Annotated in this window: 47 protein-coding genes and 1 pseudogene (1 of these 48 only partly in view); 26 read left to right on the forward strand and 22 right to left on the reverse strand. The window is 56.6% G+C overall.

Annotated elements, in window-relative coordinates; translation table 11 throughout:
* Both BJL95_RS05285 and BJL95_RS05290 read left to right on the forward strand, forming a co-directional pair.
* A protein-coding gene (locus tag BJL95_RS05285) for a dockerin type I domain-containing protein (RefSeq protein WP_071156066.1) crosses the window boundary here: on the forward strand, positions 1-607 show its final stretch. The gene continues 2,042 nt to the left of window position 1, outside the view; only the last 607 of its 2,649 coding nucleotides appear in the window; the start codon falls outside the window, past its left edge; its stop codon occupies positions 605-607.
* A 42-nt stretch (positions 608-649) separates the two neighbouring features.
* Positions 650-1,225 carry a VPLPA-CTERM sorting domain-containing protein gene (locus BJL95_RS05290; protein WP_071156068.1) on the forward strand — a complete coding sequence of 192 codons (576 nt, stop codon included), beginning with the start codon at positions 650-652 and terminating at the stop codon, positions 1,223-1,225.
* 110 nt (positions 1,226-1,335) lie between these two features.
* Here BJL95_RS05290 and BJL95_RS05295 read toward each other — a convergent pair.
* Positions 1,336-1,674 (reverse strand): annotated as a pseudogene (locus BJL95_RS05295) (DUF1016 N-terminal domain-containing protein); the annotation flags it as partial.
* Positions 1,675-1,722: 48 nt separating this feature from the next.
* Here BJL95_RS05295 and BJL95_RS25070 point away from each other — a divergent pair.
* From BJL95_RS25070 to BJL95_RS05315, 5 genes are all read left to right on the forward strand, one after another.
* Positions 1,723-1,890 carry a hypothetical protein gene (locus tag BJL95_RS25070; RefSeq protein ID WP_175463651.1) on the forward strand — a complete coding sequence of 56 codons (168 nt, stop codon included), beginning with the start codon at positions 1,723-1,725 and terminating at the stop codon, positions 1,888-1,890.
* Between the two features lie 191 nt (positions 1,891-2,081).
* A complete protein-coding gene (gene hsdR, locus BJL95_RS05300) occupies positions 2,082-4,427 on the forward strand; it encodes an EcoAI/FtnUII family type I restriction enzme subunit R (RefSeq protein ID WP_071156072.1) in 2,346 nt (781 codons plus the stop codon).
* A 96-nt stretch (positions 4,428-4,523) separates the two neighbouring features.
* On the forward strand, positions 4,524-4,964 hold the full coding sequence (locus tag BJL95_RS05305; protein ID WP_083385684.1) for an endonuclease domain-containing protein: 441 nt from the start codon (positions 4,524-4,526) through the stop codon (positions 4,962-4,964).
* A gap of 84 nt (positions 4,965-5,048) precedes the next feature.
* Positions 5,049-6,518, forward strand: coding sequence for a class I SAM-dependent DNA methyltransferase (locus BJL95_RS05310; protein WP_071156074.1), 1,470 nt, complete (start codon positions 5,049-5,051; stop codon positions 6,516-6,518).
* A 214-nt stretch (positions 6,519-6,732) separates the two neighbouring features.
* Positions 6,733-8,472 (forward strand): restriction endonuclease subunit S, encoded by a 1,740-nt coding sequence (locus tag BJL95_RS05315; RefSeq protein WP_071156077.1) that lies wholly within the window; start codon positions 6,733-6,735, stop codon positions 8,470-8,472.
* A 634-nt stretch (positions 8,473-9,106) separates the two neighbouring features.
* Here the strand turns inward: BJL95_RS05315 and BJL95_RS05320 are convergent.
* The 8 genes from BJL95_RS05320 to BJL95_RS05360 form a co-directional block, all read right to left on the reverse strand.
* Complete coding sequence (locus BJL95_RS05320; RefSeq protein WP_071156078.1) at positions 9,107-9,433, reverse strand: hypothetical protein; 327 nt, start codon at positions 9,431-9,433, stop codon at positions 9,107-9,109.
* A gap of 291 nt (positions 9,434-9,724) precedes the next feature.
* On the reverse strand, positions 9,725-10,303 hold the full coding sequence (locus BJL95_RS05325) for a DUF2452 domain-containing protein (RefSeq protein ID WP_071156080.1): 579 nt from the start codon (positions 10,301-10,303) through the stop codon (positions 9,725-9,727).
* Between the two features lie 541 nt (positions 10,304-10,844).
* Positions 10,845-11,081 carry a TIGR02450 family Trp-rich protein gene (locus BJL95_RS05330; RefSeq protein WP_064024693.1) on the reverse strand — a complete coding sequence of 79 codons (237 nt, stop codon included), beginning with the start codon at positions 11,079-11,081 and terminating at the stop codon, positions 10,845-10,847.
* Between the two features lie 110 nt (positions 11,082-11,191).
* A complete protein-coding gene (locus tag BJL95_RS05335) occupies positions 11,192-12,322 on the reverse strand; it encodes a S1C family serine protease (protein ID WP_071156137.1) in 1,131 nt (376 codons plus the stop codon).
* A 297-nt stretch (positions 12,323-12,619) separates the two neighbouring features.
* Positions 12,620-13,087 (reverse strand): hypothetical protein, encoded by a 468-nt coding sequence (locus BJL95_RS05340; RefSeq protein ID WP_071156082.1) that lies wholly within the window; start codon positions 13,085-13,087, stop codon positions 12,620-12,622.
* Between the two features lie 365 nt (positions 13,088-13,452).
* The gene (locus BJL95_RS05345; RefSeq protein WP_139306143.1) at positions 13,453-14,097 is read right to left on the reverse strand and encodes a glutathione S-transferase; all 645 of its coding nucleotides are present in this window, start codon (positions 14,095-14,097) and stop codon (positions 13,453-13,455) included.
* A gap of 365 nt (positions 14,098-14,462) precedes the next feature.
* Positions 14,463-14,681 carry a hypothetical protein gene (locus BJL95_RS05350; RefSeq protein WP_071156086.1) on the reverse strand — a complete coding sequence of 73 codons (219 nt, stop codon included), beginning with the start codon at positions 14,679-14,681 and terminating at the stop codon, positions 14,463-14,465.
* Positions 14,682-14,923: 242 nt separating this feature from the next.
* Positions 14,924-16,276 (reverse strand): sigma-54-dependent Fis family transcriptional regulator, encoded by a 1,353-nt coding sequence (locus BJL95_RS05360; RefSeq protein WP_071156090.1) that lies wholly within the window; start codon positions 16,274-16,276, stop codon positions 14,924-14,926.
* A 210-nt stretch (positions 16,277-16,486) separates the two neighbouring features.
* Between BJL95_RS05360 and BJL95_RS05365 the strand changes: the two genes are divergently transcribed.
* The 10 genes from BJL95_RS05365 to cydX all read left to right on the forward strand — a co-directional run bounded on the left by BJL95_RS05365 (position 16,487) and on the right by cydX (position 25,109).
* A complete protein-coding gene (locus tag BJL95_RS05365) occupies positions 16,487-17,185 on the forward strand; it encodes an MBL fold metallo-hydrolase (RefSeq protein ID WP_071156092.1) in 699 nt (232 codons plus the stop codon).
* Between the two features lie 3 nt (positions 17,186-17,188).
* Positions 17,189-18,106: a sulfite exporter TauE/SafE family protein gene (locus tag BJL95_RS05370; RefSeq protein ID WP_071156094.1), complete on the forward strand. Its 918-nt coding sequence runs from the start codon at positions 17,189-17,191 to the stop codon at positions 18,104-18,106.
* A 128-nt stretch (positions 18,107-18,234) separates the two neighbouring features.
* Positions 18,235-19,866, forward strand: a complete 1,632-nt coding sequence (locus BJL95_RS05375) for a multicopper oxidase family protein (protein WP_071156096.1) — start codon at positions 18,235-18,237, stop codon at positions 19,864-19,866.
* A gap of 31 nt (positions 19,867-19,897) precedes the next feature.
* Positions 19,898-20,932, forward strand: a complete 1,035-nt coding sequence (locus BJL95_RS05380) for a sulfite exporter TauE/SafE family protein (protein WP_071156098.1) — start codon at positions 19,898-19,900, stop codon at positions 20,930-20,932.
* 10 nt (positions 20,933-20,942) lie between these two features.
* A complete protein-coding gene (locus BJL95_RS05385) occupies positions 20,943-21,362 on the forward strand; it encodes a phosphate-starvation-inducible protein PsiE (protein ID WP_064024711.1) in 420 nt (139 codons plus the stop codon).
* Positions 21,363-21,388: 26 nt separating this feature from the next.
* Complete coding sequence (locus tag BJL95_RS05390) at positions 21,389-21,625, forward strand: hypothetical protein (protein WP_071156100.1); 237 nt, start codon at positions 21,389-21,391, stop codon at positions 21,623-21,625.
* Entirely contained in the window at positions 21,615-23,180 is a 1,566-nt protein-coding gene (locus BJL95_RS05395; RefSeq protein ID WP_071156102.1) for a cytochrome ubiquinol oxidase subunit I, read from the forward strand. The genes BJL95_RS05390 and BJL95_RS05395 overlap by 11 nt, the downstream gene beginning before the upstream one ends.
* A gap of 31 nt (positions 23,181-23,211) precedes the next feature.
* Positions 23,212-23,808 (forward strand): aspartate carbamoyltransferase, encoded by a 597-nt coding sequence (locus BJL95_RS05400; protein ID WP_071156104.1) that lies wholly within the window; start codon positions 23,212-23,214, stop codon positions 23,806-23,808.
* 3 nt (positions 23,809-23,811) lie between these two features.
* The gene (gene cydB, locus BJL95_RS05405; RefSeq protein ID WP_071156106.1) at positions 23,812-24,951 is read left to right on the forward strand and encodes a cytochrome d ubiquinol oxidase subunit II; all 1,140 of its coding nucleotides are present in this window, start codon (positions 23,812-23,814) and stop codon (positions 24,949-24,951) included.
* Positions 24,952-24,965: 14 nt separating this feature from the next.
* Positions 24,966-25,109 carry a cytochrome bd-I oxidase subunit CydX gene (cydX, locus tag BJL95_RS05410; RefSeq protein ID WP_064024721.1) on the forward strand — a complete coding sequence of 48 codons (144 nt, stop codon included), beginning with the start codon at positions 24,966-24,968 and terminating at the stop codon, positions 25,107-25,109.
* 35 nt (positions 25,110-25,144) lie between these two features.
* Here the strand turns inward: cydX and BJL95_RS05415 are convergent, their stop codons facing one another.
* A complete protein-coding gene (locus BJL95_RS05415; RefSeq protein ID WP_071156108.1) occupies positions 25,145-26,416 on the reverse strand; it encodes an ATP-binding protein in 1,272 nt (423 codons plus the stop codon).
* A 127-nt stretch (positions 26,417-26,543) separates the two neighbouring features.
* On the opposite strand from BJL95_RS05415, the gene BJL95_RS05420 reads away from it, so the two are divergent.
* Both BJL95_RS05420 and BJL95_RS05425 read left to right on the forward strand, forming a co-directional pair.
* Positions 26,544-28,292, forward strand: coding sequence for a bacteriohemerythrin (locus BJL95_RS05420; protein ID WP_071156110.1), 1,749 nt, complete (start codon positions 26,544-26,546; stop codon positions 28,290-28,292).
* Positions 28,293-28,316: 24 nt separating this feature from the next.
* Positions 28,317-29,621 carry an HD domain-containing phosphohydrolase gene (locus BJL95_RS05425; RefSeq protein ID WP_071156112.1) on the forward strand — a complete coding sequence of 435 codons (1,305 nt, stop codon included), beginning with the start codon at positions 28,317-28,319 and terminating at the stop codon, positions 29,619-29,621.
* A 13-nt stretch (positions 29,622-29,634) separates the two neighbouring features.
* Here the strand turns inward: BJL95_RS05425 and BJL95_RS05430 are convergent, their stop codons facing one another.
* On the reverse strand, positions 29,635-30,339 hold the full coding sequence (locus BJL95_RS05430; protein WP_064030377.1) for a hypothetical protein: 705 nt from the start codon (positions 30,337-30,339) through the stop codon (positions 29,635-29,637).
* Between the two features lie 68 nt (positions 30,340-30,407).
* Here BJL95_RS05430 and BJL95_RS05435 point away from each other — a divergent pair, with 68 nt between their 5' ends.
* Positions 30,408-30,977, forward strand: coding sequence for a response regulator (locus tag BJL95_RS05435; RefSeq protein ID WP_071156114.1), 570 nt, complete (start codon positions 30,408-30,410; stop codon positions 30,975-30,977).
* Positions 30,978-31,002: 25 nt separating this feature from the next.
* Here the strand turns inward: BJL95_RS05435 and BJL95_RS05440 are convergent, their stop codons facing one another.
* Genes BJL95_RS05440 through BJL95_RS05465 form a run of 6 tightly spaced genes read right to left on the reverse strand, consistent with a single transcriptional unit; the run spans position 31,003 to position 39,019 of the window.
* Positions 31,003-33,126 (reverse strand): EAL domain-containing protein, encoded by a 2,124-nt coding sequence (locus tag BJL95_RS05440; RefSeq protein ID WP_071156116.1) that lies wholly within the window; start codon positions 33,124-33,126, stop codon positions 31,003-31,005.
* Positions 33,123-35,096, reverse strand: coding sequence for an ATP-binding protein (locus BJL95_RS05445; protein ID WP_071156118.1), 1,974 nt, complete (start codon positions 35,094-35,096; stop codon positions 33,123-33,125). Before BJL95_RS05445 ends, BJL95_RS05440 begins: the two co-directional genes overlap by 4 nt.
* Positions 35,093-35,707: a DUF1638 domain-containing protein gene (locus tag BJL95_RS05450; protein WP_064030369.1), complete on the reverse strand. Its 615-nt coding sequence runs from the start codon at positions 35,705-35,707 to the stop codon at positions 35,093-35,095. The genes BJL95_RS05445 and BJL95_RS05450 overlap by 4 nt, the downstream gene beginning before the upstream one ends.
* Entirely contained in the window at positions 35,704-36,729 is a 1,026-nt protein-coding gene (locus BJL95_RS05455; RefSeq protein WP_071156119.1) for a uroporphyrinogen decarboxylase family protein, read from the reverse strand. The genes BJL95_RS05450 and BJL95_RS05455 overlap by 4 nt, the downstream gene beginning before the upstream one ends.
* Entirely contained in the window at positions 36,726-37,394 is a 669-nt protein-coding gene (locus BJL95_RS05460; protein ID WP_071156139.1) for a B12-binding domain-containing protein, read from the reverse strand. The genes BJL95_RS05455 and BJL95_RS05460 overlap by 4 nt, the downstream gene beginning before the upstream one ends.
* Positions 37,395-37,402: 8 nt before the next feature.
* Positions 37,403-39,019, reverse strand: a complete 1,617-nt coding sequence (locus BJL95_RS05465; RefSeq protein WP_254786691.1) for an ASKHA domain-containing protein — start codon at positions 39,017-39,019, stop codon at positions 37,403-37,405.
* Between the two features lie 437 nt (positions 39,020-39,456).
* Between BJL95_RS05465 and BJL95_RS05470 the strand changes: the two genes are divergently transcribed.
* On the forward strand, positions 39,457-39,975 hold the full coding sequence (locus BJL95_RS05470; protein WP_071156121.1) for an RNA polymerase sigma factor: 519 nt from the start codon (positions 39,457-39,459) through the stop codon (positions 39,973-39,975).
* A 78-nt stretch (positions 39,976-40,053) separates the two neighbouring features.
* The gene (locus BJL95_RS05475) at positions 40,054-41,121 is read left to right on the forward strand and encodes a FecR family protein (RefSeq protein ID WP_071156124.1); all 1,068 of its coding nucleotides are present in this window, start codon (positions 40,054-40,056) and stop codon (positions 41,119-41,121) included.
* A gap of 188 nt (positions 41,122-41,309) precedes the next feature.
* Here BJL95_RS05475 and BJL95_RS05480 read toward each other — a convergent pair whose 3' ends face one another.
* Both BJL95_RS05480 and BJL95_RS05485 read right to left on the reverse strand, forming a co-directional pair.
* Positions 41,310-41,699, reverse strand: a complete 390-nt coding sequence (locus BJL95_RS05480; RefSeq protein ID WP_064025561.1) for a PIN domain nuclease — start codon at positions 41,697-41,699, stop codon at positions 41,310-41,312.
* Positions 41,696-41,890: a type II toxin-antitoxin system VapB family antitoxin gene (locus BJL95_RS05485; RefSeq protein ID WP_064025563.1), complete on the reverse strand. Its 195-nt coding sequence runs from the start codon at positions 41,888-41,890 to the stop codon at positions 41,696-41,698. The genes BJL95_RS05480 and BJL95_RS05485 overlap by 4 nt, the downstream gene beginning before the upstream one ends.
* 202 nt (positions 41,891-42,092) lie before the next feature.
* On the opposite strand from BJL95_RS05485, the gene BJL95_RS05490 reads away from it, so the two are divergent.
* The gene (locus tag BJL95_RS05490) at positions 42,093-44,564 is read left to right on the forward strand and encodes a TonB-dependent receptor (RefSeq protein WP_083385689.1); all 2,472 of its coding nucleotides are present in this window, start codon (positions 42,093-42,095) and stop codon (positions 44,562-44,564) included.
* Positions 44,565-45,540: 976 nt separating this feature from the next.
* On the forward strand, positions 45,541-45,705 hold the full coding sequence (locus tag BJL95_RS25075) for a hypothetical protein (RefSeq protein ID WP_168033238.1): 165 nt from the start codon (positions 45,541-45,543) through the stop codon (positions 45,703-45,705).
* Between the two features lie 184 nt (positions 45,706-45,889).
* On the opposite strand, the gene BJL95_RS05495 is transcribed toward BJL95_RS25075, so the two are convergent.
* From BJL95_RS05495 to BJL95_RS05505, 3 genes are all read right to left on the reverse strand, one after another.
* The gene (locus BJL95_RS05495; RefSeq protein WP_071156126.1) at positions 45,890-46,180 is read right to left on the reverse strand and encodes a type II toxin-antitoxin system RelE/ParE family toxin; all 291 of its coding nucleotides are present in this window, start codon (positions 46,178-46,180) and stop codon (positions 45,890-45,892) included.
* 1 nt (position 46,181) lies between these two features.
* Positions 46,182-46,442 carry a type II toxin-antitoxin system ParD family antitoxin gene (locus tag BJL95_RS05500; protein WP_071156128.1) on the reverse strand — a complete coding sequence of 87 codons (261 nt, stop codon included), beginning with the start codon at positions 46,440-46,442 and terminating at the stop codon, positions 46,182-46,184.
* 513 nt (positions 46,443-46,955) lie between these two features.
* Positions 46,956-47,489, reverse strand: a complete 534-nt coding sequence (locus tag BJL95_RS05505) for a hypothetical protein (RefSeq protein WP_071156130.1) — start codon at positions 47,487-47,489, stop codon at positions 46,956-46,958.
* Between the two features lie 374 nt (positions 47,490-47,863).
* Between BJL95_RS05505 and BJL95_RS05510 the strand changes: the two genes are divergently transcribed.
* Entirely contained in the window at positions 47,864-48,403 is a 540-nt protein-coding gene (locus tag BJL95_RS05510) for an RNA polymerase sigma factor (protein ID WP_071156132.1), read from the forward strand.
* A 60-nt stretch (positions 48,404-48,463) separates the two neighbouring features.
* Positions 48,464-48,710: DUF4880 domain-containing protein (locus BJL95_RS05515; RefSeq protein WP_139306144.1), on the forward strand; the 247-nt coding region annotated here is incomplete at its 3' end.

Below are 48,710 nucleotides of genomic sequence, written 5' to 3' on the forward strand. Positions count from 1 at the left end.
GACCATTACCGTCAATGCCGCGTGTTCTTATAGCCTGCAACCCGGCAGCCAAGCCGCCGCCAACAGCGCCGGCAGCTTCAGCGCCACGCTGGCCACCGGCGCGAATTGCGCCTGGCAATTGCAAAGCGACGCGGCTTGGCTAAGCGTGACGTCACCGACCAGCGGCAGCGGTCCGGCGACGATTCAATACAACGTCGCGGTCAATCCGGCGCTCAACACCCGTATCGGCAACCTGACGGTATTGGGCGGCAGCAATCAAAACGCCGCCCAGTTAGCGGTTACTCAAGCGGCCGGCACCGATGGCGATGGCGACGGCGTAGTCGATGCGGTGGACAATTGCACCGCGCTCGCCAACGCCACGCAATTGGACAGCAACGGCGATCACTTCGGCAACCTCTGCGATGCCGATTTGAACAACGATTGCAAAACCAACTCGCTGGACTTGGGCTTGTTCAAAAGCGTTTACGGTAACGCCGCCGGCAATGCCGACCTGAAGGCCGCGGCCGACATGAACGGCGACGGCAACGTTAACTCGCTGGACCTGGGCTTGTTCAAACGCATCTACGGCAAAGCGCCAGGGCCTTCCGCGCAAGCGACTTGCCCGTAAGCGCGCCAGGCTAACAATCAACTTTAATTGGGAGTTAAATCCATGAAAATAAAAACCTTGCCCGCCGCATTCACCCTGCTGGGCGCGCTCTGTTTCGGCGAAGGCCAGGCCGCGTTAGCCAACCACGTGTTCTTCGATCCAAGCAGCCTGGATGTCAATCTGGGGGATACCTTCAGCTTGGTGTTGAAAGGCGAAGCCTTTAGCGGCGGGCTAGACGGCGGCTCGGTGGATCTGAGCTTCGACAGTGCCATCCTGCAAGCCGATTCGGTGGTGGTGAATGCCACGTTGTGGAGCTTCATCAATCAACCCGGCACGATCGACAACAGCGCCGGGAAGATCGAGTTTACCGATTTCAGCCAATTCGGCGCCAATTTGAGCAGCGGCTCGTTCGACATCGCCACTTTCACCTTTGTGGCGGTCGGTAGCGGCTCGAGCGCGATTAATCTGTCGGTGAACAATCAAGACCCCTTCGGCTCGGCCGGCAATGTCATCACCCCGGATTTCAGCAACGCGCTGATTAACGTCAGCGGAATTTCCAACGTACCGCTGCCCGCTTCGGCATGGTTGATGTTCAGCGCGATGGCGGGCTTTGTGACGCTCAAGCGCCAACGAAAATAAGCGAACGCGCCCCCCAATAAAGCCGGCGGACCGCGCTTTCCGGCCAAAGCATCCCGAACCGCGCGAAGCGATTTCGGGATGCGATGGAGCCGAGTTTTAAAATGTTTGAATCATCTGTACACGCCCTTCGCGGGGGTAGTCGCCCACGGATATTCGATAGCCCGCTCGGCGTAGCGCTTAAGGTTTTCAATGTCCTGCAATTTGCTGAGTATCACCAAGTTGTGGCCCCATGGCAATTGTCCAACAAGCTGTTGGACAATTTCGGCGTCGGGCCAGGCATCCACGAAAGCACGCATGTACATCAGATTGGCACGCGAAAAGCCTTTCATGTCCCGAAACGCGACGCGCAAATCGTGCGAAAGCCGTTCGATCACCTTATCGCCCCAGCCTTGTTGCGCTTGCCGCTCCAATATGTCGCGACCGATTTGCCAATACAGCAGAATTAATTCGCAGCTGACGGATAATGAACAAGGCGGTGACTGGCCGCCGGAGCATAAATGTCGCTTACCGAACTACCCAGCGCCTGTCGCCATTTGCTTGGCCGGTGGCCGTTGATAAAACCCATCGAGGCAACGATATGGTTAGCTGACGCCGTGCAACGCGTGGTGCAAGCCAGCACCGTGATGGCGGGATATACCATTGTCGCCGATGCACCGAATCCATAGGCTGCCCCGCTTTATCGGCCATTCGATTTTACCCCTTTCCCCCGTCAGCCATTAAATCGATTCTTGTCGTTCGTTCCGTGACGACCTCCGTCCAATTGTTGTCACACCGAATTTTCTAACATTGATGTTATTCTTTCCCTTCTGCCGGCTATTTACTGACGCGTGTCTCCGCTTAGATAGGATTCTCAATTATGGACATTAAGGAAAAGAAAGCCCTAAGCGAAACCGACATCTGCGACCTTTTCATCACCCCCGCCCTTCGTGACGCCGGCTGGGATGCGATGCGACAAATCCGCCGCGAAGTCACCTTAACCCCCGGCCCCATCGTCGTTCGCGGCAATGTTTCCTCCCGCAATAAGAAAAAGAAGAAATTCGCCGACTATGTGCTCTATTGGGAACCCGGCGTGCCGGTTGCCGTCGTCGAAGCCAAAGACAACAACCACACCGTCAGCCACGGCCTGCAACAAGCGTTGGGTTATTCGGAAATTCTGCAAGTCCCCAGCGCCTTTAGTTCCAACGGCGATGCCTTTGCCGCACATAATAAAGTGCCCGCACCCAACGAAGACATCGAAACCGAATTCGCGCTTGATGCGTTTTTGCCACCGGACCAACTCTGGCAACGCTATAAAAAGTATCGCGGCATTGCCGACGAGTCCGAAAGTTTGGTCGTTCAGCCCTATTATGAAGACAGCAACAGTAAACAACCGCGCTATTACCAAGTAGAAGCCATTAACCGCACCATCGAGGCCGTAGCCAACCATCAAAAGCGCGTATTGCTCGTAATGGCCACCGGCACCGGTAAAACCTACACCACCTTTCAAATCATCTGGCGGTTATGGAAGGCCAAACAGGTTAAGCGCGTGTTGTTCCTGGCCGACCGCAACATTCTGGTCGATCAAACCCTGGTCAACGACTTCAAACCGTTCGGCTCGGTGATGACCAAAATCAAAAACCGCAAGCTCGATCCGTCCTACGAAATTTACCTGGGTCTGTACCAAGCCATCACCGGCACGGCGGACGAAGACAAAATCTTCAAAAACGTCTCGCGCGATTTTTTCGACATGATCGTCATCGACGAATGCCATCGCGGTAGCGCCGCCGACGATTCGGCCTGGCGGGAAATTCTGGATTACTTTAAAGACGCCATTCAACTTGGTTTGACCGCCACCCCCAAAGAAACCAAATACGTGTCCAGCACCGATTATTTCGGCAAACCGGTGTACACGTACAGTCTGAAACAAGGCATAGCAGACGGCTTTCTCGCGCCTTACAAAGTGGTGCGCATCGACATCGATAAAGACGTCGATGGCTGGACGCCGCCAGCCGGCATGACCGACGACCTCGGCAACAGCATCGAGAACCGCACTTATACCCGCGCCGACATGGACCGTATTTTGGTGCTCAACCAGCGCACCAAACTGGTCGCCAAACGGGTCATGAAATACCTACTGGCGACCGATCCTTACGCCAAAACCATCATCTTCTGCGAAGACATCGACCACGCCGAACGCATGCGCGTCGCCATCGTCAACGCCGCCGGCCAACTCGCCATCGACAACCCCAAATACGTGATGCGCATTACCGGTGACAGCGTGGAAGGCAAAGCCGAGCTGGACAACTTCATCGATCCGGAAAGCACCTTCCCGGTCATCGCCACCACTTCGGAACTGCTCACCACCGGCGTCGATGCCAAAACCTGCAAGCTGATCGTGCTGGATAAGACCATTAGCTCGATGACCACTTTCAAGCAAATCATCGGTCGCGGCACGCGCATTGACGAAGAATTTGGCAAGTTTTTCTTCACCATCATGGACTTCAAAAAAGCCACCGAACTGTTCCGCGATCCAGATTTCGACGGCGAACCGGTAGTGATCTACGAACCCAAAGAAGACGACGATCCCGTGCCGCCCGACCCGGAGCCTGAAGACGAACCGGGAGGCGAAGAAATCGAAGAACCCACCGGCGCCTACAAAATCCGCGTCAGCGGCGTAGATGTCAAAATCCTTGCCGAGCGCGTCGAATATCTCGGCCCGGACGGCACGCTGATGACCGAATCCTACCGAGACTTCAGCCGCAAACAGATTCAATCCGAATTCGCCTCGTTGGACGAGTTTCTGCAACGCTGGCACGGCGCCAAGAAAAAACAGGCCATCATCGAGTTGCTGGAAGAGCACGGCATTGTGCTGGACAACCTGGCCGCCGAAGTCGGCAAAGATGTCGGCGATTTCGACCTGATCGCCCATATCGCCTACGACCAGCCGCCGCTGACCCGAAAGGAACGCGCCAACAACGTCAAAAAGCGCAATTACTTCACCAAATACGGCGACCAAGCCCGCGCCGTGCTGAACGCCTTGCTGGACAAATACGCCGACGAAGGCATCGCCAGCCTGGAAAACGCCAAAATCCTCAAACTCAAACCGTTCAGCGACATCGGTACCCCGGTGGAAATTATCAATCAGGTTTTTGGCGGCAAAGACCGCTACGAAACCGCGATACAAGAACTGGAGCATGAGCTGTTCAGCAACCAGTCTCGCTAGCTTTCCCCCCCTCTCCTGCTGGATGCCTACAGGGATGTAGGTAGTAGAGCAATGCAGGAGCAATTGCCGAGAGGGCCGGGGTGAGGAGAATAAAAATTGACCCTAAACAGCAATGCCCGCAACCTCAGAAAAAACCAAACCAACGCCGAACGCCTGCTATGGCAACACCTGCGCAATCGACAACTATGCGGCCAAAAATTTCGTCGGCAATTTGCCATCGAGCCATTTATCGTCGATTTCGCCTGCCTGGAGGTAAAATTGATCGTTGAACTAGATGGCGGTCAACATACCGAGCAAGTCGAATACGACCAGCACCGTACCGAACAATTGCAGAAACGCGGTTTCAAAGTCATTCGCTTTTGGAATAACGACGTTTTGCAAAATACCAACGGGGTTTTACAAGCGATCCAGATGGAAATTTTAACTTTTACCAATAACCAAACGCCTTCTCCCTCAGGGACGACTGCATGGATGCAGGAGGTAGAGCAAAGCAGGAGCATTTGCCGAGAAGGCAGGGATGAGGGAAATCAAAAATAACGGCGAAGCCACACTATCGAATTTCCCCTCACCCAACCCTCTCCCTCTGGAGAGGGCTTTAGACCCCAGGACAAATAAATCAGCATGAGCAACGTTTCCGGCATCATCAAATCCATTCAAGACATCATGCGCAAAGATGTCGGCGTCGATGGCGACGCCCAGCGCATCAGTCAATTGGTGTGGCTGTTCTTTTTGAAAATATTCGATGACCGCGAACAAGAATTGGAATTAATCGAAGACCACTACCAATCGCCGCTACCCAAACACCTGCGTTGGCGCAACTGGGCGCAAGACCCGGAAGGCATGACCGGCGACGAACTGGCCGACTTCGTCAACCTGCAACTGTTCCCCACTCTTAAAGACAAACTGCCGCTGCATGGCCCGGCCGGCAAACGCGCCCAAGTCGTGCGCGATGTGTTCGAAGACGCCTACAACTACATGAAATCCGGCACCTTGCTGCGCCAGGTCATCAACAAAATCGGCGAAATCGACTTCAACAACACCGCCGACCGCCACACCTTCGGCAGCATTTACGAACAAATCCTCAAAGACCTACAAAGCGCCGGTAACGCCGGCGAGTTTTACACCCCGCGCGCCGTCACCCAATTCATCGTCAACCGCATCGACCCAAAGCTTTCCGAAACCGTGCTCGACCCGGCCTGCGGCACCGGCGGCTTTTTAAGCTGCGCCATCGACCACAAACGCGAACGCTACGTCAAAACCGAGCAAGACGAACAAACCCTGCAAGCCTCGATACGCGGCGTCGAGAAAAAAGCCCTGCCGCATATGCTCTGCGTCACCAACATGATCCTGCACGGCATCGACACGCCGACCAACATCCGCCACGACAACACCCTCAGCCGTCCCTACAAAGACTACGGCAACGCCGACCGCGTCGAGGTCATCATCACCAACCCGCCGTTCGGCGGCATGGAAGAAGACGGCATCGAAAACAACTTCCCGGCCCAGTTCCGCACCCGCGAAACCGCCGACTTGTTCATGGCCTTGATTATCAAACTGCTCAAAGACAAAGGCCGCGCCGCCGTGGTATTGCCGGACGGCTTTCTGTTCGGCGAAGGCATGAAAACCCGCCTCAAGGAAAGCCTGCTGACGGAATGCAATCTGCACACCATCGTCCGCCTGCCCAACGGCGTGTTCAACCCCTACACCGGCATCAAAACCAACATCCTGTTCTTCGACAAAGGCACGCCGACGCAAACCGTCTGGTATTACGAACACCCTTACCCGGACGGCGTGAAGAGCTACAACAAAACCAAGCCGATGCGCTTTGAAGAATTTCAAACCGAAATCGACTGGTGGGGCAGCTCCACCGACGGCTACGCCAGCCGCCACGCCAGCGAACAAGCCTGGCCGGTGTCGATAGACGACATCAAAGCCCGCAACTACAACCTGGACATCAAAAACCCGCATGTCGGCGAACAAATCAGCCACGACCCGGACGAACTGCTGCAACGCTATGCCCAGCAACAACAGGACATCGGCCAATTGCGTGACCAGCTTAAAGCCGTTTTGCAAGAAGCTCTCCAACGCTAGTAACTTTGTCCCTTCTCCCCGTGGGACGACTGCATGGATGCAGAAGGTAGAGCAAAGCAGGAGCATTTGCCGAGAAGGTTAGGATGAGGGTGATCCGAAATAATTGCGAAGCCGCATTATTTAATTTCCCCTCACCCCAACCCTCTCCCGCTGGAGAGGGAGCAGGCAATCCCCTACAGACAACTCAATCGAATACCCAATAGCAACATACTCAATGACAGATCTAATCAACCAACATTTGGACATCTGGACTTCAGCAATTGCCAGCAAAGCCAGCATCGGACGCGGCAATAAATCCCCCTCTCCAGCGGGAGAGGGTCGGGGTGAGGGGAACTCAACCAACTCCCGCAACACCAAATACACTGCTTACGGCATTAAGAAGCTGCGCGAATTGATTTTGGAATTGGCGGTGCGGGGGAAATTGGTGCCGCAAGACCCAACCGACGAACATGCAGGTGAGTTGCTAAAACGAATTCAGAGCGAAAAGGATTATTTGACAGCAAAAGGTAGGACAAAGAACAAAAAGCCATTGTCAGAAGTTTCAAATAAAGACAAGCAAACCCAAATACCTGCTGGTTGGATATTGGCAAGAGTTGGCAGCTTATTTAACGTTGTTTACGGTAAAGGCTTATCTAACTCAGAGCTGACAGATGATGGCTTCGATGTTTTCGGAGCAAATGGGATTATTGGAAAGTATAAGGAATATTTATACCAAGAACCTCAGCTCCTAATATCCTGTCGTGGCGCATATAGCGGAAAACCAAATATTTCTCCAAAACTCTGCTTCATTACCAGTAACTCTCTAGTTTTGGAAAACTCATGGAAAAATCTAAGCCTAAAGTTCATTTATTATGCGTTAACAATTGCAGATAAAGAAAAGATCGTCACAGGAAGTGCGCAACCGCAAGTAACAACAACTAATCTCGATCCATTTCCTATTTTAATTCCGCCACTCGCCGAACAACACCGCATTGTCGCCAAAGTCGATGAATTGATGGCGCTGTGCGATCAACTGGAGCAGCAGCAAACCGACCACCTCGCCGCCCATCAAACCCTGGTGCAAACCCTGCTCGATACGCTGACCCAAACCGTCGACGCTGCGGAATTCGAGCAAGCCTGGGGCCGCATCGCCGACCACTTCGACACCCTGTTCACCACCGAATCCAGCATCGACCAACTCAAACAAACCCTGCTGCAACTCGCCGTCATGGGCAAACTCGTTCCGCAAGATTCCAACGATGAACCGGCGAATGTGTTGCTAGATAAAATCGTAAGCCAAAAAGCTCGTTTATCCGAAGACGGCATCATTAAAAAACAAAAAGCGTTGCCTAAAATATCTGAGAAAGAGAAGCCATTTGAAATTCCTACGGGATGGGCGTGGGCACGATGGGATGATTTTACGGAATGGATGACTTATGGTTTTACACGGCCCATGCCGCATGTAGAATCAGGACCAATAATTATTACGGCTAAAAATGTGCAATATGGTTACATTGATATAAAAGATGTCGACTATACGTCCAAGGATGCCTATGCCGATCTCAATCTAAAAGATAAGCCGAAAATTGGAGACATATTGATAACTAAGGATGGTTCCATCGGTCGAGCTGCAGTAGTTAACTTAGATCAAGAATTTTGCATTAACCAAAGCGTTGCCGTTCTCTGGTTGAGGTATTGTCCATTTAATAGGGAATTTTTAGTTAATGCCATTCATAGCGGATATTTGCAGAATTTAATATGGGAAGCAGCGGCCGGAGCAGCCATAAAGCATATTTCAATTACTAAGTTCGTCCAGTTTCCTATTGCTATACCGCCTCTAAATGAACAACACCGCATCGTCGTCAAAGTCGATGAACTGATGACCCTCTGCGACGCCCTCAAAGCCCGCATCGCCGCCGCGCAAACCACACAACTGCAACTCGCCGACGCGATTGTCGAGCAAGCGGTGGCCTAAGCGGCTGTTTCTCCCTCTCGATGGGACGACTGCATGGATGCGGGAGGTAGAGCAAGGCAGGAGCATTTGCCGAGAGGGCCGGGGTGAGGGTGATCAGCCCGTTTCCCCCTCACCCTAACCCTCTCCCTGAGGGAGAGGGAATTTGCGCCTCACCTGCAAAATGAACCGCCAAATTATCACCGAACCCGCTGTATCCCGGTGCTTACAGGATCAGCCGCATTTTTCGACCACTACGCCGACTTCAACACCTGGCTGGAGGACAGCGACGACGCCCAAGCCCGCGCGATAATTTGGGTTTAGGCAATCTGTCGCAGCCGGCCAAAGCGCTGTTTGCCGGCGACAAAGCCAGCGATGAGCACCGCTGGGAGCGCAATATCGAACACTTCGAACCCTTGCGACGACAAACGGCTTGGCGTTGCTGTGGTAAACGATCGCATCGCCCCGGTCAATAAAAGTCAATGGCAAGCGGCTTTAGCCGCGATTGACAGCGTTCCGACACCGGATTGGTGGCGACATCCTGTGCCTTTCATAGTAAAAACATCCTGAAATATCCAAGCCTTCCGGCTAGCGTGCGGTAACCGCTGACAAAACGCCAATCTGCTCGGATAACACTCCGCGCTTCTCCCTCACATGGTCAATGCTTCATGCCGGACACGCAAACATCGCCGCTAAACAGCCGGCATTCCAACGCGAACAGCGAGCGATGCCTGGTTAACAGGCAAGCGTCTGATTCGAACACCGGCCGACCAGTGTTTAACACCCGCGTTCCGTGAATAAACACCGGGCGCCCGCCGATGGACATGCGACGATCTGTTTCGAACACCGAGGCGTCGCCGATGGACAGGCAGTCGTTTGCGTCGAACAGCGGCGCGTGTCCGATGAACAGCGGCCCGCGCCTCTTGATCGGCGACGCTTGCGTGGTGAAGATGAAAGCTTGCGTGTTAAACCATCGACGTTGCATGTGCATCGCGGATGACTGCGTGTTCAACAGACAGGTCTGCCTGTTCGGCGGAGAAACGTAGATGTTTAGATGGCAACGCTGACGGTTCGGATAAGAACCTTGCGCATGCAAACGACGGCGTTGCCTGTCGCGATGAGATCATTGCGGTTCAAACACGGCCGCGCGACTGTTCAAACGGCAACGCCCCCGTTTTTTTATCCCGTCGTCTGTTTACCGGTATGTTGTTGGGCTTGTGCCTGACCGATTTTAAATTTCCGGCAAGGCCCAGGTTATCGGCGCGGCAAAGTTGCGCTATTCGGTTTGAATCAGCCGCCGCTGCTTTTCGGCTTGCCGAAAGCTCAAACCCAAAATGCCGGATTTTTGCATCGATTGCTTCAGCGAATACGCCAACGCCGAGGCCAGCACTCTGGCGTAATACGGCAGGGTTTCGACGTAGACCGGCAAAGCGTCTTCGATTTTTTCGGCCTGTTGCAGCGCCTGTTCCAGTTGCCGGCGGCGTTCGGCGATCGTTTGCAGGAATGCCCGGTCGTTGGTGCAATCGGCGGATAGTTCCAGGGTCCAGGTCAAATCGGCTTGTAACTCGCAGGCACCGATAAATCGGCCAGACCGATCCGGCGACCATTGCGCCGGCGCGATCAACGACAGCCGATATTCGCCGTCTTTCAGATACAGCCAATAGGTTTGCTTGGCGGTCGGTTTGAAACGAATGTGGCTGTTCAACACGAACAACGAGGTAAACAAGTCGCTGCTGATTTGCCGCAGGCTTTTGGCCGGGGCGACCAATTGGTTCCGGGCCTGCTGCAAGCTGTCCAGCACGGCGACGTTCCCCTTCCCCTGCGGATTGGCCGGTTTCGCGATCGAGCGGGTCATTCGAGTTTTCCTTTGGCTGGTCAAAAATCCAAGTCGATGCCGGTTGGTTTGGCGTGGAGGGCATTGTATCGATTCGGCGTTTGGATGGGAGACGTTCCCTTCGACTCCGCTCAGGGACCGGGTAGTTCTACTCTTGGCTCCGCCAAGGAACCTTGTGGCTCGATTTTGGGACCGGGTCGCTCCGCTCGGGGGCAATGTCGTTAAGTTAAGGATTGACCGTTCGTCCTGAGCCTGTCGAAGGGCGAATAGTTAAGCCGTTCATGGCCCGATGGTTCGACAAGCTCTCGGCAACTGCTCCTGCGTTGCTCTACCTCCCGCATCCATGCAGTCGACCACGTACGGCTTAACTTAACGGCATTGCGCTCAGGGATCGGACGGCGCCTGTTAGGAAACGGCCACATAACGACCAACTCCGCGCGGCTAAAAACCGGCCCGTGCCCTGAGCGGAGTCGAAGGGAGCGGAGTCGAAGGGAGCGGAGCCGAAGGGGCGGACCGATTGGCTTGGTCGGAAAACCGCGCCAACCCATTCATCGACAGCCCCTCAATGCCAGCCCTGCCGCCACGTATCCGTATCCAGCAAAGCCCGCCACGGCAGCCGTTGCCTGCGCCGGCTATGCACCGCTTCCAATTCAATCAATTCCAATGGCGCCGCCGGGTCGTCCGGCCATAGCACTTCGCTGACGATGAAGTGTTTTTCTTTACGCCGAGGCGCCACGGCGGTCCATTTGCTGAGCAGCAATTTGCGCGGATTGAGTCTGGGCGGTTTGCTTGCGGTCATGGTTAGTCACACGAGTGGTTCGTCTTGTCAGCTTACCAGCCGATCGCCGAATGGCGAGCTAGCTGGCAACCGGGCGCGGGGGCCTCGCGCGCCCGGTTGGGGGGTAGGCATCAGTTCCCCGGTTGCAAGGTCACTTCGACTTCGCGCGTCCGGCCGTTGTTGACCAGCCGCACTTTGACGACGTCGCCGACTTGCCGATCGTCCAAACGGGCGAACAATTTGGACAGGGAATCAACATCCTTGCCGTCGATCGCGACGATGACGTCGCCGGGCACCACGCCGTCCGGCGCGATTTCGACGCCCCGCAAGCCGGCTTGATCGGCCGCCGAGCCGGGTTGCACCCGCAGCACCGCGACACCGGCGGTGCCGGTCAATTCGGCCAGGCGCTCGTTCATTTGCTGGTCGATCTCAATGCCCAGCGCCGGGCGAATGTATTTGCCTTGTTTAATCAACTCCGGCACTACCCGCATCACGGTATCGACCGGCACAGCGAAACCGATGCCGGCCGAAGCGCCGCTAGGGCTGTAAATCGCGGTATTGATGCCGATCAAGCGGCCGGCCGAATCCAGCAGCGGACCGCCGGAGTTGCCGGGATTGATCGCCGCATCGGTCTGGATCAAATGCTCGACTGCCGGGCCGTCCTGGCCGCCCAGTGAGCGGTCCAGCGCCGAGACGATGCCGCTGGTCAAGGTCCAGTCCAAACCGAACGGATTGCCGATCGCGAATACTTTTTGCCCGACCTTGAGGTCGTTACTGGTACCGACCGGTACCGGCGGTGGCCGTTTGAAGCCGACACCGATTTTCAACACCGCGATGTCGTGCACCTGGCTGGCGCCAACCAGCGCCGCTTTATAGTCGCGGCCGTCGGCCAGTTTGACCGTGGCTTCGTTGGCGCCGGCGATCACGTGGAAATTGGTGACCACGTGGCCGGCCTCGTCCCAGATAAAACCGGAACCGGAGCCCTTGGGCACCGAGAATACGTTGCGGGTCCAGGCGTCGCGCACCAGCGAGGCGGTGGTGATGTAAACCACCGAGTCGCGGGATTTTTCGAATAGTTCTATCGTGCTTTTTTCGTCGGCGGCCAAATCGCCGCGCGCCGCGACGGTTCTGACCGGCGCCGGCTCGGTCGGTGTTTCCGGCCGCCAATGCCACAGCAGGATCAACCCGGCCGCCACCGCGCCAACGGCGATCAGGCGTTTGACGAATACATCGGCTGAATGGGAATTGGGAGAATGTTGCATGGTGACCTCCGGCTTGGTGGTTCCCGCGACGGTTCTCGGAAACCTCAATCTACGCTTTGCACACTGGGCGGCTGGCTTGAATCTCGCCAGCAAGCGGCGCTACATCCACAGCATGGTGAGCGATGGCATAAATTTCAAGCGGAAGCTTCATTTTGATTGGCGAAACTGAGCCGGCCAACGCTCACAAACCACGACGGCCTCATCCAAATCGGCCAACCGCTGTACTGCTCCAAAGCTAGCCGACGGCGAAATCGGCCCCGCCGGTTTGGGATCACACCGCCGGCGGGGTTTTAGCGCTTAGTAGAACAACACCGACGCGGTGCAGTTGAGGTCGATGTACTTCGAAGCATTCACAACGCCAACAGGGGGTTCGGTGGTGAATGGCGTCTGTACGTGGGTCAAAATCAGCTTGCTCGCGAAGCGGTAAGGCGCATTGCCGAGATTGATTTGCGGAATGACCAACGAAGCGTGATCCACGCTGACATCCGGGATAAAGCCCAAAGTTACCTCCCACAGGTCGCCAATTAAGGTCGATTCCACGGAAATATCGGTATCCTGGTAAGAATAACTCTTCTTACCCAGCTCCAGATTGAGCACGGTGGTCGCCGGCAGGATGCCGACTTCCGATTTACTGCCGACACTGAGGGTTAGGCTGGCCCCGCGACCCACGCATTCGTAATAATTCGGTTGTTGCGCGGCGTCAGCGGCACTCAGCCCCGCGCCTAACAGCGCGGCCGTCATAAATGAGGTACGTAATAGTTTCATGATAACTCCTGTTTGTCTTGGAAATGCTCGGACAATCGATTGATCGAATCCGACTACGCTGACCAGCCGCTCTAGCAACATTCATCAGCGGGTACACAATAACCGCAAATCCGTGTCCCGGAAACCCTCCCTAAGTAGGGTATTTGCGCGTTAGGCCCATTGAGTCGTCAAGTAAAAACTCGATAGGGCCGCGCCCGCCAAAGCTCTAACGACCAAACGACGGTTTTTGCGCCGGAAGAAGCCTATGCTGAATCGTTACAAGTCACTTAGAGAGGTTTCGGCCGGAACCGAGGCCTTTCCAACTTAAGGTATCTCCGTACGTTATCGAAACACTTTCCAAGGACTCAAGCCCCATTGCAGAGCCGCTAAATTAAGCCGCCGAACCAAACCGGCGCGGCGTCCGGCTGCCAGGCGCTGTAACCGTGCATAATGCCCGCGAAACGTGTCGACGCCAAAAACTCGCTCAACCAGCGCCGCAACGCCGGGTAAGCGGCGGCCTCGAACCAAGCATTGTCAACTGCCGCGAATTGGCGGACAAACGGCGCAATCGCGGCGTCGGCCAAACCGAACCGGTCGCCGCGCAAGTAGGCCGAGCCCCTTAGACGATCATCCAATGCCGTCAAAAACGCCTCGCCGTGTCGGCGATAATCGGTCTGGCTGTGTTCGGGATAGCGATCGGCATACTTATAGCGGTCCAGCCAGTGCTTGAACTCGCCGTCGTTGCGCGCGATCAAGGCGCGCGCCGAGTCGGTGCCGGCCAGCCAACCTTCGGGATCGGACCGCCGTAAGGCCCAGAACATGATGTCCAGGCTTTCGTCGACGACCTCGCCGGTTTCGGTCAGCAGCACCGGTACTGTGGCCTTAGGCGAAATCGCCAACAATGCCGCCGGTTTTTGACGCAATTGGACTTCGCGCAGCTCGACAACGACGCCGGCGGCCGCCAGTGCCAATCGAGCCCGCATCGCGTAAGGACAGCGGCGGAAGCTATATAGGATAGGGAAAGCGGACATCGACATAGCTAAACCGTATCGGAAAAACGCAGGGGTTTTATCACAGGCGCCGGATCGGGAGCGGATTTTTATCCTCGCTAAAAACATCGGTGTCGGCGCCGCGTGCCGGAGCGACTTGGATTTAAGCGGATCGCCAACGCCTAGCACTGCTTGCAAAGACCGGCAAAGCCTAAAAATAGCCCTGGCCTTTCTACCCGTCGCTGAACGCTTGAGTCTTTTATGTCCGTACCGCTGCCGCAACCGGTCCTACTCAGCGCAGAGGATTACCGGCGGCTTCGCGAACAACCTCGCGGGACACTCCTCCGGCGCTTAATGTCCGACCTGAAACTGAAAGTCGAACCGGCCGCCGCCAGCTCGAAGGACGCTTACCTGCCAGGTATTGGCTGGCTGGCGGCCAGCACCGCCCCGGCGGGTTCGCCGCCACCCAAAACTTGCGGCTGGCCGGCGGTAGAAGTAGTGGCAGTGACCGTGACAGGGTCGTGCCCTCCGAAAATCCAGGCGAACATCGCGTGGATGGCCGCGCCGCCGACGATCAAGTGCGCGAGCACAAGCACCAGCAAGCCGGCTTTTATCGGATGTTTCATGTTGATGCTCCTATCGGCCCCGGATTTCGAATTGCCCGAAGCGCTACAAAGTGCGAAATCTAACAAACCTCGTGATTTTTCGATATGCGTTGAATTGCCGCACCGCCGAACCGCCAACGCGAGACCGTCGCGACAACGCTTGGCGGCCGTGGGCGCGAGACATCCTCGGTCCGGTTCCAAGACAGCGCTGTCTCGTGCGGACCGCGAGTATTGAGGCAAGAACCGATCAATCCGGCCCGCCGCTACAACCCGTATTTGCGCCGCTTGCGCCAGAAGGTGGCTCGGCTCATCCCGGCGTAGCGGGCGGCTTGCTCCAAGTTGCCGCCACCCTGAGCCAAAGCTTCGCGGATCAACCCGGCTTCGTCGCCGCTACGCGCCCCGGTCTGACCTGCAAGCGGGAGCTTGGCCGCCGTGCCGAACGGTTCGCGGAACTCCGGCGGCAATTCTTCCAAGCGCATTTCGCTGCCCCGCCCCACAGCAAAGGCGTATTCAACCACGTTCTGCAATTCCCGGACGTTGCCGGGCCAAGGGTAATCCAACAGCAAGCGCATTGCTTCCGGCGCGATCGCATCGATCCGGCGCCGGCCTTGCAAGTTGTGGCGTTCGATCAAATGCCATAGCAACAGACCGATGTCCTGGCGGCGATCGCGTAACGGCGGCAGATAAATCGGCACCACCCGCAAGCGGTACATCAAATCTTCGCGAAAGCGGCCAGCCTTGACTTCCTCCCGTAGCGAGCGGTGGGTGGCGGCAATGATGCGCACGTCCACGCTGACCGCCGCGTCGCCGCCGACCGGAATGAAATTGCGCTCCTGCAACACCCTTAGTAGCTTGGCTTGCAATTCGAGCGGCAATTCCGCGACTTCGTCCAAAAACAGCGTGCCGCCGTTGGCGCGCTGGAACAGGCCGATGTGATGCCGCACCGCGCCGGTAAACGCGCCCTTGACGTGGCCGAACAGTTCGCTCTCCAGCAAGCTGGGCGTCAGCGCCGCGCAGTTAATCGCCAAAAACGGCTGGAAATGGCGAGGGCTTTCCAAATGCAGCGCGTGAGCAACGATTTCCTTGCCGGTTCCCGATTCGCCGCGTATCAGTACCGTCACTTCGGTTTCGGCAACGTTGCGGATGATGGCAATCGCTTCCCGCATCAAGGGATCGCGGGTCAGGATGCCGTGGAAACTGTCGTGGTCGCCGGCACTGGCCGGCTGGGATTCGGTTTGCGGTCGAACGATCTCCAGCGCGCCGACGAACACCCCGTTGCCGTCGAAAAACGCCCGCGCGGTTCGATAACACGGCAGCGTGACGCCGTTGGGCAAGTGGACGTTCAATCCCTGTGACTTGATGATGCGCAGTTCCGCCAAGTTGCAAGGGTCGCCTTCGCCGTCGCAATGCAACACCGTGTGACAGGGTTGGCCCAGCGCGGTTTCGGCGCCGATGCCAAACAGCTTTTCGGCGCTCTTGCTCCAAAACAGTATCTGGCTGTCGGCATCGACGATGAATACCGCACCGCTGTCGGCCAGATCGCTGAGCGCCTCGACCAGCGGCTCGGCGCCGACCCGGTAAAGCCAAGTTTTAAACAATGCGGATGAAAACGACATAGGCCTTCCAAGCGGTTGTTTCAAAAATGTTTCAAGCGTATCAGTATTGTTTCAATGTTTCATCATGAAACAACCATTTCCGCCTTGCTCCCTACCGACAGCCTGTAAAATCAATTACTTAGCCCATGACAATTCAGTGCAAGCTATTGGCACGGCTCTTGATTACGTATTGGCAACGTCTACCCGATTCAACCAACCTGGAGAACGACGATGCTTTTCCGCCAACTCTTCGAACCCGAAACTTCCACCTATACCTATTTGCTCGGTTGCGAACGTACCCGCCGCGCCTGTCTGATCGACCCGGTCTCGTCGGAAGTACCCGCTTACATCGATTTGCTGACCAGCTTGAACCTGAAGCTGGTATACACGATGGAAACCCACGTCCACGCCGACCACATTACCGGCGCCGGCCGCTTGCGGGAAACCTTGGGCAGCAAAAGCGTCGTGCATCGCGACGCCGGCGCGATGTGCGCCGACTTGTTGGTCACCCACGGCGTGCCACTGCAAATCGGCGACCTGGACTTCGAAGTCCGCCATACGCCGGGCCATACCGCCGGCTGCGTATCCTACGTGATGAGCGACCGGGTGTTCACCGGCGATGCGTTGTTGATCGGCGGCAGCGGCCGGAGCGACTTTCAACAAGGCAACGCCGGCCAACTCTACGACAGCATCACCGGCCAACTATTCACGTTGGCTCCGGACACGCTGGTGTATCCGGGGCATGACTACCAAGGCAATACGGTCTCGACCATCAAGCAGGAGATGGCCAAAAACCCGCGCATCGGCCAAGGCCGTAGCCGCGAGGAATTCATCGCGATCATGGCGGAACTGAAACTGGCCTATCCGCGCTTCATCGACCAAGCTTTACCGGCCAACCAATCCTGCGGCATGACCGAAGCCGGAGCCTAAGCCATGATCACGGCCTTCGCGTTGGCGATTGCGATCGGGTTGCTGCTGGGCCTGTTGGGCGGCGGCGGTTCGATTCTGACCGTGCCGGTATTGGTTTACTTGCTGCACGTCGCGCCGAAAACCGCCATCGCCACCTCGTTCGTCGTGGTCGGCATCTCCAGTCTGATGGCCTTGATTCCGCACGCCCGGCGCGGCCATGTTTGCTGGAAGAGCGCGCTGGCCTTCGGTACCGCCGGCATGCTGGGCGCCTTCGGCGGCGGCCGGTTGGCCGGCCAATTCTCCGGCGACCTGCTGATGGCCTTGTTCGGGCTGGTGACATTGGTAACGGCCTTGGCGATGATCGCCAACAAGCGGCCGCCTCGACCCGACGAAGTCGTTTCAGGCGGTCTGTGCCCGCTAAATACGCCCTACCCGCGCCTGTTGTTCGACGGCTTGCTGGTCGGCGGCCTGACCGGTTTGGTCGGTGTCGGCGGCGGCTTTTTGATCGTGCCCGCGCTGGTGTTGCTGGTGGATTTGCCGATGACCGCGGCCATCGGCACCTCGCTGCTGATCATCGTCATCAACGCGGTAGCCGGCTTGGCCGGTTACAGCAATCATGCCGAGCTGGATTTGACGTTGACCTTGACCTTTACCGGCGGCGCGGTGGTCGGCAGTTTGCTCGGCGGTTGGTTGTCGAACTACTTAAGTCCGGCGGCCTTGCGGCGCGGTTTCGGCTGGTTCGTACTGCTGGTGGCCGGGTACGTTCTGTCCAACGCCGTGACCGCCGAACTATGGAGCGAATTGCAGGACTTGATAGCCGATCGCGCGCATGTCAACCGCTTGTTGGCCGGCATCGCCATTTTGCTGACCTTGTTGCTGATTGGCGGACGAATTCATCGCCGGCCGCCTGGCGCGCCGGCTAAACGGCCACTGACGCATTAATCGCGAAGCGCGGAGACGCTAAGCGCTCGACCGCGAACGCCACGGCGTTTCGCGCCGACCCAGGGACGGCCGCCGTGCCGGAATCGCCGGGCGGATAATAACGATAACCGAGGTTCGAGGGGGGGAATATGTCTCAAACGTTCAGCCGTGCGCGTCGGCATTTTTTCGCGCAAGCAGGTGCGGGTCTGATGGCTTGGGCAGCGATGCCCGGCTTGGCGCGGGCGATGGAAGGCATGGGCGACATGCCGAAAACGCCGCCGCGTCAGGCTTCGGCCAACTTTCACCCGGACGTCGAACTCGACTTGATCTGCCAGCAAGCGACTCAAACGATATTGCCCGGCCAGCCGACGCGGGTATTAAAGTACACGGGAAAACTGCTGAAGGGCCCCGCCGGCACGTTGACCGAATTGCCGGATTCTTATCTGGGGCCGCTGTTGCGTTTCGAAACCGGCCAAAAAATTCGCATCAATCTGCGCAACCGGCTGCATGGCCCCACCATCACCCATTGGCACGGCCTGCACGTACCGGCCGAGATGGACGGGCATCCGCTCTACGAGATTGCCGCCGGCGAGACCTACGTTTACGAATTCGAGATGCGCAACCGGGCGGGCATGAACCTGTACCATCCGCACACCCACAATTTGACCGGCAAGCATGTCTACCAAGGCTTGGCCGGCGCCATTCTGGTGAATGACTCCGAAGAACGCCGACTGGGACTGCCGGACGGCGAATACGAAATTCCCATCGTGATCCAAGACCGCCGCTTCGACGGGCAAAACCAACTGGTATACGCCAGCCACATGCACGACCGAATGATGGGATTCTACGGCGACCGAATTCTGGTCAACGGTCGCCCCGATTTTCAGCTCGACGCCGACGCTCGGGCTTACCGTTTCCGCGTCCTCAACGGCTCAACGGCGCGCATCTACAAACTGGCTTGGGACGACGCTAGCCCCGTCACCGTCATCGGTTGCGACGGTGGTTTGCTGGAAACACCGATCGACAAACCTTACGTGATGCTGGCACCCGGCGAACGTATCGACGTCTGGGCGGATTTCAGCGGGCGTAAAGTCGGAACGCGGTTAACGATGCGCAGCCGTTCTTTTTCCGGCGTATTGCCCGGAATGGGCGAGCGAATGATGGGCGGCATGCACGGCTCGGCGCTGCCGGTTGGCGGCGATTACCCGATTTTTCAAGTGCGGATAGCACGACCGGCCGGCGACAGTCCGGCATTACCTCACAAATTGTCTACTATTAAACGCTATCGGCCGACCGATACCGCCAATCCGCGACAACCCGTCCCGATCGGTATCTCGGAGGGCCCGATGCGCATGGTGCTGAACGATAGGCCTTACGCGTTCAACGACATCCAGCCCGGCGAACGCATCCAGGTCGACACTTTGCAAACCCTGGAAATTTTTCATGCGCACGGCGGAATGGGTCGCGGCGGGATGATGGGCATGGGGCGGCACGGCATGGGCGGCAATATGGGCATGATGATGGCGATGGCCCACCCCATCCATTTGCACGGTCAGCAATTCCAGATTCTCGAGCGCGACACGGCCGGCGTAAGCGCGGATTACGCGTCAGTCAAGGACGGCTTTATCGATAGCGGCTGGAAAGACACCGTGTTGGTCATGCCGGGCGAACGGATAAAAATGATCAAACCGTTCCAGGATTTCAAGGGCTTGTTCATGTATCACTGCCACAACCTGGAACACGAAGACATGGGGATGATGCGCGACTTCCTGGTGGAATAGCGCTTCGCCCAAGATAGCGGAGGATCGAATCATGTCGGTGGAAAAAGTACAACTCAACATTGAAGGCATGCATTGCGGCGGTTGCGAAGCGGCCATCGCGGATATTTTGCAAGCCCTGCCCGGCGTTCAGGTCGATGCGGTCAGCTATGCGGAGCACCAGGCCAAATTTAGCTACGACAACCGCTTGATCGATCTACACCGCGTGCAAGCCGCGTTGGCGGCGCGCGGCTACCAAGCCGATCCGCGGCCGGCCGCCGCCGGAGTCGGTCGCGTTTGGAGCATGTCGGCGTTTGTGCTGCTCTTGATCGGCGTCGGCGGCGTGACGTTTTGGGGCAAAAGTCTGATGCCGGACGTGATGCGGCAAATCGGACCGCACATGGACCGCGGTCTGTTGTTGGGTCTGGGCTTTTTGACCGGCTTTCACTGTATCGGCATGTGCGGCGGCTTCGTGGTCGGCTACACCGATCCGACAAGCGGTAAATTTCGGCAAGCACTGTCTCACTTGGTGTACGGCTTGAGTAAAACCGCTTCCTATGCCGTGATCGGCGCCGGATTCGGCTTGCTGGGCGCCTTGATCGCGATTACGCCGACGATGCGCGCCGTTGCCGCGTTGGCGGCCAGTCTGTTCTTGGTGCTGTACGGGCTGAAAATGCTGAATGTCTTCGGTTGGTTGCGGCATTTTGGTTTACGCGGACCGGCCGGGTTGAACCGGCAAGTCCGCGAGGGGCTACGCCGGCGGCCGCGCAGCCCGTTGGCGACCGGCCTGTTGACGGGATTGTTGCTGGGCTGCGGACCGTTGCAAGCCATGTACGTGATGGCGGCCGGTAGCGGCGATCCGCTGCAAGGCGCGACGATTTTGACCTTATTCGGTCTCGGCACCCTGCCGCCCTTGTTGGGCTTCGGCCTGTTCGCCACGCTGTTGCCGGCCGGCGTGATGCGGCAATTGCTCAAAGTGTCGGCGCTGTTGCTGATCACGATGGGGGTGATGATGGGCATGCGCGGCATGAAAATGTTGAAAGCGGCTCCGGCCGACCCGGCGGCGGCCATGCACGGCCAAATGCACTGAGGAAAGCCGCATGCAACCGCAACGTTTCGACCTTTGGTACGAACGCAACAAGGTCAGGGCCGACCAAATCGGCAACCTGTTGATCGAAGCCTTTCATTACCTGGCCCTGTTCGTGATTGGCGCCAGCATCGTCTGGTCGGCGGTCGTGGCATATGGCGGCATGATGATGCAGGGCCACGCCACGATAGGCGACATCTTGCTGTTGTTTATTTATCTGGAACTGGGCGCGATGGTCGGCATTTATTTTAAAACCAATCTGATGCCGGTACGTTGCTTGATTTACATCGCGATCACCGCGCTGGCCCGACTGCTAATCGGCGATATTCAAGCCCACCACCAGGCGGGACCCGGCATTTTGATGATTGCCGGCGCCATCCTGATGCTGGCGATCGCCACCCGGATCATCCGCAAACCCACCGACGACAACTAAGCACACGGACCCACGGAGTCAAACTCATGCAAAACGTCAAACCCATACCGCCCGACTTGCCCCGCGCCGGATTACTGCGTTGGGAGATTGGCTTCGCCCTGCTGATTAAGTTGCTGTTCTTGATCGGCCTTTGGTTTTTACTGTTCCGCTGGCTCGACCGTCCGGCCGGGCCGCCGGACATCGCCGCCCGACTGGCCCTACCCGCCGCGACGCCGGCAACGCTTTCCACCACAACCGTAAAGGAGTCCAACCATGTTCGGTGACGATATAGTCATGCTGTCCCGCATGCAGTTCGGTCTAACCGCGCTGTACCACTTTTTATTCGTGCCGCTAACGCTGGGCATGACCTTTATTCTCGGCATCATGGAATCGGTGTACGTGATGACCGGCAAGGAAGTCTATAAAGACATGACCCGCTATTGGGGCAAGCTGTTCGGCATCAACTTCGCGATGGGGGTGACGACCGGTCTGACGCTGGAGTTTCAATTCGGCACCAACTGGTCGTATTACTCGCACTATGTCGGCGACATCTTCGGACCGCTGCTGGCTAGCGAAGGCTGGATGGCGTTCTTTCTGGAATCGACCTTCGTCGGCCTGTTCTTCTTTGGCTGGGATAAACTGTCCAAGGTGCAACATTTGAGCGTGACTTGGCTGCTGGCGATCGGAACCAACGTGTCGGCACTGTGGATTTTGATTGCCAACGGCTGGATGCAATTTCCGGTCGGCGCCGAATTCAACTACGAAACGCTACGCATGGAAATGACCAGCTTCGCCGACGTGTTCTTCAACCCGGTCGCCCAAGTCAAGTTCGTGCATACCGTGGCGGCCGGCTACGTGACCGCCTCGATGTTCGTGCTAGGCATCAGCTCCTGGTATTTGCTGAACAAGCGCGACATCGGCTTTGCCAGACGCTCGTTTTCGATCGCCTCGGCCTTCGGCTTGGCGTCCATCCTGTCGGTGATCGTACTCGGCGACGAGAGCGGTTATACCTCGGGTGAAACCCAAAAAATCAAGCTGGCGGCCATCGAAGCCGAATGGGACACCCACCCCGCCCCCGCTAGCTTTACCGTATTCGGTTTCCCGGATCAGGAAAGCCAACATACCGACTATGCGATCAAGATACCGTTCGTACTGGGCTTGATCGCCACCCGCTCGATCGACGAGGACGTCAAGGGGCTGAAAGACTTGCGCGGCGAAAGTGCCGAGCGCATCAAGAGCGGCATGATCGCCTACGCCGAATTGCAGAAACTGCGGGGCGGCGACCTGAGCGCCAAAACGGCATTCGACGCACATAAGGCAGACCTCGGTTACGGCCTGCTGTTGAAAAAGTACACCGAAAAGGTCGCGGACGCCACGCCGGCGATGATAGAAAAGGCCGCCGACGATACCATCCCCCGCGTCGCGCCGCTGTTCTGGACCTTCCGGATCATGGTCGCCTGCGGCTTTACGATGCTGTTCATCTTCGCGATGGCGTTCTATTACTGTGCAACCCGCGTCGCCGATCAAAAACGCTGGCTGATGCGGATGGCGGTTTGGTGCATACCGCTGCCGTGGATCGCCGCGGAAACCGGCTGGTTTGTCGCCGAAGTCGGCCGCCAACCCTGGACCATTTCCGGCGTGTTGCCTACCCATCTGAGCGTGTCCAACCTGGAAGCCGGCCAGCTCTGGTTCAGCTTGGCCGGTTTCGCGCTGTTCTATACGGTACTGCTGATTATCGAGATGTATTTGATGCTGAAGTATGTCCGGCTCGGGCCTAGCAGTCTGCACACCGGCCGGTATTGTTTAGAGCGCGGCGCGGCCGTGGCTGGCGCCCACTGAGTGAGCCATCGTCGATAAATAGGAGAATCGAATGAAGCATATCCATCCATCTCTGCTAGCCCTGGCGATCGTCGTCTCGGCCGGCACCAGCCAGGCACAACCGCCGGCCAGTCCGGCCCGTTTGGACCAGGTCGCCGAACGCGGCGGCCACGTCATGCCGTTCGCGTTGGACAAAACCCTGCATGTGTTCGAAAAGACCGAACACGGCGGTCTGCAGCAAGTGATTGCCAAGGACGCCAACGACGCCGAGCAAATCAGTCTGATTCGTCAACATTTGGCCGACATCAGCGCCGGCTTCCGCAAGGGCGACTTTTCCAGACAGCGGCGAATACACGGCGACGACATGCCGGGCCTGGCGGAATTGGCCGCCGCGGCAGGCGCGGTGCGATTCGATTACCGCGAGTTGCCCAATGGCGCCGAAATCGAATATTCGGCGGAGCAGCCGGCCCTGGTCGACGCGATCCACCGCTTTTTCGGCGCTCAGCTCAGCGATCACGCCCGCCACGCCGTCGGCGGACAAGCCATGAAATGCGAGCATGACGGACCCGCCGGCGATGCCGGTCGCATGCGCGACACGCGCCAAGGTCATCGCGGCCGCAACGCGCAATCTACACACCCACAGGAGTAAGTCATGTTCGATTACGAAACCATAAGAGTCATCTGGTGGCTGTTCATCGGCGTCGTCGGCATCGCCTTCGCGCTGACCGAAGGCTTCGATTTCGGCGTCAGCACGCTGTTACCCTTTATCGGCCGCAACGACATCGAGCGTCGCGTCATCATCAACACGGTCGGCGCCACCTGGGAAGGCAATCAGGTTTGGCTGATCCTGTTGGGCGGGGCGGTGTTCGCTATCTGGCCGGCGGTTTATGCCACGCTGTTCTCCGGCCTTTACGCGGCCATGTTGCTGGTGCTGTTCTCGTTGTTTTTCCGGCCGGCCGGCTTCGACTACCGCAGCAAGATCGAAGACCCAACCTGGCGTAACACTTGGGATTGGTGTTTGTTCCTGGGTGGCACCTTGCCGCCGGTGTTGCTGGGCGTACTGGTCGGCAATCTGATCCTGGGGCTGCCGTTCCATCTGGACCAAGACCTGCGCACCTTTTACGACGGCACCTTCCTGGGCCTGCTGAGCCCGTTCGCGCTACTGTGCGGCGTCACCGGCTTGTTGTTGACCACCTTCCACGGCGCGCTGTTCTTGAAATGGCGCAGCGAGGGCACAATACATCATCGCGCGGTATTAGCCGTCGAGCTATTGGGACCGCTGCTGTTAACGGCGCTACTGGCTGTCACGCTGTGGGTGTTCTTCGGCCTGGAGCGCCCGGAAATCACGCAAATGGCGGCCGGCGACGCGCCTTCCAACCCCTTGCGTAAAACCGTGGTGGCGGCCGGTGCCGGCTGGTTCCAGCACTTCATGGCCTACCCGTGGATGTGGCTGGCGCCGGTGGCCGGTTTCGCCGGTCTGTTCGCCGCTTGGCTATTGGGCAAGGGCGAATCGCGGGGCGCGGCGTTCTGGTTCAGCAGCTTGGGTATCGCCGGCATCGCGCTGACGGTCGGCTTCGGCCTATTTCCGTTCTTGCTGATTTCGTCCACCGATCCGGGCTCCAGTTTGACGCTATGGGACGCCAGTTCCAGTCACACCACCTTGTTGTGGGCGTTCTGGATCACCGTGGTATTCCTGCCCATCGTATTGCTGTACACCCGTTTTGTTTACAAAGTGATCTGGGGCAGCGTTACCGAGGAAACCGTTCTGAACGACAGCCATACTCTTTACTAAACCGGAGACACACTATGTGGTACTTTGCCTGGATACTCGGCGTCGGCTTCGCCGCCGCTTTTGCGATCATCAACGCGATGTGGCTGGAATCGGTCTGCGATATCGACCGCCACGGCGTGGACGAATCCTGCGATCATCTACGCCAACGCAACGACTGACGGCAGACCCGGCCGCGCCCGCGCGGCCGGGTTTCTTATGTTTGGGAGATAGGCAACACGACTCGAAACGTCGATCCCCGCCCGAGTTCGCTACTGACTTCCAGCCGTCCGCCGTGTTTTTTGATGATGTTTTGCGATACCGACAGCCCCAAGCCCGTCCCCTTTCCGACCGGCTTAGTGGTAAAAAACGGCTCGAACAGACGGTTTAGATGTTCGGGAGCTATGCCTTCGCCGGTATCGGCGATCTCCACCCACGCTTCGGCGCCGGCCGTACCGGTGCGAATCGCGATCTCGCCCGTGGTCTTGATGGCTTGGCCGGCGTTGATCAGCAGATTCATGAATACTTGGTTCAGCTGTGACGGCAGACAATGGACGGGCGGCACTTCGCCGTATTGTTTGCTGACGGTGCAATGGTATTTCAGCTCGTTCCAAATGATGTTGAGCGTCGAATCCAGACCCTTATGCAAATCGGCCGTTTCCCACAGGTTTTCGTCCGCGTGGGAGAAGTCCTTCAAATCCTGGATGATGCGCCTGACCCGCGCCAAACCTTCCCGCGATTCGGCGATCAATTCGGGTATGTCGTTGCGTAGAAATGCCAAATTCTTGGCCTGTTTTAGCGCGCGAGCCCGCGCCAATGCGTCGCTATCGGTTTGACCGCCCGCCACCGCCGCGTCGCAGGCGTCGAGCACGGCAAACAGATCGGCGATATAGTCGTTTAACGCATTCAGATTGGACGTGACGAAGCCGATCGGATTATTGATTTCGTGAGCCACGCCGGCCGCCAATTGACCGATCGCCGCCATTTTTTCCGATTGCAGCAATTGCAGATGCACGTGTTGATTTTCCTGTTGCCGGCGTTGTACTTCGGCCTCCAGAAACGCGTTTTGATTTTGCAACCAATCCCGGGATTTCTTCAGTTCCAGATGAGTGCGCACCCTGGCCAACAAGATCGACAAATGGCAGGGTTTATTGATGTAATCCACCGCGCCCAATTGCAGGCCGCGTTCTTCGTCGCTGCCCGAGGTGAGCGCCGTGACGAAGATCACCGGTATCGCGGCGGTGGCCGGATCGGCCTTCAAGCGTTCGATGACTTGATAGCCGTCCATGTCCGGCATCATCACGTCGAGCAGAATCAAGTCCGGACATCCGCCGGCCCGTATCAGTTGCAAGGCCCGTTCGCCCGAATTGGCCACCAGCACGTCGTAATACGGTGCCAGCGCCTGTCCGAATACCGTCAGATTGGTCGGATCGTCGTCGACCAACAGGACGGTCGCGTTAGAATCGGTATCGGAAGTTGCAATGTCCATCGGATCGCTTACAGTTATGAGGGTATGAGCTAAAGGCTGAGGCTCCTCGGCCGACAACCCTGTTTGTTAAATCATTCTCCGGGTATTATCCGGCCTTCAAATCCAGAGAACCAATGTTAATACATCCATGGCTATATTAACCTGGAGCAATCAGCTCAATGTCGGCATTCCTTCCGTCGATGCCCAACACCGGCGGTTGGTGGAAATCCTCAACCGGCTGGACGAGGCGGTCGCGGTCGGCGACGAGCCTCGCGCTATCTTGGATCTGGTCGCGGCATTGATCGATTACACCGATTACCATTTCAAGCACGAAGAAGAGCTGATGCGGGCCGGCAATTACGCCGCCGACGACTTCGAGCTGCATTGCCAGCAACACCGAGACTTCGTCGCTACCGTAGTGGCCGAGCAACAAAAAGCCATCGCCGAACCCGATCGGGTGTCCAATGCCTTGCTGGAATTTCTGGTCGGCTGGCTATCGTCGCACATTCTCTACGCCGACAAGAAGATGGCTCAGGCCATCAACGACACGCATCCGGACAATCCGGAAGCGCTGAAGCAACAGCAGACCGACATCATGCAAAGCAACTTATATTCGGCGTTACGAGAGAGCGAAACTCGCTTTCGAGCGCTAGCCGACCTGTTGCCGGCGCTGATCTGGATCACCAATGCCCAGCACGTTCCGATTTTCTGCAATCGCTATTGGCTGGAGACCTTGGGCTTGGCGAAAACCGAACTGAACCTGGAAAATTGGATGCAATTGATCGACGCGCAAGACCGAGCCAGGGTCAGACAAAGCTATTTGCAGGCGGCGGTGGATTTACAAGCGGTACAGCTCGAATACCGGCTGCTGCCCGCCGGCAAGCCACCGATCTGGGTGCTGGAAACCGCGGTTCCCAGGCTACGCGGCAACGGCCGGTTTGCCGGCCTGATGGGCTGCGGCATGGACATCAGCGTGCAAAAACAAGCCGAAACGGCGTTGGAAGGCTTAGTCGAACAGCGCACTCAGGAATTGCGGATCGCCAACGAAACGCTGCTGATCGAGAAAAACCAGGAAAGCTTGCTGAACCAACAACTCAAGGAAGCGCAAAACCACCTGCTGCAATCGGAAAAAATGGCGTCGATAGGCCAACTGGCGGCCGGCGTGGCCCATGAAATCAACAATCCGCTCGGCTATATTTACTCGAATCTGAACACGCTGCGCCAATATCTGCAAGACCTGTTGAAACTGAGCGAAGCCGGCGAACGCTTGGCGGGCCAATTGCCGGCCGATCACGCCGAAGCTCAAACCTTTCGCAACCTGCAAAAATCGCTGGACCTTGCCTTTATCAAAAGCGATCTGCCGGATCTGGTAAACGAGGCAATGGAAGGCGCGGTGCGCGCCAAAAAAATCGTTCAGGACCTGCGCGATTTCTCGCGGATCGATACCCAGGAGCTGGCGCCGTTCGATTTGGAAGCCGGCTTGAACGCCACGCTGAACATTATCAACAACGAGCTAAAATATAAGGCCGAAGTCGTCAAGGAATACGCCGGACTCAAACCCTTCGCCTGCGTCGGCGCCCAACTGAACCAAGTATTCATGAATCTATTGGTCAACGCCGCGCAAGCCATCGACGACTTCGGCAAAATCACGATACGGACCGGTTACCAAGACAACGATTGGCTGTGGGTAGAGATCGAGGACAGCGGCCGCGGCATTCCGGCCGACATCCGCAATAAAATCTTCGATCCGTTTTTCACGACCAAACCGGTCGGCAAGGGAACGGGCTTGGGGCTGTCGCTCTCTTACAAAATCGTCCAGGATCACCGAGGCCGCATCGAACTGGAATCGACGCCCGGACAGGGCAGCCGGTTTCGGGTGTGCCTACCCATCCGCTAATCCGCCGCAGGCAAGGTAACGACCATGACCGACCCGACCGCCACCGAATCCGCCGCCGCGCCGATCAATCTGCTGTTCGTCGACGATGAAGCCAACATTCTGAAGGCCCTGCGACGGCTGTTTCGCGGCGGCGATTATCGGGTGGAAACCGCCGAAAGCGGCGCCGAAGCGCTGGAAGTTTTGGCCCATCAACCTATCGACTTGATCATTTCGGACATGCGCATGCCGCAAATGGACGGCGCCGAATTCCTGACCCGCGTCGCCGAGCGCTGGCCGGACACGGTCCGTATTCTATTAACCGGCTACGCCGATCTGGAATCGACTGTGGCGGCGGTCAACAAGGGACGGATTTATTGCTATTGCAGCAAGCCGTGGGAAGACAACGAACTGAAAATTCTGGTCAACAACGCCGTCGAGCAAAAGCGTCTGCGCGACGAACGCCAGCGTCTGTTCGGGATCATCAACCGCCAAAACGAGGAGCTTAAGGAACTCAACGTCCATCTCGAGGAAAAAGTCGAGCATCGTACCGAACAGCTGCGGCTGTCGTTGCAAAAGCTGGATCAAGCTCACAATGCCTTGAAGCGGCAGTATGTGGATTCGGTAAAAGTCTTCGCCAAAATCGTCGAAATGCGACCCGGCATCAAGAGCGGCCATTCGTTGTTCATCGCCGAAAACGCCCGCAATGTCGCGCAGCGGCTGGGCTTGAGCGCCGACGAAGCACGCGATGTACTCTATGCGGGCCTGTTGGCGCAGATCGGCAAAATGAGCCTGCCGGACGAATTGCTGCGGCAACCGCTGCACCTGATGTCCAGCCACGACAAGAAGCGCTATTTGCAAAACGGCCGGGAAGGTTTCAATCTGCTGCAAGGCATCGACGCCCTGCAAAATGCCGCCAATATCATCCACCACCAATACGAACATTTCGATGGTTCCGGCGAACCCAACTCGCTGCACGGTTCGGAAATTCCGCTGGGCTCCCGCATCCTGGCGGTGGTCCGCGACTATATCTGCTTTCTGGACGGTTTCATCACCGGCTCGGCGATGACGGTAGACCAGGCCAAAAGCCGCTTGCTGTTGCGCAAACACAGCGATTACGATCCGGATGTCGTCGAGTCCTTCTTGCGATTGTTGTCGGAAACCAGTGTCGAAGACACGCGGCCGGTCATCGAAATTTCCTGGACCCAATTGCAAGCCGGCATGGAAGCCGCCGAAATCATCTGCAACGACGTGCTATACCTAAAGAACACGATCCTGACCGCCGCTCAGGTGGATAGTATCCTGGACATGCGCAAGCGCAGCAAAAACCTGGTGCTGCGTATCCGGGTCTAGCGGGCAACGCCGCTCATTTCACGCCGTAACGTTTGAACAAATAACGCAGGTCTTCCAGGCCGTCCTCGATGGACCAGGTCACCGATTGCGATAGCAGATCGAGCACGATGATCGCATTGACGGTGGCGTCCTGACTGCTCGCCGCCTTGAAGCGCCGCGTCAGGGCTCGATTGACGATCTGCAACTGTTCGTAAATGTCGCTCAGTCTGTCCAGCTCCAACCTCGCCTCGCGGCCGTCCTTGTGCAAGAAATATTGCGCGAGCAAAAACATCGACGTCGTCCGGTAAACCGTTTCCTCGGCACTGGCCAGCGGCAAATGAAAATGCGCCATCGGTTTCAGAAATTCAGTATGCGGACAAGGACTGGTTGCCATGATCAAACCGAGGATGGAACTCAACGCGCGCTGCAGCGTGGTTTCGCCGCTGACGCTACGCTCGGTGGTGACGACTTCCACCTTGACATTGGTATAGGAAACCAAAGTCCCGCTCCACTCGATCAACGAAATCAAATTGATCGCCACCGGGCAAAACGGCGAACGCTCGACCGACAACGGGCAGTTTTCGCACTGCTGATAATCCAGCTTGCTCCAGAACGGCGGGGCCTCCGGCGGCGGCGCGACCAACGTTTCCGAACCCGCGTCGATCTCCAGCAGCAAATCCCGAGAACTACCGTCCTCGAAGGTCAAGGTATATCGAAAAAAGTTGTTTTGCTTGTACACGGCCGCGAAAACCCTAACTATGATTATGTTATTGACGCAACGAGCCAACGACCCGCCTCCCTACGCCGATGAACGCCCAACCCGCCCGCATCCTGATCGTCGACGACGAACCCAACATCCTAAAAGCCCTGAACCGGCTGCTGCGCCCCTACCAGGTCGTATCCGCCGACAGCGGCGAGCAGGCGCTGGTGCTCGCCGGCAAGCAACCGTTCGACCTGGTGATCAGCGATTACCGGATGCCAGGCATGGATGGTATCAGTTTTTTAATGAAATTCATGGTTCTACAGCCGGACGCCGTTAGACTGATCCTGACCGGTTACGCCGACTTGGAAGCCACGCAACAGGCTATTAACGAGATCGGGGTATTCCGATTCTTGAACAAACCCTGGAACAACCACGAAATCGTCAACGCCGTCGAAAAAGGTCTGGAATTGAAACGGGTGTTGTTGGAAAACCGGCGACTGGCCGATCAGGTCCGCGACCAACAAACCCGCCTCGACCAGCAAGAGGCGATTCTACGCGCCCTGGAAGCCGAAGAACCTGGCATCACCAAGGTCAACTGGGGGCCCGACGGTTCGATTATTCTCGATCCCGCCGACCTGGACGACAACGAGCCGCTCAACGACTGGAAACGCTGAGCTTGGCCGCGCCAAGATTTCGCGTTCATTCCTGGTCCGAGGCCAAACCATTCCCCAAATCCAGCCACTGGGGATTCGGCTGCCAATTGGCGATCCAATCGGCCAATCGCGCGGCCGGAATCGGTCTGGCAATACAAAAGCCCTGCGCCTGTTCGCAACGCAGTTTCAACAGTTGTAAACCCTGCTCGACGCTCTCCACGCCCTCGGCCACCACCTGGCGGCGAAAGCTGCCGGACAGGTTGATGATGCCCTCGACGATCGCCAAGTCTTCGGGATCGCGCAAGATATCGCGGATAAAGGATTGATCGATCTTCAGTACTTCGGCCGGCAAGGCTTTCAAATAGGTCAACGACGAGTAACCGGTACCGAAATCGTCGAGCGCGAACGTGACGCCCATCTTCTGGCATTCGCGCATGACCTGGTAAACCCGGCCGATGTCGGCGAGCGCGGCGGTCTCCAGAATCTCCAATTCCAGACAAGAGGCCGGCAAGTCGGGGTGGTCGTTCAGATGCGCCGCCAAGCGCCTGGTGAAATCCTCGCGCAGCAAATGCCGCGGCGCGATATTGATCCCGATCTTGATCGTCAAGCCGTTTCGCCGCCATTCTTCCAGATGATCCAGCACGCTGCGCAAAACCCAATCGCCAATCTCGACGATCAAATCGCTGTTTTCGGCGACCGGTAAAAACTCTTGGGGCAATAACAGCCCGCGTTGCGGATGGCGCCAACGGATTAAGGCCTCGGCGCCGAGCACCTTGCCGGTGCGCATATTGACCTTGGGCTGAAAAAATAACTCGAACTCTTGGTTGCGCAAGGCTCGTTCGACGTCGGCCAACGCCCTGCCTCGCTCGTGTGCGGCCTTATCCGACGCCGGATCGAACAAATTGTGACGATTCTTGCCGGCGTGTTTCGCGCCGTACATAGCTTGATCGGCATGCCGCAGCAAGGTATCGGCATCGGCGTCGTCATCCGGAAACAAGGTAAAACCGATGCTGGCCGACACCCGTAAGGCCAGATTGTCGATCAAAAACGGCCTGGCCACCGCAGCCAAAACCCGCTGCAAAATCGATTCGCATTCGTCGCGATCGGGCAAGTCCAGCAACAGCAAGACAAACTCGTCGCCGCCGATCCGCGCCACGGTGTCGCCCGCCCGCAAGCATTCGGTTATGCGCCGGGCAATCGCAATCAACAGCTGATCGCCCAATTCGTGACCGTAACTGTCGTTGATCGGCTTGAAACCGTCCAGGTCCAAATAGCAAACCGCCATCTGCCGTCCCGAACGCCGGGTCTGGGCAATCCCCTGAGTCAGCCTGTCGACCAGCAGCAAGCGATTGGGAATCCCGGTCAACGGATCGAAATGAGCGATTTGCTCCAGATCGTGCTCGTGGTTTTTCAACTGAGTGATGTCGGCAAACAGACCGATGAAGTGGTGAATCGCGCCGTTCTGATCGCGCACCACCGAAATCGAACTGAGTACCGCGTAATGCCGGCCGCTCTTGTGGCGATTCCACAGCTCGCCATGCCAATAGTTTTGTTCCAACAGCGTGTGCCACATCGTCTGGTAAAACTCGGCCGGCTGGCGGCCGGATTTCAGGACCCGCGGATTTAGCCCCAACACCTCGTCGCGCTGATAACCGGTGATTCGGGTAAACGACGCATTCACATCGATAATCAGATTGTCGGCATCGCTAATCACGATGCCGTCATGGGTGTGGGCGAACACGCTGGCCGCCAAGCGCTGCTCGGCCTCCCGCGCCAGCAGCGCCATCCGCAAGCGCTCCCGTTCCAGCAAATTATGAATCCGCAATCTGGCGACATTGATGTCGATGGGCTTGGTCAAATAGTCGGTGGCCCCCAAGGCCAGCCCGGCCATTTCGGTATTTTTCTCGTTGAGAGCCGTCACGAAAATGATGGGTATGTCCTTCAAGCCGGCATCCGCCTTAAAGCGTCGGCAGGTCTCAAAACCGTCCATGTCGGGCATCATAATGTCCAGCAACACCAAATCGGGTGGGTCGTCCTGAGCCAGCGCCAGACCTTTCGCGCCGGACGTGGCGATTTGAACCGAATATTCGTCCTGCAACGCCATGCCCAACAAGGCCAAATTGGCTGGCGTATCGTCGATCGCGAGGATTTTTAGTTGACGTTCGCTCATAGCGGACCGCTCCCGGTCGAGGTTTCGGCTCGCAAAGCCCGTAGCCGGACCAGCGCCCGGTCGAAACTCATGTCGTTGATCGCTTGCCCCACCGCCAGAAACCGGTTTTGCAGCGGACTGCCTTGCAGCAACTGTTGTAAGGCCTGGTATTTGCCGACCGCGTTGAACAGATTTTTTTCCAATAGCCCGTCCAGTTCATCCAACATAACCGCGATCCGCTCCGAGTCCAGTTGCACGGCGGATTCAGGCACGGTTGCCGCCGCTTCGACAGTGTGCCATCCGGGCAAAAACCGGGCGAGTTGGCCGTTCAAGGCGCTCAGCTCCAAGGGCTTGACCAATACGGCATCCATCCCGGCATCCAGACAACGCTGCCGATCTTCGGCAAAGGCATGACCGGTCAGCGCCACGACCGGCACGCGCCGCACGCCTTCCCCAACTTCCCGTTGCCGCAGACACCGGGTTGCTTCGTAGCCGTCCATGTCCGGCATGCGGCAATCCATCAACACCAGATCGACAGCCTGTTCGGCCAGCACCGCGAGCGCGCGCCGGCCATCCTCGGCACTGATCAGCCTAACCCGCTGGTCGGACAACATCGCTTCGACGACCGCCCGATTGGTTTTATCGTCGTCGACGATCAAGATATTCGGTATCCGCCCATCGGTCGGCTCGACGAGTTGCCGGCGGGGTTCGCCGACCGACGGCATTGGATCGGCTGCCGGCTCGACCTCCGTCGGCTCGCCGCGCACCCGAAACCAAAACCGGGCGCCCGAGCCCGCCGCGCTGTCGACGCCGGCGCATCCGTGCATCAGTTCGGCGAAACGCCGTACGATGGATAGGCCCAAGCCGGTGCCGCCGAATCGGCGGGCGGCACCGGTATCGATCTGAGTGAACGGCTTGAACAGCAGTGCTTGTTGCTCCGCCGGGATACCGATGCCGGTATCGCTGACCGAAAACTCCAATTCGGTAGCGCCGGTTTCGCCGACCCATTCCCGACCTTCGATCCGAATTTCGCCGCGCTCGGTAAATTTGATCGCGTTACTCAGCAAATTCGACAGCATTTGCCGCAAGCGCACCGGATCGAGCAAATAATGCCGGTCGGGCTCCGCCAGCCAATCGGCGTGTAGCGACAAACCTTTTTGGCGGGCGCTCTCGGCGTAAAGCTGACGCGTTTCTTCGATGATCACGGCCGGCGCGACGGCGACTTGCACCAATTCCAGCTTGCTGGCCTCGATTTTGGAAAGATCGAGGATATCGTTCAACAAGGCCAACAGGGTTTGCCCGGAGGTCAATATCGTTTGGGCGTATTCCCGATGCTTCTCCGGATTGCCGCCCGGCAGGCTCAATAATTGGGCCATGCCCAGAATACCGTTCAGCGGCGTGCGGATTTCGTGCGACATCGTCGCCAGAAAGTTACTTTTGGCCCGGTTGGCGGTTTCGGCGACACGCGTCTTGATTTCGTTATTCAAGATCAAGGCCATATGCGAAAGAAAGGGTTGTAGATAGTCGCGCATTTGTGCCGAACCCAATAAATCGGTCATTTTGACGACGCCGATCAATTCCTTGCCGACCAGTAACGGCATCACCCAAGTGCAGGCCACCGGCACCTCGGTACCGCGCAACAAAGTGTGCCGGGCGTCGCTGGCGGATTCGATAAAGCGCTGGCTGCTAAAGGCTTCGGCGACCAGCGGGTCTCCGATCTCGGTCAACACGCAACGCTCGCCGAACAAATTGGCGTAATGGAGTTTGCCTTCGTCGAGATAGTAAATTTCCACATTGCTGCCACCCAAGGTGCCGCAAAGCGCCGCCATCCAGCTTTCCAGCAAACTCTCGACGCCGGCGACGGTATTCAGCAATTCGACCATGTGCAACACCAAGTATAAATTGGCTTTTTCTTCGGATAACTTGCGGACCCGCGCCTCGAGGTGCTCGATGCGCTGTTGCAGATGGCGAGGATCGGCCGCCGCTGTCATGATTCCTCGGCCAAACGGCGTTGAATGGCATCGGCCAATACTCCTTCCAGATGTTCCAGGCCAACGTCCCGCCATAGCAACGGCAAATCGACGAAACGGGCGGCCGCCTCGGCGGCCGACGTGAAGTCGCCGTTGCAAGGCGTGCGCAAAGCCAGAATGTATTTGTGACTGCTATGAAAGATTTCCCGGACTACGTCCAGTTTGGTGCCGAAGCAGGCGGTAATCATCGGCTCCCAGGTCAACGCCCAATCTTCGACCAGAAAATACGCGCCCTTCTCCAGTTCTTGCATGAACGCCTCGTAGCCGAGCAGCATGACGATGCAATTTTGGCCGTGGGTCCGGCAGGTGTGGTGCTCATCCAGGAAATGCTCCATCAAGGGATGGCAACCGCCGTAAAACACCACGGTTTTTTCGCCGGCCTGTTCGCGCTCGGTCAAGGCCTGATTCAATTCGTCCGAAAGCCGATTGAGATAATTGTGCAACGCGGAATCCAAAAAATAGGTGTGCACGTTCCAGCGGTTCTTTTCGATCAGCAGATCCACTTCCTTGCGTAGGATGCCGCAGCCGACCATGGTCAGCGGCGGGTCTTGCTTGAGTTCGAAGCTTTTCATTCCAGCCTCCCGTATTCGAAAGCGGCATCGACCATCGCGCGGATGTTGGCTTCCGGCACCGCCAACGGCATCACACCGTTGCCGAACAGAAAATGGCCGCCGGGTTTGCCGATGTCGAGGATGCGCTTGACCTCGGCCCGCGTCTGCTCGGGCGTCCAATGAATCATTTTAATGTCGTCGATGACGCCGCAAGTCAGCCCGCGCGCGCCGATCAGCCGCTTGGCTTCCGCCAGATCGGCCAACGGACTGATGTAGTGAGTGTGGATGTCCAACTCGTCGAACACCCAATCGATGACGTCGTTAAACGGCGCCATGCCGCAGTAATAGACCACGTTTTCCACACCGTCGGCCAGATCACTGCGCATCCAGGGCAGCACCAGGTTTTCGATCTGCTTGCGGCTAACGAAGGCCGGCGAGCCGAACGGCGTCGAATACACCAATACATCGGCCCCGGCGGCGCGGAGAGCGGCGATTTCCTGGCGGAAGAATGCCGAACACTTACTCAGCAATTCATCGCGCAGATCGAAGGGGCCCAGCAAAAACAACTCCAGCCACTTGTCCATCCCCATCAAGATGGCCGGCAAGGTGGTCGAGGCGGTGATGTACGCGCAAATCGGATGAGTCCCGCCCACTTCGGCACGCAAAATCCGCAAGCAATCCGCCATGGACTGCCAGGCCGGTAACAAGGTGATGTCGGCCGGCACCTCGAATTTGGCGATGTCGTCCAAATTCTTAATCACGAAATCGGCGACATTGGGCACGCCGTCGTCGGCGAACAATATTTCCCGGCAACCCAACAACTCGGCTTCCTTGCCAACGTAATGCAAACTCCACACGTTGTCGTGGCCGTACAATTTCAACAGCCGCAATTGCGCCTCGGCCACCGCCGCGCCGTCGGCGAAATAATCCTTGGCCCGCATGCCCAGCAGACCCGCGCCGTGGTCTAACAGATTACAGAACACCGGGATACGCGGCGCCGGTTCGCCGGCGATCGCGGCAGCGAGAATTTGCGACGGGGTCATGGCTTCACCTCCCGAATCAAATCGACGATGACCTTCGCGGCGGTCACCCCGTCGGGCGCCCAGGCATCGGCGCCGACCTTAATGTACAACGCCGGGTCGAAGCGGTAAGGCGCTCCGCCCACCGCCAATTTAATCCGGCCTTCCAAGCCGCGTTCCTTCAGCAAGGCCCGCACCCGCGTGCTGCCTTTCTCGCCGGTCGCGGTGTGGACCATCATCGCGGAAATCGCAATCACCTGCGCGTCTTCCTCGACCGCGGTATCGACGAATTTTTCGGCGCTGACGTTGGTGCCTAAATCGACGACATCGACCATCAGCGACTTCAAGCAACCGCTGACGATGCGTTTGCCCAAGGAATGCAGATCGCCGTATGCCGCGCCGATGACGACCCGGCCTATCATTTCCGGCGGTTTCCGGAATTTTTCCAGCATGCGCTCGGTCACGTCGGCGGCGATCTGCGCGGTCATGAAATGCTGAGCCAGATTGGCGTCCGGATCTTTTTCGATGATTTCCATCATCTGTTCGACGGCCGGAATCACCAGTTTGAAGACCACGTCCTCGGCACTGAGTCCTTGTTCCAACGCTTGATTGACGACAGCGAAAGCCCCTTGTTTGTCGGTTTCGAAAACCGCCTCGTTGTAAGACTTGATGTAGGATTCCAGATCCATGATCGCTCCTAATTGGGCATCGGGCATAAACGCAGATGGTCGATAAAACGCGCTTCGTAAGCCGGGGAGTCGCCCAGATTGACGACACCGGCCCGCGCCAAAACGGCCTGCAGCCGCGATTCGCCCCGAGCATCCAACAGCAATTGCTCGCATCCGGCCAATCCGGCATTCGCCATAATTTTAGTGCGTTCCGCCGACAATGCCGGCAACAAACCGACCCGAACCGCGTGACGCAAATCCAGATGCCGGCCGAAGCTGCCGCAAATCCACAGCGCGGCCAGATCGGCAAGCGCCAATCCGGCATCGGCCAGCAGTTGCGCCATCGCGGCTGCGGCCGATGCCTTGGCGCGCTGAAAGGCGTCGATATCGCCAGGGAAGATCGCGGTGCGCGGCACGGCCGGATCGAGGCGAAAGCCTTCGATCGGCGGCGCTTCGGCAAACCGCCCGGAGGGCTTGAGCAACCCGGCGTCCAACAACAATGCGATCGCGTCGATAAAACCGCTGGCGCAGAAACCGCGCGCCGGCCGGTCGCCCAGGGTCTGCCATTGCCAGCCTTGTTCATCCTTGGCCACGCGAGCGATCGCGCCGGGCTCCGCCGACACGCCGTTGCGCAAACCGACGCCTTCGAAGGCCGGTCCGCCCGGCACCGACGTGACGGTCAAGCGGTCACCGTCCCACAAGGCAATTTCGGTATTGGTCCCGAAGTCGGCCAACAACATCGGCTCGGTCTGTTCGATGATGCCGGTGGCCAGAACATCGGCCAACAAATCCGAACCGATAAAGCCGGCCAGCGGCTGCACGATACGAATATCCGCCGCCGGCGTGCGCCAGTCGCGGCGCCAGACATCAAGATCGTTCGGCTGGCAGGCAATCGGCCGCCGCCAGTTTTCCGGTCGATACAGGTTATCGCCGTCGCCGCCGCAAATCAGCGTCAGCATCGCGGTGTTGCCGACGATGACCGCTTTCCCGAGTTGGGCCAGAATCGGCGTGATTTCGCCCAAGTCCCGGCTCAGAATATCGCGGATACCGTCCATCACCGCGTCTCGGGCCAGCCGGCCTATCGGCCGATCCGCGCCGTCGCGGCTTTCCGCATCCAGCCGGGTCAACACGTCCGCGCCGACGGCGATTTGCGGATTGACGCCGATGCGGGTGCCGATGCGCCGGCCGGATTGGCGGTCCCAAAACGACAAGCGGATATGGGTGGTCCCCAAATCGACCGCGACAGCGTAACGGCCGCCGCTAAGCTCGGGATCGCCCGGCCAGCGGTCGCACCCGTCTTCGTCCAGCGCCAGCCAAACCGACGCAGGCGCCGGGTTGTCCAGATACAGTTCGCCCGGCCCGCGCGGCCACAACTGGCAGGCCAAGCGCACACCGGCTTCCCGTTCCTCGGGGGGAATTTTTTGATATTCGGCCAGCGTCGGCGGATTGAACTCGCCGCTCACGATCCGTATCAAGCACGCACCGCAGGTTCCCAAGCCGCCGCAAGCCGCGCGCACTCTCAAACCGGTGGCGTCCAGCGCTTTTCGCACCGAAATATCGCCGGTCAACGCTAACGTCAGTCGCTGGTCGGCGCTGGCGATCGTCACAGGCCAAACCGGCGGGGTCTCCATGGATTGATCCGCCAAAACCGCTCTCCAGTAAATTGCCATCCCTGAAAAAGCCTTCCACCAGCCGGCCGGGGACTCTCTCGGCCAAGCCTCAACCACTAACCCGAAAGTCCTGTGTTTGACCGAGACCTTGAACTGCCGCCGATCGGCTAACCAATTTACTATAGTCCGAAAACCGGCCGCCGACCGTCGAAACGCTCGCGCCTAGCCGCCAGCAAACGACTCATTCTCCGAAAAAAATGTGGATTGCGTGGCGCCGATTCGTTTGATCCAATAGGACACCTGAAACTTGACCGGCATGGCCGATCGGGCCGGCCAACGCTAAACCAGTCGCGGCGCATTTTGCACAATCCAGCAAGAGCGCGACTTGGCCTATACCGCTCGGCTCGCTCGCCGCTGCGGCCCCTGCGTAAACGAACCGCCGTCCCTACGGAATTTGAACACTGTTGCCCCACATGGCCTTATCGATAGACGACATCAGCGGGATCTACTTCTGCGCGCGACCGCAACTCCAGCAATTTCTGGTTCGGCGCGTGCAGTGCCCGGATACCGCCGCCGAACTGCTGCAAGAAGTGTATTTACGTCTGCCGCATCTTAAGCCACCGCCGCAAACCGAAGGCGAGGTCCGTGCCTGGCTGTATCGAGTGGCCGGCAATCTGTCGATAGACCACATCCGCGCCCAAAGCCGCCACGCCGAGTTATTGGAACGGTTTTGCGGCGACGCCGGCGAAGAAGACGTGACGGCCGCGCCGGACCACGTCGCGATGTTCTGCGAGGAAATTCAACGGGTCCAGGCGCTATTGGCGCAACTACCGCCGCGTTGCGCGCAAATCCTGCGGCTGAATCGGCTGGAAGGCTTGACCTACGCCGAAGTCGGCGCCCACCTGGGTATTTCCCGCAGTCTGGTCGAGAAAGAGATGGTGAAAATCCTGGACCATTTGCGCGCGGGGCTGGACGACGAGGACGAGGCGTGATGAATCGGCCGCCAAAATATGTGCCGCAACGTTGGTTGGTTCGTTATTGGGGTATCCACTTCGCTCAAGGTAAGGCCTATGTCTAGCTCAGATACCCACCACCCAAACCGCGAGACCATCGAACAAGAAGCGGTGGTTTGGCTGGCTCGGCAACTGTCCGGCGAAATGACCGACCAAGAACTGGCCGAGTATCGAATATGGCTGGCCCGCGACCCGCTGCACGCCGCCGCCGACCGTAAAATGCAACGCCTGGCGCGCCTGTTGCCGCAAGCTATTGGCGCCGTGGACGCCCAGCCAAGCGCCACCGCCATCGCGCCGTGCTCGCGCACACCGGACACCAAAATGCCGCGGCGCCGGCGGATGTTCCGGCGGGCGCGATCTCTCGGCGGCGGGCTGGCCGTCGCGGCCACTCTGGTTTGGGCGGTGTGCGGCGGCTATTGCGCCAATTGGCTGTTCCATCCTTGGGCCGACTATCGAACGCTGGTGGGCGAACAGCGCACCGTTCAATTGAGCGACGGCAGCACCGTCCATCTGAACACCGATACGGCGCTAGACGTCAACATCAGCGCCGGCGAGCGCCGCGTCCAGCTACTGCGAGGCGAAGCGGAATTCGAGGTCGCGCACGACAGCCAACGCCCCTTCCGCGTAACCAGCGGCCAAGCCACGACCGAAGCGCTCGGCACCCGCTTTGTGGTGCGTTACGCCAACGCGGCGGGCGATGTTACCTTGCTGGAAGGCAAGGTACGCACCACCCGAACCAATCATCAAGGCCAACTATTGGGCAATGTCATCCTTGAGCCCGGGGAGCATATCGCGTTCAACGACGATCAACTCGGCGCGGTGCAAACCACCGACTTGTCGATAGCAGATGCTTGGCGCAGAGGCCGGATAGTGATGAATTTTGTCCCGTTGCAAGATGTCGTCGCCGAAATTAACCGCTACCGTCCCGGCCATGTGTTTTTACTGAATTCCGAACTGGCGCAACGCAAAATCCATGTCGCCATGGACATCAAACGTATCGATGATTGGCTGAATGCACTGGGTAACACGCTACCGGTTCAAGTACTGCATGCCGGGCATATTGTGGTGTTGCAAGGGCGACAGATTACAACTGACGATCATGAAACAGCTGCGTCGCCCCGGTAAACGAAAGTCAGTGGTGTGGAGCGGCTTTAGCCGCGATTGACAGTGTTCCGACACCGGCTTGAAGGCGGCGTCCGGTGACTTTCATAGTAAGCCAAATAAGACTGGCTGCAGAAATCCCGCCCATCATGCAATTTCCAGTTCATCGGCAACGTCGGCGAACGCTTGTCGTAGCTTCCTTAAACCGCATCTCACACCACCTGTAGACCCAAGAATTGTTGAAAAGCTTGAAAATCCTTATCTGAATGCAACAACGGCATCTGGTTTTCGATACAGTAAGTCGCGATGATCGTGTCGATGGTTTTTCGAATGGTAATGCCTTGTTTACGCAGATGTCTGAAATTATCGGCGGCTTTTAAACTCATTGCCGTTCCTAACAGGGCATGTACCGGCAAGGCACACAGTAATTTTTTTGCCGCTTGATAATCCTCATCTTGCCGAAACCCTTGCAACACTTCCGCCAGAATCAAATCGCCGGTGCAGACAGGCTGCACACCCAGCAAACCATCCAGCTTTAGGGTTGCCAGCGTTTCTGTGCCGTTGAAATAATCGATCCAGACGCTGGAATCGACCAAAATCATCGGTCAGCGCGCATTTGTTCTAAATCGCCTTCCCATTTTAATTGACCTTTGAAGGCTTTGATTGCTTCTTGCTGCTTTAACATCAGCAAGGTTTTTAAACCCAGCTCAACGGCCTCGCGCTTGGTTTTTAAGCCCGTCAGGCTTAAAACATCGGCCATCAATGTTTCATCGATCATGATATTGGTACGCATCGCAATCTCCATGTGTATGACTTTTGAAAACAATACACCAAAACAAGAATATGTAGCCAATTAAATGCAAGAAAATGGCTGTATTTTTCTCAGCCACTCTATCCGGCAGTACCGCGACAATTTGCCACAGCAGAATTTTTGAGTCTTTGCATGGGCAGGGGCGTTATCTAAACGGACATTACAAAAACAAGGAACCCTACCGATGAAAAACGCTAAATCCCTTTCCAAACGCCCAGCGGCATTGACGCCGCAACTAGCCTTTAAATCAGGCAAAATCCCTTTGTACCTTGGCCTGGCGGCATTGATCGCACCGACGATGTTGTTAGCGACCGAGGTTGGCAATAGCGCCACCGGCAGTCGCGCAAGTACCGCCACCCACAGCTTCAATATCGCCAAACAACCGTTGTACGCCGCGCTAAATGCGTTGGCCGAGCAAGGCGGCGTGCAATTTGTGTTTACAGAGGAAATGGTTGAAGGCTTGGTTTCTCCCGGTGTTAGCGGGCAATTGTCTATCGAAGAGGCATTGACTCAGGCGCTGAAAGGTACCGGGCTGGGTTATCGGATTGGCAATGGCAATACCGTCACGTTGGAAGCCAAGCCGGCCGGCAACGGGAACAGCCAACTCAGTCCATCGACGATGCCGGCAGTGACGGTGCTCGGACAGACGACTTACGACTCGACCGATCCGTACAACCCCGCCTACAGCCTGCCTAACGCATCCACAGCCACCAAAACCGATACGCCGATCATGGAAACGCCGTTTTCGGTTCAGGTGGTTCCTAAACAGGTTTTAGAGGATATCCAAGCTGTTAGGTCAACCGACGCACTCGATTATGTCAGCGGAGTTTTCAAGGCAAGCGGCTCTGGCGACTATCTAGATTGGACGACACGACGTGGATTTAGCAATTATCCGGTAGGAGATTACCGGGACGGTATGCCATTGCCTCTCGGAGACTTTATTGTGGGCGGGCGGGATCTGGCGAATACAGAGAAAGTTGAAGTGCTAAAAGGTCCGGCGTCTCTACTTTATGGGATGGCTGTTCCGGGCGGTGTCGTGAATTACGTAATAAAAAAACCGTTGGCCACACCCTATTACTCGTTGCAACAACAATTTGGCTCCTACGATTTTTACCGAACTACCTTGGATGCTACCGGGCCGATCACTAATGACAAATCGTTACTGTACCGTTTCAACTTAGCTTATAAGAGTGCGAATTCATTTCGCGATATGGTGAATAGCGAACGGGTGTTTGTTGCGCCGACCATTACCTGGAATATAAGTCCAAAAACTCAAGTAAATTTCGAAATGGAGTACGACACTGGACACGTGGTATTCGATCGCGGCATTCCTGCCATTGGTCGCCACCCAGCGGAATTGCCTCGTAGCCGATTTCTCGGGGAAGCGAATCCTCCAACCGAGTATGAAACCATCATTCTTGGAATGAACTGGACGCATGCATTAAACGACAACTGGACTTTTAGCCACCGGTTCAACGCGGTATATGCCGGCGTTGACCAAGTGGCAACCTTTCCATCGTTGGTTGACTCCAACACGGTCAATCGATTTGGCGCCCACTCAGCCAACTCGCCAGAAGATCAGGCTCTCTATTTTAATAGTATCAATCTGACCGGACGCTTCGATACATGGGGTTTCAAACACACGTTGCTACTTGGAGGCGATTATTACCGAAAAAGCCTAGATAACTTTAGGGCGAGCTTTTTTGGTTCAGATGTCAACATTTACGATCCAGCTTACCTTGGCCCTAGTATCGCGCAAGCTAACCCTTCTCTTAAGCTTGACTCCAAGAATGACTGGTTTGGCTTGTACCTGCAGGATCAAATCAAACTCCCTCTTAACATCAGCATGTTGGCTGGATTTAGATACGATAGTGCAGAGAGCAGCGTGACGATAAATAACGGCAATCCAACCATAAATCCTCGTCAGGACAGCCTTACTCCTCGTGGCGGCATCGTTTGGCAGGCAATTCCAGAATTGAGTTTGTACGGAAGTTACTCGGAAAATTTCACAGGCATTAATAGCTCTGGATTTGGTGGATCAGTATTACCACCGGAAACGGCACAGCAATGGGAATTGGGTGCCAAAGCCGAACTTTTTGACAAAAGGCTGCTTACAACTCTAGCGTGGTTCGACTTGACGAAACAAAATGTCGGGGTTTTTAACGGACTTTTAGGGGTTAACGAAGCCATCGGCGAGGCGCGTAGTGCCGGTCTGGAGGCGGATGCAAAAGGTGAAATCCTGTCCGGTTGGAATATGATCGCTTCCTATGCATATACACCAGATGCCTATGTCACGAAGGGAAATGTCGACGAAATCGATCAGCGCCTACGTGGGGTGCCTAAGCATGGCGGTAGTCTGTATACAACTTACGAATTCCAGGCCGGGACGCTACAAGGTCTAAAGCTCGGCGGCGGGGTGATCATCCGCGGCTCACAACACACTGACCCAAATGCCAATACCGCAGTGTTACCCGGCTATACGACACTAAACTTGTTGGCCGCTTACGCTTGGCAAGTTGGGGAAAGCAAATTGACGACGCAAATCAACGTCAATAACTTGCTGGATAAAGAATACTTCCCGGCTTCATTCGGTCGAAATGGTATCGAAGTCGGCTCGCCGAGGGCATTCATGGGTTCGGTCAGAATTGAGTATTGATTTACCTTAGTGTCTCTAATACGCGACGGTGAAACATCTACAGTGTTCGATCTAGAGTGAGGACCGCAAGTTGGGGTGAGGCACGAACCCCAACATTAACGGCCTTTGAAAGTTCGGTAACGTTGATGTTTCGTTGCTGATGGCTTACGGGTTGGGTTTGGCGCATCGTGTTGGGTTCGTGCCTCACCCCAACGCGCCGCACCCAAACCGCCTGAATTCGCGAAGCATGCGGCGTTCTCCCCCTGATCCCCATTCCGAATTGATTCCTCGAAAAGAGCGCCTTTACGGGCCGTCGCCTATCCCAACCCAATCAATCCAGGTGCGCGACATCGGCTGAATGAGTTATGCTGAATTAACCGTCGCCGGAATGTCGGATTTAAGCCTTCGGGTGCTAACTACCGCGCAAACATTGCCGGCACCGGATCATCGAAATCGAATTGACCGCAACCCTTGCCTATGACGATTAATCACCTGCTGGACAAACTGTTTCGCCGCCACCGCGAGGAATTGCTGGCGTTTGCCGAGCGCAAAACTCGGTAAGTTGGGGTAAGGCAACGAACCCCAACATTTTGACCGGTTTGGCCTTTGTTGGTTGCCGATGGCTTCATTGGTCGAAATGTCTCGCTTTCATGTGTGACTGGCGAATCAACGGTTGTCGTGTTGGGGTTGGTGCACCACCCAAAATATGGGCTCATCCCCAATTGCAAGCCAAGATTGCCCAAAATAATGTTTCCAACTTAATGACACCTCTAGTTGGGGAGATGAGTCCATGTATTCAACTTACGCGCTGAATGCCTTGCCCAGCCATACTTGCTCGCGTTAACCGCAAGCCGGTAGCGGCTAGAAGCTAAGGCTTTTCGCCTCACAGCCTTGGCTTTTAGCGACTCGCGCAAGCAGAAAAGCCTTAAGCGAGAGCTGATTTGCCCAATCCGCAAACCGGTACAGCTGCGAAGTCGCGCCTATTTGCCAGGAGATCATGGCTTTTAGCTGCGACCGTCAGGCGCTTCAGCTCACGCTTAACCCAAACCTCTTCGAGCTCCGGGCATTTTGGTTCTGGTTCAAGGCTGAACAGGTTCAACCACAAGGCTATTTGCGTTGCGCGACCGGCAAAAAGCCTTACCAGACCGGCTTTTTGCCGTAAGCTTCCGACGCGCAAGCTCGCGGCAGAACCGTTTTAATTAATGGCCTCGTCCAGTCTGAAAATGGATGACATTCGGAGAAGCAGGGGTCAGCGAATAACTTGGTACGCATAGCGTACCTTATTGCTGCGGCTGGATATGTTTGCGTCGGGAAATGGTATGCAATGCATACGTTCGACTGAATTTTTATAAATGCGCTGTGTAATTCATTCTGTCATGAAGTACCCGTACAATGTGAATTTTGGTTGCTGTAATACGGTAAAAAACCAAATGGCGATTGATGTGAAATTGCCTATATCCTTCACGTATGTAATCACAGGCAATACCCAATTCCGGATTTTTAGCGATTAAAACGAATGAAGCATTTAATTCATCAAAATAGCAATCCGCCTGCTCATCTCCCCAGTTATTAAATGAGTATAGCCAAATACATTTTAGGTCCTGTTTCGCGAGGACCTGAAGATGGATTTTTCGCATTTCAGGTTAAACCGGCTTCCTTTTTTGCTTCCAGTTTAATTGTTTCCATATGTAATTCGCCAGCATCACCACTCTCTTCGCCTTCAATTAGGGCTGTGCGTAAAGATTGCAGTTTTGAGTTAGCTTCTCGCTCTTCAAGCAAACGTAAGGAATCGCGCATAATTTCACTTACGCTTGCATAACGTCCACTCTCTAGCAACGACTCAATCAGGCTATTCCAGTGCTCGCCGAGGCTAACAGTTTGGGTTCGTGCTTGCGCCATGTTGTTCTCCTAGCCGGTTTACGAGAGGCTATTGTAAGATACATTCTTACACTTCGGAAAGCCTTAATTTCCGGTATGTATTAGCACACGCACCAGCCAATTGAGCCTTTACTACTGACGGGAATATACAGCTGTGTAAATCATCTACTAATGAGGTGCGTTCAATGAAACAAATGAGTTATTAATTTTTTTATTTTACTATTACACTTCGACTCTGTTTTTGCTGTTGGAACATCTGAAAATGGCTGTTTTGAGCGACAAGGCCGTAAGGTGCAAAATTGTAGGGCAATGGCCAGCGTCCCAACTCCATGAAAAGCGAAAGCGTCCAAGCGTTGTGCTCCCAAGCCGGAGCTTGGGAACCAGGATAAATCGCGCCACAAACCCCGATGCGCCGCTCGGCAAACCCCGACAATATTATCTGGCTAGGTAATAAATAGCCATTTCGTAAAATCGGAATATTGTCGCCTTCGGAGTGTAATCTTTAGAATACTTCTTAGTTTAAGCCATCATCCGTTAATACAGCTTTGGAGGATTCCCTTTATTTTCGACAACGCTAGCAACATAACCCGTCCATTTTTTGAATATTTGTTTCCATTCGTCAGTGAGAAGATAATCCTTCGCCGGCAAATCCAAATTAAACTCAGGCATGTAGGACCCCAATATGCCTTTTTCTAGAATTCCGTCGGCAAAAACCCCATGTTCTCTAAGAATTAAAACCGGCAAACCTATCTGAAAAGCCATCGCCGGTTCGATATGTGAATACGGGCTGGTTAACCAAGTCTCACCCAATGATTTTTCCGCCTCCGACCCAGGTTTAAATACACCTGTCAAGATTTTACTACGCCGAAAAGCAATGGTGATGATGCCATTCGACTCCATCATAATTCTACGAATCGCTCTCAGCGGGGACTCCATATCGTAGTCGGTAACGCCCAACGTTCTCGGTTCCAATTCGTTGTTGTGCAAATAGTTTACTAGCCTCTCAATGAAATCTTGTTGTGCTTGATTAAAAGGATTTGGATAACTTAGAAATATAGGCGTTTTCATTGTTTTTAATATAAGAGTGAGGCGAATAATGGTTTCCGTATTAGCGGCTTAAAAACCACATATTGATCCTGAGGTTTTATTCGAACTCATTATGCCGCTATTTATAACTCGCAGACAGATCAATTGAACCGACATGCGCAAAACCCTGGCGCTCCCCCGGTTTCTATCGAGGCTTCCCCTAGGGCCGCAAGGCGGATAAGCGAAGCATCATCCACCGATAAAACCGTCGATTACCCGAGACTGCCCCGCCCTGTTTGACAGGGTTGTAATAGACGTACGACTTAGTCGGCATCATCGCGAGCGAGCCCCGGCCGATATTGTCGCCAGTCCGCCGGCCGTGGTCTAATGAAAAAGGACTTCCACTCAATCGGACGATGTATCGCTTCTCACCGGATTTTGCCAACGACCTGATTCAGCGTCACCGCGACGAGTTGCTGGGGTTTCTGGCGCCTCGGGTTCGTTGTCCGGAGACCGCGGCCGACATCTTGCAGGATGCTTTTTTTCGTTTGACGCAGTTCGAATCGGAAAGTCAGATCGCCAATCCGCGAGCTTTTTTGTACAAAGTGGTCGGCAATTTGGCGATCGATCATTTGCGTAAACATCAGCGCGAGGCGGAGCGGCACGCCGCCGAGGAAGAACTGGCGGAACACGCCGACGCGACGCCCGACCTGGAACGCCAAGTCTACAGCCGGCAGAAACTGCTGCATTTGCAGCAAGCGGTCTCCGAATTGCCGCCCAAATGCCGGGAGGTGTTTGTGCTGCATAAGTTTCACCATTATCCCTACTCGCAAATCATGCGCGAATTGAACATTGCAGAAAGTACGGTGTTGAAACATATCAACAAAGCGCTGGAACATTGCCGCCGACGCATGCGCGAACTGGAACTGTCCGAGCGGGAGCGTCACGATGCGTAACGCCGCTGACCGCTCGGTTTGCCCGATTATTTCCCGGCGGATGTCGCCGGTGGCCGGCCGATGAACAACGCCGCGTCCGAAACCTTTTCCGCGCGTGCCGAACGCGAGGCGATAGCCTGGCAAGCCACTCTAAGCTCCGATTTGCTGAGCAACCAGCAACGCCGAGCATTCGAAACTTGGCTGGCCGCCAGCGAGCAGCACCGGGCCGCGTGGCGCGACGTCAACGCGTTCTGGCTCGGACTGGACACAGTGAGCGCCGCCGACCTGGGGCTGGCCGCGCCACCGGCGCCGGCTGCCGCCCAAGAAC

This window comes from Methylomonas sp. LWB (assembly GCF_001856095.1).
GTDB lineage: Bacteria > Pseudomonadota > Gammaproteobacteria > Methylococcales > Methylomonadaceae > Methylomonas > Methylomonas koyamae_A.

Coding starts and splice junctions, on each gene's coding strand:
- cydB (WP_071156106.1), top strand. CDS start 23,812: ATGTTCGATTACGAAACCATAAGAGTCATCTGGTGGCTGTTCATCGGC.
- BJL95_RS05495 (WP_071156126.1), bottom strand. CDS start 46,180: ATGCGAAAAATCCATCTTCAGGTCCTCGCGAAACAGGACCTAAAATGT.
- BJL95_RS05315 (WP_071156077.1), top strand. CDS start 6,733: ATGACAGATCTAATCAACCAACATTTGGACATCTGGACTTCAGCAATT.
- BJL95_RS05425 (WP_071156112.1), top strand. CDS start 28,317: ATGACCGACCCGACCGCCACCGAATCCGCCGCCGCGCCGATCAATCTG.
- BJL95_RS05325 (WP_071156080.1), bottom strand. CDS start 10,303: ATGACCCGCTCGATCGCGAAACCGGCCAATCCGCAGGGGAAGGGGAAC.
- BJL95_RS05400 (WP_071156104.1), top strand. CDS start 23,212: ATGAAGCATATCCATCCATCTCTGCTAGCCCTGGCGATCGTCGTCTCG.
- BJL95_RS05460 (WP_071156139.1), bottom strand. CDS start 37,394: ATGGATCTGGAATCCTACATCAAGTCTTACAACGAGGCGGTTTTCGAA.
- BJL95_RS05455 (WP_071156119.1), bottom strand. CDS start 36,729: ATGACCCCGTCGCAAATTCTCGCTGCCGCGATCGCCGGCGAACCGGCG.
- BJL95_RS05490 (WP_083385689.1), top strand. CDS start 42,093: ATGAAAAACGCTAAATCCCTTTCCAAACGCCCAGCGGCATTGACGCCG.
- BJL95_RS05320 (WP_071156078.1), bottom strand. CDS start 9,433: ATGCAACGTCGATGGTTTAACACGCAAGCTTTCATCTTCACCACGCAA.
- BJL95_RS05370 (WP_071156094.1), top strand. CDS start 17,189: ATGATCACGGCCTTCGCGTTGGCGATTGCGATCGGGTTGCTGCTGGGC.
- BJL95_RS05485 (WP_064025563.1), bottom strand. CDS start 41,890: ATGCGTACCAATATCATGATCGATGAAACATTGATGGCCGATGTTTTA.
- BJL95_RS05420 (WP_071156110.1), top strand. CDS start 26,544: ATGGCTATATTAACCTGGAGCAATCAGCTCAATGTCGGCATTCCTTCC.
- BJL95_RS05375 (WP_071156096.1), top strand. CDS start 18,235: ATGTCTCAAACGTTCAGCCGTGCGCGTCGGCATTTTTTCGCGCAAGCA.
- BJL95_RS05335 (WP_071156137.1), bottom strand. CDS start 12,322: ATGCAACATTCTCCCAATTCCCATTCAGCCGATGTATTCGTCAAACGC.
- BJL95_RS05330 (WP_064024693.1), bottom strand. CDS start 11,081: ATGACCGCAAGCAAACCGCCCAGACTCAATCCGCGCAAATTGCTGCTC.
- BJL95_RS05360 (WP_071156090.1), bottom strand. CDS start 16,276: ATGTCGTTTTCATCCGCATTGTTTAAAACTTGGCTTTACCGGGTCGGC.
- BJL95_RS05500 (WP_071156128.1), bottom strand. CDS start 46,442: ATGGCGCAAGCACGAACCCAAACTGTTAGCCTCGGCGAGCACTGGAAT.
- BJL95_RS05340 (WP_071156082.1), bottom strand. CDS start 13,087: ATGAAACTATTACGTACCTCATTTATGACGGCCGCGCTGTTAGGCGCG.
- BJL95_RS05440 (WP_071156116.1), bottom strand. CDS start 33,126: ATGAGCGAACGTCAACTAAAAATCCTCGCGATCGACGATACGCCAGCC.
- BJL95_RS05390 (WP_071156100.1), top strand. CDS start 21,389: ATGCAAAACGTCAAACCCATACCGCCCGACTTGCCCCGCGCCGGATTA.
- BJL95_RS05310 (WP_071156074.1), top strand. CDS start 5,049: ATGAGCAACGTTTCCGGCATCATCAAATCCATTCAAGACATCATGCGC.
- BJL95_RS25075 (WP_168033238.1), top strand. CDS start 45,541: ATGGCTTTTAGCTGCGACCGTCAGGCGCTTCAGCTCACGCTTAACCCA.
- BJL95_RS05480 (WP_064025561.1), bottom strand. CDS start 41,699: ATGATTTTGGTCGATTCCAGCGTCTGGATCGATTATTTCAACGGCACA.
- BJL95_RS05415 (WP_071156108.1), bottom strand. CDS start 26,416: ATGGACATTGCAACTTCCGATACCGATTCTAACGCGACCGTCCTGTTG.
- cydX (WP_064024721.1), top strand. CDS start 24,966: ATGTGGTACTTTGCCTGGATACTCGGCGTCGGCTTCGCCGCCGCTTTT.
- BJL95_RS25070 (WP_175463651.1), top strand. CDS start 1,723: ATGTCGCTTACCGAACTACCCAGCGCCTGTCGCCATTTGCTTGGCCGG.
- BJL95_RS05470 (WP_071156121.1), top strand. CDS start 39,457: ATGGCCTTATCGATAGACGACATCAGCGGGATCTACTTCTGCGCGCGA.
- BJL95_RS05365 (WP_071156092.1), top strand. CDS start 16,487: ATGCTTTTCCGCCAACTCTTCGAACCCGAAACTTCCACCTATACCTAT.
- BJL95_RS05435 (WP_071156114.1), top strand. CDS start 30,408: ATGAACGCCCAACCCGCCCGCATCCTGATCGTCGACGACGAACCCAAC.
- BJL95_RS05395 (WP_071156102.1), top strand. CDS start 21,615: ATGTTCGGTGACGATATAGTCATGCTGTCCCGCATGCAGTTCGGTCTA.
- BJL95_RS05450 (WP_064030369.1), bottom strand. CDS start 35,707: ATGAAAAGCTTCGAACTCAAGCAAGACCCGCCGCTGACCATGGTCGGC.
- BJL95_RS05475 (WP_071156124.1), top strand. CDS start 40,054: ATGTCTAGCTCAGATACCCACCACCCAAACCGCGAGACCATCGAACAA.
- BJL95_RS05350 (WP_071156086.1), bottom strand. CDS start 14,681: ATGAAACATCCGATAAAAGCCGGCTTGCTGGTGCTTGTGCTCGCGCAC.
- BJL95_RS05345 (WP_139306143.1), bottom strand. CDS start 14,097: ATGTCCGCTTTCCCTATCCTATATAGCTTCCGCCGCTGTCCTTACGCG.
- BJL95_RS05290 (WP_071156068.1), top strand. CDS start 650: ATGAAAATAAAAACCTTGCCCGCCGCATTCACCCTGCTGGGCGCGCTC.
- hsdR (WP_071156072.1), top strand. CDS start 2,082: ATGGACATTAAGGAAAAGAAAGCCCTAAGCGAAACCGACATCTGCGAC.
- BJL95_RS05505 (WP_071156130.1), bottom strand. CDS start 47,489: ATGAAAACGCCTATATTTCTAAGTTATCCAAATCCTTTTAATCAAGCA.
- BJL95_RS05385 (WP_064024711.1), top strand. CDS start 20,943: ATGCAACCGCAACGTTTCGACCTTTGGTACGAACGCAACAAGGTCAGG.
- BJL95_RS05445 (WP_071156118.1), bottom strand. CDS start 35,096: ATGACAGCGGCGGCCGATCCTCGCCATCTGCAACAGCGCATCGAGCAC.
- BJL95_RS05510 (WP_071156132.1), top strand. CDS start 47,864: ATGTATCGCTTCTCACCGGATTTTGCCAACGACCTGATTCAGCGTCAC.
- BJL95_RS05380 (WP_071156098.1), top strand. CDS start 19,898: ATGTCGGTGGAAAAAGTACAACTCAACATTGAAGGCATGCATTGCGGC.